Origin of the sequence: Glaciimonas sp. Gout2, assembly GCF_035018905.1 — a bacterium.
GTDB lineage: Bacteria > Pseudomonadota > Gammaproteobacteria > Burkholderiales > Burkholderiaceae_D > Glaciimonas.
In genome coordinates, this window is sequence record NZ_JASJXA010000037.1 from 1 (window position 1) to 40,545 (window position 40,545).

The 40,545-nt window shown below is 48.6% G+C and carries 24 protein-coding genes and 1 pseudogene; 6 read left to right on the plus strand and 19 right to left on the minus strand.

What is annotated here, in order from left to right:
- Window positions 1-139: 139 nt before the first annotated feature.
- Window positions 140-2,956, minus strand: a complete 2,817-nt coding sequence (locus QN379_RS19040; RefSeq protein WP_323507315.1) for a type VI secretion system Vgr family protein — start codon at window positions 2,954-2,956, stop codon at window positions 140-142.
- A gap of 693 nt (window positions 2,957-3,649) precedes the next feature.
- Entirely contained in the window at window positions 3,650-5,971 is a 2,322-nt protein-coding gene (metE, locus tag QN379_RS19045; protein ID WP_323507316.1) for a 5-methyltetrahydropteroyltriglutamate--homocysteine S-methyltransferase, read from the minus strand.
- A gap of 167 nt (window positions 5,972-6,138) precedes the next feature.
- Here metE and QN379_RS19050 point away from each other — a divergent pair, with 167 nt between their 5' ends.
- The 3 genes from QN379_RS19050 to QN379_RS19060 all read left to right on the plus strand — a co-directional run bounded on the left by QN379_RS19050 (window position 6,139) and on the right by QN379_RS19060 (window position 9,098).
- Window positions 6,139-7,059: a LysR family transcriptional regulator gene (locus QN379_RS19050; RefSeq protein ID WP_322232408.1), complete on the plus strand. Its 921-nt coding sequence runs from the start codon at window positions 6,139-6,141 to the stop codon at window positions 7,057-7,059.
- Between the two features lie 156 nt (window positions 7,060-7,215).
- Window positions 7,216-8,385: an elongation factor P maturation arginine rhamnosyltransferase EarP gene (gene earP, locus QN379_RS19055; RefSeq protein ID WP_323507317.1), complete on the plus strand. Its 1,170-nt coding sequence runs from the start codon at window positions 7,216-7,218 to the stop codon at window positions 8,383-8,385.
- Between the two features lie 137 nt (window positions 8,386-8,522).
- A complete protein-coding gene (locus QN379_RS19060) occupies window positions 8,523-9,098 on the plus strand; it encodes an elongation factor P (protein WP_322232410.1) in 576 nt (191 codons plus the stop codon).
- A 264-nt stretch (window positions 9,099-9,362) separates the two neighbouring features.
- Here the strand turns inward: QN379_RS19060 and mmsB are convergent, their stop codons facing one another.
- From mmsB to QN379_RS19075, 3 genes and pseudogenes are all read right to left on the minus strand, one after another.
- Complete coding sequence (gene mmsB, locus QN379_RS19065) at window positions 9,363-10,256, minus strand: 3-hydroxyisobutyrate dehydrogenase (protein ID WP_323507318.1); 894 nt, start codon at window positions 10,254-10,256, stop codon at window positions 9,363-9,365.
- Window positions 10,257-10,434: 178 nt separating this feature from the next.
- Window positions 10,435-11,943: a CoA-acylating methylmalonate-semialdehyde dehydrogenase gene (locus QN379_RS19070; RefSeq protein WP_323507319.1), complete on the minus strand. Its 1,509-nt coding sequence runs from the start codon at window positions 11,941-11,943 to the stop codon at window positions 10,435-10,437.
- Window positions 11,944-12,072: 129 nt separating this feature from the next.
- Window positions 12,073-12,336: pseudogene (locus QN379_RS19075) on the minus strand (ABC transporter permease); the annotation flags it as partial.
- A 236-nt stretch (window positions 12,337-12,572) separates the two neighbouring features.
- Here QN379_RS19075 and QN379_RS19080 point away from each other — a divergent pair.
- Window positions 12,573-13,496 (plus strand): LysR family transcriptional regulator, encoded by a 924-nt coding sequence (locus tag QN379_RS19080; protein ID WP_322232413.1) that lies wholly within the window; start codon window positions 12,573-12,575, stop codon window positions 13,494-13,496.
- Between the two features lie 337 nt (window positions 13,497-13,833).
- A complete protein-coding gene (locus QN379_RS19085; protein ID WP_322232414.1) occupies window positions 13,834-15,546 on the plus strand; it encodes a peptide chain release factor 3 in 1,713 nt (570 codons plus the stop codon).
- Window positions 15,547-15,657: 111 nt separating this feature from the next.
- Here QN379_RS19085 and QN379_RS19090 read toward each other — a convergent pair whose 3' ends face one another.
- The 6 genes from QN379_RS19090 to hemC all read right to left on the minus strand — a co-directional run bounded on the left by QN379_RS19090 (window position 15,658) and on the right by hemC (window position 23,483).
- On the minus strand, window positions 15,658-16,989 hold the full coding sequence (locus tag QN379_RS19090; protein WP_323507320.1) for a dicarboxylate/amino acid:cation symporter: 1,332 nt from the start codon (window positions 16,987-16,989) through the stop codon (window positions 15,658-15,660).
- Window positions 16,990-17,398: 409 nt separating this feature from the next.
- Entirely contained in the window at window positions 17,399-18,703 is a 1,305-nt protein-coding gene (locus tag QN379_RS19095) for a hemolysin family protein (RefSeq protein WP_322232416.1), read from the minus strand.
- 405 nt (window positions 18,704-19,108) lie between these two features.
- Entirely contained in the window at window positions 19,109-20,305 is a 1,197-nt protein-coding gene (locus tag QN379_RS19100) for a heme biosynthesis HemY N-terminal domain-containing protein (protein ID WP_322232417.1), read from the minus strand.
- 4 nt (window positions 20,306-20,309) lie between these two features.
- Window positions 20,310-21,578, minus strand: a complete 1,269-nt coding sequence (locus QN379_RS19105) for a uroporphyrinogen-III C-methyltransferase (protein ID WP_322232418.1) — start codon at window positions 21,576-21,578, stop codon at window positions 20,310-20,312.
- A gap of 2 nt (window positions 21,579-21,580) precedes the next feature.
- A complete protein-coding gene (locus tag QN379_RS19110) occupies window positions 21,581-22,363 on the minus strand; it encodes a uroporphyrinogen-III synthase (RefSeq protein ID WP_322232419.1) in 783 nt (260 codons plus the stop codon).
- 166 nt (window positions 22,364-22,529) lie between these two features.
- Complete coding sequence (hemC, locus tag QN379_RS19115; protein WP_322232420.1) at window positions 22,530-23,483, minus strand: hydroxymethylbilane synthase; 954 nt, start codon at window positions 23,481-23,483, stop codon at window positions 22,530-22,532.
- A 359-nt stretch (window positions 23,484-23,842) separates the two neighbouring features.
- On the opposite strand from hemC, the gene ppc reads away from it, so the two are divergent.
- Complete coding sequence (ppc, locus tag QN379_RS19120; RefSeq protein ID WP_322232421.1) at window positions 23,843-26,725, plus strand: phosphoenolpyruvate carboxylase; 2,883 nt, start codon at window positions 23,843-23,845, stop codon at window positions 26,723-26,725.
- A gap of 298 nt (window positions 26,726-27,023) precedes the next feature.
- On the opposite strand, the gene tssM is transcribed toward ppc, so the two are convergent.
- The 8 genes from tssM to tssH all read right to left on the minus strand — a co-directional run bounded on the left by tssM (window position 27,024) and on the right by tssH (window position 40,442).
- Complete coding sequence (gene tssM / locus QN379_RS19125) at window positions 27,024-30,962, minus strand: type VI secretion system membrane subunit TssM (RefSeq protein WP_323507321.1); 3,939 nt, start codon at window positions 30,960-30,962, stop codon at window positions 27,024-27,026.
- Window positions 30,963-30,972: 10 nt separating this feature from the next.
- Window positions 30,973-32,340 (minus strand): type IVB secretion system protein IcmH/DotU, encoded by a 1,368-nt coding sequence (icmH, locus tag QN379_RS19130; RefSeq protein ID WP_323507322.1) that lies wholly within the window; start codon window positions 32,338-32,340, stop codon window positions 30,973-30,975.
- Window positions 32,337-33,686 (minus strand): type VI secretion system baseplate subunit TssK, encoded by a 1,350-nt coding sequence (gene tssK / locus QN379_RS19135; protein ID WP_323507323.1) that lies wholly within the window; start codon window positions 33,684-33,686, stop codon window positions 32,337-32,339. Before tssK ends, icmH begins: the two co-directional genes overlap by 4 nt.
- A 3-nt stretch (window positions 33,687-33,689) precedes the next feature.
- Entirely contained in the window at window positions 33,690-34,163 is a 474-nt protein-coding gene (gene tssJ, locus QN379_RS19140) for a type VI secretion system lipoprotein TssJ (protein WP_322232425.1), read from the minus strand.
- Between the two features lie 216 nt (window positions 34,164-34,379).
- Entirely contained in the window at window positions 34,380-34,862 is a 483-nt protein-coding gene (locus tag QN379_RS19145; protein WP_322232426.1) for an Hcp family type VI secretion system effector, read from the minus strand.
- Window positions 34,863-35,206: 344 nt separating this feature from the next.
- On the minus strand, window positions 35,207-36,706 hold the full coding sequence (gene tssC / locus QN379_RS19150; protein WP_323507324.1) for a type VI secretion system contractile sheath large subunit: 1,500 nt from the start codon (window positions 36,704-36,706) through the stop codon (window positions 35,207-35,209).
- 56 nt (window positions 36,707-36,762) lie between these two features.
- Window positions 36,763-37,299, minus strand: a complete 537-nt coding sequence (gene tssB / locus QN379_RS19155; RefSeq protein WP_322232428.1) for a type VI secretion system contractile sheath small subunit — start codon at window positions 37,297-37,299, stop codon at window positions 36,763-36,765.
- A 323-nt stretch (window positions 37,300-37,622) separates the two neighbouring features.
- Window positions 37,623-40,442, minus strand: coding sequence for a type VI secretion system ATPase TssH (tssH, locus tag QN379_RS19160; RefSeq protein WP_323507325.1), 2,820 nt, complete (start codon window positions 40,440-40,442; stop codon window positions 37,623-37,625).
- Between the last annotated feature and the right edge of the window lie 103 nt (window positions 40,443-40,545).

Consider the following 40,545-nt stretch of genomic DNA (forward strand, 5'->3'; position numbering starts at 1 on the left):
TCATGGTAGCCCGACAGTTGACTTCATCAACATGGGTCGTTTCAGTAAAAAATAGGTCTTTGATATTCGGTGGCATGGAACTCCTGTCTTTTGGCTTTCAGGTAAATCGAAAAAATAGTTTGTGCTTTAGCTGTTGCTATTAGTTCTTGCTATTACGGACTTGCGAATCCCGGCCATCATCTGTTTTGCCCAATTGGCGCAAGCCTTTTCGCGACAGCTGGTGTTGTGCTTCGCCCGGCTGTGCGCTTACGGGCAAGGTGAAACGATTACCGTCTGCCCATTCCACCTCGTAGCGACTAGTCTTGGTATGGTTGTCAATCACGATTCGTCCCCATGCATCAGTGACGCCTTGATTGAGCAAGGCGCCATCGCGATAGAGGGCATAAGGTTCTGGCGCAAGCAGCTTTAGGCCAGCTACAGTGTGAAGATCAAAGACCATTTGCTCTTTCACCATTACCGGCTCTGGCAATATGGGTATCGTCACGTTCTTTGCGCCCATATTTGCGTGACTGGCGGCATGTGCGACCCAACCGCCGTTCGTCCCACTTTCAATTCCGTTGGCGCTCCATTTGGTATAACTGCCACCGCCATTGATTACGACCTCCTCTTTGGCGTTAATAGCGATCCGATTCGCGGTGAGGGTAATATTTAGTTTGGCGAGTAAATTAACGCTGTGTTTAAGCGCCTGAATGTCGATATTCCCATCGGCTGACGTGGCCTTAATACCGCCTTTGCTGGTGAATAGCCGGATGCCATTTTTCACATTCGCGATGAGCCGCTGTCCGACCGACAAACTTATATCCTGTCCGCTGGTGATCGCAACATGTTCACCGCTGGCAATGTGGGTCGATTGCGGCGTCGTGGTAGCGATCCCCGCTGGACTGGCGAGTATCAGATGCGGTGCGGTTAATTCGGGAAAGCTGCCGTCTTTGGCCTCGCCAACGGTCCCTTGAATCGCATCGTTCTGATCGGTGAGTGAAGTGGTGACCGCTTTGTGCTCATCGGCTTCAAGCGCACCATGTTGCTGCGCCAGTTCACCGAGGCTTTTCTGTTGGCCGTGCGCATCGATCAGGCGCTGTGCCGTCTCGCCCAGATCGGTGATGTGACGACTGGCATTGGGGCGACTTTCGGTGCTGATCAGCAGACCGTTTTTAGCGCGGATTGCGCCATGTCCGTCGGTGCGCAATTCAAATCCTTGCCCGCGTGCTTCCTTGCGACCGGCGTGGTCTTCGATGCGTGTAATGTGGCCCAAGCTCAATTGGCTGTGTTGATGATCGCTTTTAAGCTGGCTCTGGATTTTGCCTGCCGTGTCATCCATGACCAGATGGTTGCTGCGTCCGCTGGCGGCATTGCCACCATCAGGTGTCAGTTCGCGTGAGCGAAAGCCCGATAACGCGCTTTGACTCGGCAATGCCCACGGTGGCGTATTGAGTTGGTTGTACACCCGTCCGGTACATAGCGGCAAGTCGGGATCACCACCGAGAAAGTCGACGATGACTTCCTGACCGATGCGCGGAATATGCATGCCGCCGAGTTGATTGCCAGCCCACGGTGCGCCGACGCGGACCCAGCAACTGCTCTGATGATTGTGTTGGCCGAGGCGGTCCCATGGAAACTGGAGCTTGATGCGCCCGAGGGTATCGGTCCAGATGTTTTGTCCCTGCGGACCGACCACGATGGCGGTGGCGGGACCGTGGGTCAATGGTTTGGGTGTGGACCGTTGCGGTCGTACGTTCTCGCTGGTCGGTTGCACCGTAAAGTCGACCTGGACGCGATACCGTTGCCGTTGCGCATTGTCCATCTGCTGCGTTTCTTGCGCGGCTTCGTCGATCCTCAGTGTGGTCGATAGGATCACATACTCGGCATTGGCGGCGGTCTGCGGATGACGCGCCAGCGTAAAGATGCAACCGGGAACCATGCCGCGTAGATGGCCTTGGCCTTGCGCTCGTTGGCCGACGCTGTGTAAGGCTTGCATGCGCAAACGGGCGATGAAATCGCCTTCGGCAAACGGATCATTCTGGCTTTCCGGGTTGGTGCTTGCTGAACCGGAACCCGCCTTCGGCTGGCTATAATGCGCGTCGGCATGCCATTGATAGACGGCTTGCTCACTGTGCGCAGTGGGGCGGGGATCGTAGCGGTTGGCGGTGAGATTGGCCTTGGGCCTTGTGTAGTCATAATCCCGCGTGGTGTACTGGCCGGAGGTAAGTTGATGTACGGGTGAAAAGGCATGAATACACTCTTCATCGATATGTTTGCCTTCCGTATGAAACTGCACCACGTGATAGGCGCTGCTGGGCGCAGTTTTATGCGCACCGATGCTGTCGATTAAGACCAGTCGATGGACGCCGTTATCATGCTCGAAGAAATAGTTGATTCCCCATTCTTCGCACAATCGACTAAAGAACGTAAAGTCGCTTTCGTTGTATTGGGTCTGATAGTCGCGTTTGGGATAAGTCTCAATGAGACGCTTGTCGACTGGAAACGCGTAGTCGGCAAACAGCAGATCGATGATCTTGATCACGCTTTGATCCTGAAATATCTTGCAGTCGGTGGTCAGCGTCGCCAGATGCAACCATGGGCGCAAGGTGACTTCGTACAGCGCATGGCGTCCTTCCTGACGCAGCACGCGGGCAGCGGTAATCAAGCCGGAGATTTCACGCGTCCCAGCACCGATGTTGCCAAGCAGATTGTCAGCAAACGCACTGTCGATAAATCCACCGCTGCCATCCAATGCAATCATGATGGTTAACTCGCGACCAATGAAATCATCGAGATTGACATTGCCGATATCTTCACTCAGATGGATCAAGGATTCGGGCGTCATCAGCACGACGGTGTAATCGAATAATGCGTTCATGCCTTCCGTGCCAGAGAGGCTAATCGGCACCAGCGCAGGTTGATTCAGGCGTGTTGGAATAGCGCTGCTAGATGCGCTGAGAGTGCGACTGCTGGACATTAGGGGAAGACCTTCCGCTACGAACGTGAGGACGATTTAATGCAATCTTTATCGCATCTTGCAATCGTGGAGGTGAAAAACTCTATGGCAATATTAAGCGGTAATGATCATCAATAGTGCTAAGAACTTTCTGAAAATGTATGCCATTTTCAAAATTAAGAATAATCCGCGATTATCTATTTCAGGGACAATCTTATCATCTCTATGCCGATACTAATCAACGCCATCCTGCCCGACTAATCTGGTGTAATTTATTGAAATACTATGTCGCATAATTTTTACGTCTCCACATCCGGAGACATTAAAAATGCATCTCAAAAACCACTGTATTAATGCAGTTCGTTCAGGGCGCCAAAATTCAATAGTGCCTGATTTTTTATATGGAATGGGTGGCATGGGGATGAGGCCTTACCAGACTAACGTGGTATAAGTCGCCACGATAGCCTGTAACTATTGATATTTAAATACTTCAATTGTTCACAAAAATACTCGTTGTAGCAGAGCTTATCCGAGCGACTAAAGCTACCTCCGATTTTTGCAATTATTCGCAGTGACTTACTGCGCCTTTACTGTACACTTTTGTGCATAAAAAACCCATGTAATGCACATTCACAAAACGAAATTTCAAATAGACGCTAGTCATAAAATAACTTCAGACATAGATTTATCTCTATTCTTTCCGAATCATCAAATCTAAGCAGCCTTGCGCTCGGCTTCCACCTCGGCCCGCAACCGCCTTGCTGCCGTGACCATGTTTTCCAGCGCGGCATAAGTCTCCGGCCATCCACGCGTTTTTAAACCGCAATCAGGATTAACCCATAGCCGCTGATCAGGAATCACACCGCGGGCTTTGCGTAGCAAACGTTCCATTTCGTAGACTTGCGCCACCCGCGGGGAGTGGATGTCGTAGACGCCGGGACCGATATCATTTGGATAGGAAAATTCACCGAATCCATCCAGCAATTCCATATCAGAACGAGAGGTTTCTATTGTAATGACGTCCGCATCCATGGCGGCGATCCACGGCAAGATATCGTTGAATTCCGAATAGCACATGTGTGTATGAATTTGCGTTTCGTCGGATACGCCAGCGGCGCTGATCTTAAATGCGCGCACAGCCCAATCAAGATAATGCTTCCACTCAGTTGCTTTGAGCGGTAAGCCTTCGCGGAACGCTGGTTCGTCAATCTGAATCATGCCGATACCGGATTTTTCCAGATCGTGCACTTCGTCACGGAGCGCTAAGGCAATCTGTAGCGCGGTGGTTTCGCGCGGTTGATCATCGCGTACAAACGACCATTGCAACATCGTCACGGGGCCGGTTAGCATCCCTTTCATAGGCTTGTCGGTGAGTGTTTGAGCAAACTGGCTCCATCCCACAGTCATCGCTTCTGGACGATACACGTCACCGTAAATGACCGGTGGTTTGACACAGCGCGAACCATAACTTTGCACCCAACCGTTGGCCGTGAATGCGTAACCCCACAATTGCTCACCGAAATACTCCACCATGTCATTGCGTTCCGGTTCGCCGTGTACCAACACATCAAGACCAAGCTCCTCTTGCTTTTGTACCACCAGGCGAATTTCATCGCGCATTTGATCAAGGTAATCCAGATGACCAATATCGCCGCGCTTGTACGCCGCGCGCGACTTGCGTATCTCTTGCGTTTGAGGAAAAGAGCCAATCGTCGTTGTAGGAAATAGCGGAAGCTTCCACTTTTCTTGCTGCTTATCGATACGTGTTTTAAATGCGCTGGTCCGGTGCGCATCGCCTTCCGTTAGTGCTGCCAGACGCTTCTGCACGAGTGGATTGTGAATCCGCGTTGAGTGCCGTCGGCTTGCCAATGCCGTCCTTGATGCAACAAATTGCGCATCGACTTCGCGTGTGCAGTTTGAAAGCTTATCGGTATTCAAGGCCAGTTTTAGAGCGACGATCTCTGATAGTTTTTGTGTCGCAAATGAGAGCCAGCTTTTCAACTCAACGTCGAGTTTATCTTCACATTTGAGATCAACGGGAACGTGCAATAACGAACAACTAGAGCCAATCCATAATCGGTCGCCCAATTGCGCCTGCAACGGTTTGAGTGTGGTCAATACGCTATCGAGATCGCAGCGCCATAGATTGCGCCCATCGACCACACCGAGTGACAATACTTTGCCGTCCGGCCAATCGTGGGTAATGGCATCAAGTTGGCCAGCGCCACGTACCAAATCGAGATGGACGCCCATTACGGGCAACTCGCGCAGCAGTGCGGCATGCTCTTGCACTTCACCGAAATAGGTGGTCAACAATAATGGTGGCGCATCCGGTTCCAGCGCCGCGTATGCCGGAGAGAAAGCCTGAATCCAGGTGCTATCGAGTTCCAACGCCAGAATCGGCTCGTCAATCTGAACGACTTCCACGCCGGATACCTGCAACCGACTGAGCAATTTTTTATAGCCGGCGAGGACGCTGGGTAACAAGTCCAGCTTATTATCGCGCTCAGCATCAACCTTGCGGTCAGACTTCACCTTCCCCACATGCAAAAGCGTCAGCGGTCCGACTAACGCGACTTTGACGCGGTAACCGAGCGCTTGCGCTTCAGCAATCTCATCAAATAACCAGTTAACGCCACCGTCAAACTGGCTATCGGCACTCCACTCTGGCACGAGATAGTGATAGTTGGTATCGAACCATTTGGTCATCTCCATTGCAAAATGCTGCTTGTCGCCTCTTGCCAAAGTAAAATATTCGGCCAATTTCAATTGCTTTGGATCAAACCCGAAGCGCTTGGGAATCGCACCCAGCAATGCCAAAGTACCCAAGACCTGGTCGTACCATGCGAAATCTCCGACGGTGACGAAATCCAGCCCGGCATCGGCTTGCGACCTCCAATGACGGGCGCGTAGTGATGCCCCGGTCTCACGCAACGCAGTCTCGTCGGTCGTTCCTTGCCAGAACGATTCCTGTGCAAATTTCAACTCACGTTGAGCGCCAATACGGGGAAATCCCAAAACGTGTGCTAGTGCCATTATATTTCCTTAAAAACGATGCGTGGGTGCGCTGGAATGCGATGGCTGGTAGTTTGAGGTAACTTGCCGTATGATTCAAACGACAAATATTAAGAATCAACTTGAATTTTACTCATAGTCAAAATCAAGACTGCCAAAGCTACACAGATCACGAGGACACTTCGTCAATGCAATCTATTCTGGAACTACGTCATTTAAAGACCCTGAACGCCTTGCGAGAGGCTGGCAATCTGCTGCGCGCTGCTACGCTGCTGAATGTCACCCAATCCGCGTTATCTCATCAGATTAAGCAACTTGAAGATCACCACGGCACCAGTTTGTTCGAGCGTAAATCGATTCCAGTCCGATTTACGCCAGCGGGCGAAAGACTACTAAAACTAGCGGATACGGTATTGCCGCAGGTCGCCGAAAGCGAGCGCGATCTGGTCCGGATGGCACAAGGTGTCGCTGGACAATTACGGATAGCGGTTGAGTGTCACACCTGTTTTGACTGGCTGATGCCGGCGATGGATATTTTTCGCAAGCGTTGGCCCGAGGTCGAACTGGATATCGTATCTGGCTTTCAGGCTGATCCGGTCGGTTTGTTGTACGAACATAAAGCTGATGTCGCTATCGTGGCAGAAATCGATCTGGACGAGAAAGTCGATTATCATCCGTTATTCAGTTTTGAAATCGTGGCGCTGGTGGCGCACGATCATCCGTTGGCCGCACACGATTTTCTGGTGGCGGAAGATTTTGCCAGTGATACCTTGATCACCTATCCGGTTCCCGACGACATGCTCGACGTGGTGCGCCAGGTCCTTAAACCTGCTGGTATTAATACGGCTCGCCGCACGACTGAACTGACCGTCGCCATGCTGCAACTAGTGGCAAGTCGACGTGGAATCGCTACCCTGCCGATCTGGGCGGCACAAAATTATTTGAACCGCGACTATGTTTTATCCAAACGCATTACACCCGCGGGGTTGATTGGCAAACTCTATGCCGCTTGTCTGCCGGAAGCGTCGGAAAAGCCTTATTTGGCGGACTTTGTTAACACGACACGCGAAAGTTGTTATTTGAATTTGCTAAATGTCGAGCTGTTATGACGATTGAGAATATGCCGCGGTGGCGGCTGTGCGGCTATTCCCGATTACTTTTGCCCTGCTTGTAGCAACTTGCTATCTGCTCCCAAGATCGTTCGCCCCGCAGTGAAAACCGTTCAGCGAAAAAAATCAATTAATCTATATCGTAAATCATTAAAAATGCATCAAATAAAAACACAACCAACATCGCTGGCACTGTTCTGTAAAGTCGTTGATAACTTTGGCGACATCGGTATTTGCTGGCGTTTGGCCAGGCAGTTAGAGCGCGAGCATGACATCGCCGTCACTTTATGGGTGGATGACTTGCGGAGTTTTCAGCAGATTTGTCCTGAGGTCAGTGTGGAAAGAGAGACGCAGCAGATTGCGAACGTAACGGTGCGCCATTGGCGCGATCAAAGTGCGCCGTTTACGTCGGAAGATGTTGCCGATATAGTCATTGAATTTTTTGCCTGTGACATACCGCCGACCTACATTGTAGCGATGGCGCAGCGTTCGCCTAAACCTGTCTGGCTTAATCTGGAAGGTCTCAGCGCAGAAACCTGGGTAGAAGGCTGTCATAAGCTATCGTCGCTGCCATCGCAATCATTGACCAAGTATTTTTTCTTTCCTGGATTTACGGATAAAACTGGCGGTTTACTGCGCGAGTCAGAACTACAACAACAACGCCATGCCTTTCAACATGATCCTGCCGCAATGTCGGCTTTTCTTGCCCGATTTGGCGTAACACCGGCGGAGATGGCATCTCTCAAAGTCTCGCTATTCTGCTATCCGAATGCCCCCGTTTCGGCGTTGTTTGATAGCTGGAAAAATGGTAATACTGCGGTTACTTGCCTGATACCAGAAGGCGTCGCGGTGGATGCCGTGCAGGCATTTCTTGGACGGGATGCAATTGCGGGTGCCACTACGACCCGCGCCGGTTTAACCGTGCAGGTGCTGCCCTTCATGCCGCAACCAGATTACGACAAACTGTTATGGGCCTGTGATCTGAATTTTGTGCGCGGCGAGGACTCATTCGTCCGTGCCCAATGGGCGGGAAAACCGTTTATCTGGCAAATCTATCCACAAGACAAAGATTTACACCACGTTAAATTGAAGGCATTTCTGCAATGCCATACAGCCGAAACGGAGATTTCAACAGCTTTCTGTCTGGGCTGGAACGGTGCCACCAATGACAACCGTAACTGGACGTCGCATTTGCCCGAGAGTTGGCTTCTATTCGCAGCGGACCTGGAAAAAATTGCCATGTTGTCTATGGATTGGGAGTCTCAAATGATGAAAAATGGTGACTTCACCTCTAATTTACTCAAGTTTGCCGAAACAGTTCGGTAATAGAGGCTGGAAATTAGGTTAAAATGTAGGGCTAATTTTTAACGCATTTCAACATTCAATCAAACGTGGGCACGCGGCTCTTTGCCAGTGATCTACAGATGATTCTTCAGTAACCACCTTTTTTACGACTATTCGCTATGAAACCTGCAAAAGAAATTCGCGTTGGCAACATCATTATGGTTGACAGTAAGCCAATGATCATTTTGCGCTCTGATGTCAACGGTTCGAGCCGTACGGGCTTTACCTATAAGTGGAAGATGAAGAATCTTTTGACAAATAGCCCACAAGAAAACGTCATGCGCGGCGACGATAAGTTTGATGTCGTTGTGCTAGATAAAAAAGCAGTGACGTATTCATATTTCGCCGATCCTTTGTATGTATTCATGGACGCTGACTATGAGCAATATGAAATTGAAGGCGAGAACTTGGGCGATGCTTTGCACTACCTAAAAGACGGCATGGAATGCGAAGCTGTGTTTTACGATGGCAAAGCAATTTCAGTCGAACTGCCAACCACAATCGTGCGTCAAGTTGTGTACTCAGAGCCAGCAATTAAAGGCAATACTTCGGGCAACGTCCTGAAAGAAGCCAAGATTGAAAATGCTGTCGAAGCGCATCGTCACACCGTTCAAGTGCCACTGTTCGTGAGCCAGGAAGACATGATCGAAATCGATACGCGCACCAACGAATACAAAAAAGTTGTTCGTAACTAATGTCAGCTACTGTCAATTAATGCAAATACCGCTTAGCCATCTAAGAGTCTTTATGTAGGCTGTTAAAAAGCGGTATTAACGTAGATAAAATGCCCCGAAGTCTCAACGACTGTCGGGGCATTTTTTTGTTAGCACTATGCGAAGTCCAATGTGATCAACGCGAGTAAATCGATATCGCTTTACAAGCGATCGGCCTGCATCCTTATCGCCATCACCCATCACAAAAGAATGCAAGCGCGCGATCGGATTGGGCGAACCCTGTCCTTATTTCGCCTTGGCAAACATATTGAAAATGCTCGAAAAATCTAAACCGCCCGCTCCGCTCTTGCTGTGAATGTCGTAAAGATTTCGCGCTAACGATCCCAGTGGAATGCTGCTGCTGGTTGACAATGCATTTTCGGTCGCGAGGCCCAAATCCTTCAACATCAGATCGACACCGAAACCACCACTATATTCTTTAGATGCGGGGGCATTTTCCATCACGCCCGGACAGGGATTGTATACCTCGAGCGCCCAATTACGGCCCGAACTTTTTGACATGACTTCCGATAATACGTTGGGGTCCATACCGTTCGCCATACCCAAACGTATCGCTTCGGAGGTGCCGATCATCAATATCCCCAGCAGCATGTTGTTGCACATCTTAACGGTCTGACCAGCCCCGCTTTCGCCAGCATGAAAGATGGCTTTTCCCATGATCTCAAACATTGGTTTGGCGACGTTAAATCCGTCCTCAGAGCCGCCGACCATAAACGTCAACGTCCCCGCAACCGCCCCGCCCGTGCCCCCAGATACTGGCGCATCGACCATTGTGAAGCCCTTTTCGCTCGCGGCCGCGGCTACCTTGCGAGCGCTATCCGGCGCAATAGTCGAGCAGTCAATGAGCAGCGTCCCAGGCTTTGCCTGCGCCAAAATACCATTATCGCCAAAGTACGCAGATTCAACATGGCGACTGGCCGGCAGCATGGTAATAATCGTCTTGGCGACCTTGATTGCAGAAACCAAATCCGGATTGTTGTTGCCACCACCGGCGATAAATTTTTCAACACTGGTGGGTACCAAATCATGGCCGCTAACACGCATCCCGGCACGCACCAAATTCAGCGCCATTGGCAAACCCATATTGCCAAGACCGATAAAGACTACATCGCTATTCATATTCCATCTCCTTAACTACTGAACTCTACATTTAGCAGAACACCTAAATAACTTTAGCGTCGTATTTAGCCCGCGATATTGCTCTGGCAAACGGCTGATCAAAACCTGTCGACCAGAAGAATCCAAATGGTCGATCAGGAGACAGCACGCTGCCTTCGCTAATGATGTGCGTGCAAGCTTATTTCATTGAGATCGTGGTATTGATCTGACCACCATCATCGTCGGGTGCAAACCAGCGTGCCGTCACCGTCTTTGTCTGGGTCCAAAACTGAACGGCTTGTTTGCCGTTTGGTCCCAAATCCCCAAGCTTGGAAGCACGTGAACCAGTGAAGCTAAAGTACGCCACAGGCACCGGAATCGGGACATTGATACCGATCTGACCGACATCAATTTCATTTTGGAATTTGCGCGCCGACCAACCCGAAGACGTAAAGATTGAAGTGCCGTTGCCATTAGGATTGGCATTGATAAACGCAATCGCATCGTCCAATGTCTCCATTTCGACTACGCACATCGCAGGCCCAAAAATCTCTTGCGTGTAAATATCCATGTCGGCTTTTACGCCGGAGAATATAGTCGGGCCGACGAAATTGCCATCCGGGTAATTAGCGACTTGGCAATTACGACCATCCAACAACAGATTTGCGCCTTGCTCTACGCCGGTCCCTAACAAACGTTCTGTGCGTGCCTTGGCCGCTTTTGACACCATCGGTCCGAGATCAGCAGTCCGGTCACTGCCCGGACCGATTTTCAAGGTGCGGGAGCGTGCCACAATCTCCGGCAACCAATCTCTTGCCTTACCAACCAAAAGAACCACCGAATTCGCCATGCAACGTTGACCAGCAGCACCAAACGCAGCGCCCAGCAAATTATTGATCGCTTGATCTTTATTCGCATCCGGCAGCACGATGCAATGATTCTTCGCACCCATCATGCATTGCGCACGCTTGCCGGACTCGCTGGCGCGGCGATAAATATGGGTACCGACATTGGTGGAGCCGATGAACGACACCGCTTTAATATCAGGGTGATCGCACAACATATTGGCGACATCAGGACCGCCATGGACGACGTTCAATACACCCGGTGGCAAACCGGCTTTTTGCGCCAATTCAACTAAAAACAGCGACGAAGATGGATCTTGCTCGGAGGGTTTCAATACGAAAGTATTGCCACACGCAACTGCGACCGGAAACATAAAACACGGCAACATAACTGGAAAGTTAAATGCCGTGATTCCTGCACCGACCCCAATTGGTTGATGGATTGTATAAACATCGACGCCTGTCGCCGCATTTTCTGCCAATTCGCCGAGTTGCAACGAAGTAATGGAGCAAGCGTGCTCGACCACTTCCAGGCCGCGCATGATTTCGCCCTCTGCGTCTGGTAAAGTTTTCCCATGTTCACGCGTAATTAATTCAGCGAGCGGTGCAATGTTTTCACGCAATAGCTGCTGAAACTTCAACATGATGCGCATACGCTGACTAAGCGACGTATTGCGCCAAGTGCGGAAGGCTTGTTTGGCGGTAGCAACCGCCTCATCGACTTCGGCCTTGGTCGCAAACGGAACACGGGCGACGACTTCTTGCGTGGCCGGATTGACGACATCACGCCACTCTGTGCTGGTGGACTGAACTGCTTTGCCGTTGATGTACAGCGGCACGTTAGGGATACTTGTGTCAGACATGATTAACTTCCTTCAAATAAATAATAAAAATTAGGCGTGCAGAAATAATTCACATTAAATCGAGAGATAAACTTAATAACGAAAGCAAGAATGCTAATTAAACTCAGGCATCACGCTGCGTTCACTTCTTTATTTCACCAGCGAGCAAGAGGCATCCATTGGGTTAAATGCCGGATCTGCCGGAATAGTCGATAACAACTTCAAATAGTCCCAAGGTCCTTTCGACTCGGCTAGCGTTTTGACCTGATACAAATACACATCGTGAATCACCCTGCCATCAGGGCGAATTGAGGCGTTGCGCATCACCGCATCATTGATCGGAATTTCACGCATTTTTTTGGAAACAACATTCGCGTCGTGGGATTTTGTAGCAGCTGTTGCCTTGAGATAATGGTTGTCCCCTAATTTTATTGATATAAGATTTACGCAAAATGTTTAAGCAGCCCAACACTTCGTAGCTTTACACTCTCATAAAGTCTTCGTCGGTATGACTGGCCGGGACAATCTTGAATAAATCCTTCGATATTGTGTCGACACATTCTGCATGTGCATTATTATTGGGACAATAGAAAATAATTCACAATGGCTTTGCATTTTTGCAAAGCAAGTATATTTAAGAAAATACAACGATGGCGGCACTAGATTGGGACAACCTGCGCGTATTTCTGGAGCTGACACGCAGTCAGGGCTTGGTTGACGCAGCAAAAAAACTGGGTGTAGACCATTCGACCGTATCGCGACGAATGCGGCGCTTTGAAGAACAAGTTGGTAGCCAGCTATTTGAGCGCAATAATCAAGGCTATACCTTGACCGCCGAAGGTCATCGCCTGATCGAATACGCAGAGCAGGTAGAAAGCACGGTGTATGCGGCGGCAGAAGAGTTGAGTGGACACAATAGATTGCTGTCGGGACAAGTCCGATTGGGTGCCACCGAGGGTTTTGGCACTTTTGTGCTGGCACCGCATCTGGCGCATTTTTGCGCCCGCCACCCGCATATCAGTGTTGATTTGCTACCGGTGCCACGCTTTGTTAATTTATCTAAACGAGAGGCGGATATCGGCGTCACCCTTGAGCGGCCGCAAAGTGGTAATTATGTCATGACCAAGCTCACCGATTACGTGCTCAAGGTATACGCAACTCCGGCATATCTGGCTAACCACCCCACTATCCGCACAACAGACGATCTGGTAAGCCATCCTTTCATTGGCTACGTGGATGATTTGGTTTTTTCGGAAGAGTTACGCTATAAAGAAAACGTCGCGCCCTCTGCATTTCGCGCTTTTCGCAGTACCAGCGTAATCGCGCAATATACGGCGGCATGCCGCGGCCAAGGCCTGGCGATCCTGCCTTGTTTTCTGGCCCAGCAAAGCAATGATCTGGTACCGGTACTCGACGGCCAAGTTGACATACAGCGCACGTTTTGGCTGGTCGCAGCGGCCGAAACCCGCAATGTAGCCCGCGTCGCCGCTCTGTGGAGCTATCTGCGCGACGTGATGGAACCTAACCGCGCCTACCTGATGGGTGAATCACGTGATATGGTTTGGTTAGAATGACGAGAAGGTAAAAATCTTCCAGGCATATTGCAGTATTACCGCCCTGAAGTACCAACCAATCCGATGCAAACGTCAGGCTGAGCGAGGTCGACGATTATTGTAATGTCTCCTTGTATTCGCGGCGTGCATACTGTTATTGGTGGAGCACCGGGATAAATAAGGATACCCCAGATCATACGTGCACCGATTCTCGTCAGTCCGACAGGCTCCCGATACGTTATAATCGCGAGTTCCCGGTAATGCCCAATTGCAGCATCCGCTGCAGCAGCCCACGCGCATTTTCCCGTTTTCTGAAATCTATCAAGGCAAGCGACCGTAGTCGTTTGAAGCACGCATCATGCAAGAACCCATTTCCGCGCAACCGTCAGTCGATCAAGCCATCGCTCAGGGGATTGATCACGCCAGCGAGCAAATCAGCGATTCTGCCGAAGTTTCCGCAAATAACGTTTCGCTCGAACAAATCGCCAGCGAAGTTGGACGCCGCCGCACTTTTGGTATTATTTCCCATCCTGATGCCGGTAAAACCACGCTGACCGAAAAACTGTTGCTGTTTTCAGGCGCGATTCAGTTAGCCGGTACCGTCAAGGGCCGCAAGAGCGGACGCCACGCCACCTCTGACTGGATGGAAATTGAAAAGCAGCGCGGCATTTCTGTCGCCAGCTCGGTTATGCAATTCGAATACCGTGACCACGTGGTCAATTTGCTCGATACGCCCGGTCACCAGGACTTCTCGGAAGATACTTATCGCGTGCTGACTGCCGTAGACTCTGCATTGATGGTGATCGATGCCGCCAAAGGTGTCGAAACACAAACCATCAAGCTGCTCAACGTTTGCCGCATGCGCAACACACCGATCATCACATTGATGAACAAGATGGATCGCGAAACCCGCGATCCGCTAGAGTTGCTCGATGAACTGGAAACAGTATTAAAAATCCAGTGCGCGCCGGTGACATGGCCAATTGGTATGGGTAAATCATTCCGCGGCGTATATCACCTGCTGCGGGACGAAATCTTATTGTTTGCGCCAGGGAGTGAAAAAGCCGATCAGACTTTCGAAGTCATCAAAGGCATCGACAATCCACGTCTCGATGAGATGTTCCCGCGTGAGATTGAACAATTGCGGATGGAAGTCGAACTGGTGCATGGCGCATCCCATCCTTTCGATAAAGAAGCGTTTTTAGCGGGTATTCAGACGCCGGTGTTTTTCGGCTCTGCGATTAACAACTTCGGTATCCGCGAAATTCTTAATGCATTGATCGACTGGGCTCAGCCGCCCGGCGCACGCGATGCCACTATCCGCACTGTCGCACCGACAGAGAAACCATTCTCCGGCTTCGTATTTAAGATTCAGGCCAATATGGATCCGGCGCATCGTGACCGGATTGCCTTCCTGCGGGTCTGTTCTGGCCACTTCGAACGTGGCATGAAAATCAAGCATCTGCGCCTTAATCGAGAAATCAAGGTCTCGAACGTCGTGACCTTCATGGCGTCGAGCCGTGAACAAGTTGAAGAAGCATTCGCTGGCGACATCATCGGCTTACCGAACCACGGCAATATGCAGATTGGCGATAGTTTCTCAGAAGGCGAACTGTTGCAGTTCACTGGAATCCCCTACTTTGCGCCAGATTTTTTCCGCTCAGTACGGATTCGTAATCCACTGAAAATCAAGCAACTGCACAAAGGTTTGCAACAGCTAGGCGAAGAAGGTGCGATTCAGGTTTTCAAACCGGTTTCCAGCAGCGATCTGGTGCTTGGCGGCGTGGGTGTACTGCAATTTGAAGTGGTTGCCAGTCGCTTGATGAATGAATACGGCGTCGATGCCGTGTTTGAAGGCACCAGCATTAGCAGCGCCCGCTGGATTAGCTGCGCCGATAAGAAGATGTTGGCGGATTTTGAAAGATCATCTGCCGGAAACTACCTTGCTCACGATGCCGCCGGCAATCTGGCTTATCTGGCGAGTTCGGGCGTTAACCTGCGTCTGGCGCAAGAGCGTTGGCCGCAAATTACATTCCACGAAACGCGCGAACATGCGGTGAAACTATCCTGATCTGAAAGTGAAGGTTTATTCAGATGTAAAAAAAACGGTCCATTGGACCGTTTTTTTATTTGTCTCACGAGATAACGGCAAATGCCGTATCCCGTTTTACGTCTAGACATCTCAAGCTTTGTAAGCCCCTTTGTTATCGGCAGCCGCCAATTTAGCATTCTGGTACTCAAGTTCCTGCTCCGGATCGACCTTACCATCCAATTGTTGATGCAACCGTACTTCATCCAAATCGCCCGACCATTTTGCGACCACAATCGTCGCAATACCGTTACCAACAGTATTGGTCAAAGCCCGTGCTTCGGACATAAAGCGGTCGATTCCCAGGATCAGCGCTAATCCTGCGACCGGCACATGACCAACCGCGGTCAATGTTGCTGCCAGCACAATGAAGCCACTACCCGTCACGCCAGCTGCACCTTTAGACGTCAATAACAACACCAGCAGCAAGGTAATTTGATGCCAAATCGTCAACGGTGTGTCCGTCGCCTGCGCAATGAATATGGCTGCCATGGTCAGGTAAATCGACGTACCGTCCAAATTAAAAGAGTAGCCTGTTGGGATCACCAGACCAACCACCGATTGCTTGGCACCAAGGTTTTCCATCTTCGCCATCAAGCGCGGCAACACCGTCTCTGATGATGATGTGCCCAAGACGATTAATAACTCTTCCTTGATGTATTTAACAAACTTCCAAATACTAAAACCATGCAATCTGGCAACGGTGCCAAGTACAACGAAAACAAAGATGAGACAAGTTGCGTAAAACAACCCCATCAGTTTTCCCAGTGACAACAGTGAACCGATACCGTATTTACCAATAGTGAATGCCATCGCACCAAAAGCACCGATTGGAGCCACTTTCATGATCAGGCCCACAATGCCGAATAAGACATGTGACAGTTTTTCGATCAAATCAAAAATCAGCGTGCCACGACCGCCAAAACGATGCAGTGCAAAACCAAAAAGTACCGATATCAATAGCACCTGCAAAATGTTGCCTTGCGCAAAAGCATCGACAAAAGTGCTAGGAATAATGTGGAAGAAAAAGTCGCTGGTGGACTCCATTTTGCCAGGCGCTGTGTAGGCGGCGAGGCTTTTGGTATCCAGCGCGGTGACGTCAATATGCATCCCTGCACCCGGCTGAAAAATATTGATCATAATCAAACCGATGACCAAGGCCAGCGTGCTCATGATCTCAAAATAGAGTAAAGCCATCCCGCCGGTTTTGCCGACTTTTTTCATGTCTTCCATACCGGCAATACCAATCACTACGGTACAGAAAATAACCGGTGCGATGATCATCTTGATCAGTTTGATAAAGCCGTCGCCCAACGGCTTCATTGAAGCCCCGGTTTCCGGGTAAAAGTGTCCCACCAATACACCAATGACGATGGCGGTTAATACCTGGACGTACAGTGATTTATACAGCGGCTTTTTTGCCATTTTATCTCTCCATTTACACATATTGTGCTTAGATTTTTTCTGCCTGCGGCAATCTTTGTTAACTCTGCACCACATATCGGCCATAAGTCAACGACAGCCACGCAACAATATTCTTCCCTAATACCCTTTTCCAATTTTTGGTACTGCACTCGTTAATCACGAGCAAGCAAAGTTGCTTGTGACAGTAAAAGCCATAAAAATTAGGAAGTCCGCAACTTTAGCTGAACCAGACAGTATCGTTCAAGCTATTTGCAGAGATATGTGGAAATCACTTAGCCGCGATGAAAGCGAGCAGGAGAGCGTTAAAAAAGGAAAATTGAAGTATTTAGATGGCTGTGGCGCTGGCTGGCCATCGAGAAAGTTTCTGCAGGGACGCGCGCTCTCGTCCCTCGCCCTTTAGCGTTTGAAATTACTGCACGGTTGCCGGATATACTTTCACCAGCACGATACGTGGCCCGTTCATCTTTTTGACGACAATATCAAAACCATCGAACGCGACTTTCTGCCCCTCTTGCGGCAGATTACCCAACTTGGCCATAATCAATCCGCCCACCGAGTCAACGTCGTCGATCTCTTCGATATCGCCACCCAAAATTCGCTCCAGTGAGAAGATCGGCAAACTACCTTTACCCACCAACGTACCATCCTCAAGACGCGTCCAATCATTGTCGTTAAGACGGAACTCGTCGCGAATTTCACCCACCAATGCACCCAACAGGTTATCAAGTGTAATAAAACCACGCGGTACCAAGCCTTTTTTGCCGATGATGGCAAAGTGCGGCGCGCCACTGCGTACGAGGCGAAATAAGGCTAAAGCAGACATGCGAGAGGAAATATACTGGACCGGACGCAAATACTCTTTCAAGCTTTCTATCGACTTCCCTTCTTGCTGCGCGAAGAAAAGATCCTTCATATGCACAACACCAAGAACGGTCACCCCATCATCGTCAAAATAAGGATAACGACTAAAGCGATGGCGATAAATAATTTGCAAATTTTCGTGGAGGCTTAAATTGGCATGTAGTGCCGCAACCTCATTAATTGGCCGCATCAGATCCGATACTTCGAGTTCACTGAAATCCAATGTTTGCGCAAGCACATTCCACTCATCCGGCGTGAACCTTTCGCTGGAGCGGCTGCTCCGTAAAATCAATTTCAACTCATCGGCAGAGTATTGCGTATCATGGCCGTGGCCTTGCGCTAAGCCAAATAATTTTAGTAGTCCGTTGGCGCTGGCGTTCAACAACCAGATTGCCGGATACATCATCCAGTAGAAACCATATAGTGGCAACGCACTCCACATGCCCACTACTTCAGGATTACGAATGGCCATGGTCTTTGGCATAAGTTCACCGACCACGATATGTAGGAATGAAATAACAAAAAATGCGAAGATAAAGGAAGCGCCGTGAATAATCTCGGGAGATGCAATGCCAATCCAGCCAAAAACGGGTTCCAACAATCCGGCAAAAGCCGGTTCACCAATCCAACCTAAACCAAGCGAGGCCAATGTAATGCCTAGCTGACAAGCAGATAAATAAGCGTCTAGCTGGCGGTGCACCGTCGATAAAATGCGTCCGCGTGTCCCGTGTGTTTTGGCAATTGCCCGAATCCGCGTTTGACGCAATTTAACTAAACTAAACTCGGCGGCAACAAAAAAGCCATTGAGCGCAACCAAAAATAGCGCGGCAATGACTAATAACAAGTTATTCAATGCATCTCTTCCATAATATAAACAAGCACTAAGTATAGGCGAACGAACACAGTGCGGTGTGATGCGTTTTTATGGGATGCAAGAAATAAGCCGCAAAACAAGCGATTTAACGGGCACAAAGGGTGAAACCAAGAATAAATAAAACTTTGACCTGATGGTCAAAGAAATATATTCATTTTTTTGGATAGAATCTGGAAGAGATTAATATCTAAAATTTCTCCATAAATTATTAATTTAATAATTTAATATTTAATAATTTATGGAGGATTTCGATTCCGGATTGATTCAGGATTGATTCAGGATTGAAAATTCAGAATTTATCATCCGACTTGCTAGCAAGATGATTTTTGGTCCGGTTTAAAAATGGCAACAGAGTGTGGCTAATGTGTACATAAAACCTACAAACTACATCATCGTTGCTAACGCACATTGTCGATAATGCTCTGCTGCCTTTTCAGCGTTTTCCAAACCCTCGTGCAATTGCGCCAGTTTAAGGTGCGCTTCGCGCACGGTACGTGGTTCAGTGGCATTCGATAACGCCTGCTGTAAATGGCGCTGCGCCTTGCCCCACAACTTTTGTTTAAGGCAAAAGGTGCCAAGCGTCAGGGCTAATTCAGGGTCCTGCGGCTCTATAGCCGTCCAAGCCTCACATCGTTCAATTTGCGTCCGCAGCGCCGGTGTCCCTTCGCCCGCGACCGAGTCACGGTATACGCGCATCAATCGCACATCCCACTCAACCATCAAAGACTTCTCGATCATATTCCGCGCTTCATCCTGCATTTCGCGCTGCGTAAAGGCGCTAGCGGCGCGAATGACAAGGGACGGCTTGACACGATCCTCTGCCGGAATCGTCAACCATAGACGTTGAAGTGACTCCGCATCATGCGAAGCATCCTTCAACAAATCGTCATATGCCAACTCACGCAGCCGACTCGACAGCACGGGATTCAATGCATCATGCTTATCGAGTGTTTTCACCAGGCGTAGGACTTCAGGCCAGTTCTTGGCTTGCTGGTTTGCTTTTAATGCCAGACGCAAAGCTTGAATATGGCGAATGCCGCTCGCATTAAGCTCACTCACCGCGACCAGCGCGGCTTGCGGCTTATGTTCGTCCACCAGCAAGTTCAGCGTCGTCATCAGGCGCGCCGTCTTCATCGCTTCTTTGTCTTCGATACTTGAGAGCCAGATATCGCGACGGTCAAACTGTCCCATGCGATGCGCGGCACGAGCGGCGATCAACGCTGCAACGCCCAAATTGTCGTTCAATTCAGCGGCACGCGTGGCGGCCTTTTCGGCTTGGCCAAAACGTCCCTCAAACAAAGACTTAAGAGCGTCACGAAGTGCTTTATTGGATCGCTCTTCACGCTTTTGACGGCGATAAGAGATCACTTTTCCTGGTAATTTTTGTGTAGTCCGAATGGCGCGGACCAATATATATAAGGCAATGAAGAACAACGCTTGCAATAACAGGAAAAAATTCAGCGACAAATCTATGCGCTTAAACGAATAAAACAACGCGACGTTACCAACGTTATAACGGGCAGCGACAGCCAAGCCAATGGCGGCGGCAAACAGGGCAATGAGCCAAAGAAAAAATCGCATAAACCTATCGCTTGTTTTTGTAAGTACGAATCGCAGCCAGACTGTCCAACGCTGGCATATTGATTGACAAATTATTACCTTGTATCTGCTTTAACAGGGCCTGCGCGGTCTGCGTCTGCTTGGCACGGGTATCAAAATATTTCGTGATAGTTTCTTGCGCTGCGATCAAATCACTGCGGAAAGCCGACTCATTATGTGACAACAAACCAAGCCTTGCATTGAGCAAGCGTAATTTCAGATTCTCGCGTGCGTAGTATGCTTGCGTGGGCGACAAGAGCAACGCATCGGGCGAATTGACCGTCCGTACTCGTATAAGCTGGCCAATTTCTACCCACATTTCGGCAGTCCAGCTTTGCCACGTCTGCTTAATTACGTCGCCCCAATTGGTGCGAAGCTGACCATTTATTGATGTTGTGTTATCAAAAGCGGTCTTACCAACCAAATTAGCATCATTAGCCTTAGACCCTTTCGATCCTACCGGATGCGATCCTTTGTTGCTCAGCTTCTCGACGGACTGATTGATAGGTGGACTGGCTGGCGCGTTAATTGGCTGACTGGCCACGGCTACCGGTTGCACGTCTGATAACAAGGGAAGACTGTCTATTTGACTAATTAAACTATCCAGGCGCACTGCAATGCCAGTGGTATCAAGCGTCGGTAGTGCCTTCAGTCTATCGATATCGTGCGCAATAGCACTACGAATGATGACGAATTGCGGCTTGTCGGATCGCGCCAAATTCTTATCGGCATTTTCCAAGGCGATCAATGCCCCCGACACGTTACCCGCTAATTGCAATTGCTGGCTGGCGGTAGACAAAACATCCTCGACTTCAGATAACGCCCAATCATCGCCATTTTTTGAAAGATCCTGATATAACTGCGCCAACGCAAGCTGCTGACTTTGAGACTCAACTTGCTTGTTTTCCAACACAGCAACTTTCGCCTGAAGCTCTTTAGTCCCGTCCTGAACCGATTTAACTACAACTTTAGTGTCGTTATTACTACTATCGCCCACTTGCAAACGTCGCGCCATCTCAGTGCGCAACTTCACATTTTCGTTGTGAGAACTCCACCATTGCGCGGCCAGCAAGACTGCAAGTATCAGCACGAGAACATAGACCGTGCGTAACTGCTTATTAGCACTTTTGCCATTATTCAATGCGTATGGCTGCAACACGGAAGTATGCGGCGGCGAAGACGACGCGTTAATTTGTGGACCAGCTGTAGGGCCAGCGGGCTGGTGTGAGTGGGGAGTGGATTGCGGTTCAGTCATAGTTAGAATTGTAACGCGTCGAGTAGTCGTTCGTCCCCTGAGCCTGTCAGGGTTACTGCAGTAAATCCTAGCGCATGTGCAGTATCGGCAATGCGGGCGTGGGGAACTAGTAAATTTTTCTGTTGCATTTTTACAACATTAGGATCATCTTGTGCAACGTTTTCCATGGTTTGCACCATCTGCATCAATATTCTAAGGGCTTCTGAACTTGTGACTATCCAGTCATTTTGGGTCATCAGCAATTCCTGCAATTGGGTCGCCACAGCAGGCGTCATCGCAGGAGCCTGACGGCGGTATGACGAGAGCGACAACACCTCAGCGCCAGCAGCGCGCAAACTATCGGCTAACAACTCACGTCCACTGTCACCACGTACGATCAATACGTGTCGCCCTGATAAGCCAGGTAAATCTAACGCCTCCAGCAATCCTTCTGAGTCCGTTTTTGCAGCGTCAGGTGGGCTAAAAATAATCGCATTTTGTGCGCTGACGCCGTGGCGTCCCAACGCCAGTCGGCTACCTTCACCAACAATGCCAATTGCCACGCCGGGCGGCCACTGCGCTATATACTTGAAAGCCGCATCAATGGCATTAGGGCTGACAAACGCGACCATTGCAAAGCGATCAAGCGTTACCAACGTTGCTTGTAATTCAGCATCATCGGTCAGCGGTAGAATTTCCAATAATGGAAAGATAACCGGTTCTCCACCTCGGGCCGTAATCTCTTGCGCCAGCAGTACCGCTTGCGCTCGCGGACGTGTAATCACGATCGGTCGCCGTCTACTCATGCAGATCAAACTCCTAAAATGGTTGCCTTGTTGCTTTGCTGCGTCGCTTTACTAGGTTCCTTGGGCTTCTCGCAAAACATCAAAAAGCCATTAAAACCGCTAAAACTATTAGCAGAAGCACCGACTCCTTCATATATCGCGTTAGAACCTTATTGGAATCCTCTGATTAAGCATCTTCCGCGAAATCCTCTTTACATGCAGCCAGAATCGCAGCAGCACCTTGCTGTTCGAGTAATTCGGCAATCTGCATGCCCAGCGCTTCGGGCGCGTCAGCAGCTCCTATGATATCGGCGGTCACTGATCGTAAACCATCAGGTGTACCGATCATTGCGCGCAAACGCATATTGGGACCTTCTATAGTTGCAAATGCCGCCAGAGGAATCTGACAACTCCCTCCAAAAACCCGCGACAAAGTGCGTTCGGCGGTAACCGCCCGAGCACTGGCTAAATGATTTAAAGGAGCGAGTGCTTGCTGCAGATCATCGCGACCCTCACAAATTTCGATGGCCATCGCGCCCTGCCCCGGTGCTGGCAGACTTTGTTCTGGCGCGATCACCGCCCTTATCCGTTCAGCTAATCCCAGCCGTTTCAAACCTGCTGCAGCGAGAATAATAGCCGCATATTCGCCCTTATCCAATTTACCCAAACGCGTATCCAAATTACCGCGCAAAGGTTTGATCACCAAATGCGGAAAGCGCGCAGCTATCAACGCCTGACGTCGAAGACTACTCGTTCCGACAATCGCGCCCGTTGGCAGTGTCTCAATAGATGCGTAATCGTTAGATACAAAAGCATCACGCGGATCTTCGCGCTCCAACACGGCCGCCAGCGCAAAACCTTCGGGCAATTCCATTGGCATATCCTTCAATGAATGCACCGCCAAATCAGCGCGGCCTTCAGCCATTGCCACTTCCAGCTCTTTAACGAAAAGACCTTTACCACCTACCTTGGACAACGTTCGGTCAAGTATTTGATCCCCGCGCGTAGTCATACCGAGAATTTCAACGACGCAGTCCGGATATAATTCCATTAATCTAGCACGCACGTGTTCGGCCTGCCACATGGCTAAGCGACTTTCGCGGGATGCAATTATTAACTTGGAGGGAGGAAATATTTTCAACACACGCTCTTTCATGTTTTATCAAAGTAGCCCAATACGGCCACACCCGCGTCGCAACGACGCAGGCTGTCAGGCCAAATTCTAGCATGCGCCCCTTCAGCGTCTGTACTAACAATCAATGGAAACCGTACTTAACATCCGGTTATTGGTAATTTTCGCGTTGTTTACTTGCGCTCCTGTCGTCGTTAAAGAGCATCTTAGAATACGAACACCACATTATTGCACCTTGGCATTGTCGATTGAACTGCTATTCCATCCCTATTTGAGTTAATGTCTTAGTCTTTGGTTGTAATCGGGCTAACAAGTTATCGTTGGCCAATTTCTATCTTTCATTCAGAAAAGCAGACAGCACGTCCACCATGGCAAAAAAACTGATCCCCTCGACATCTCCCGCTCGCACCAAGAGTCCCCTTCCTAATAAAGACGCTCCGCTCAAAGAAGATATCCGGCTGTTAGGACGTCTGTTAGGCGACGTCTTGCGCGATCAGGAGGGTGATGCCGTATTTGACGTAGTCGAAACGATACGCCAGACTGCCGTGCGTTTTCGTCGCGAATCAGATCAACAGGCCGGCGCTGACCTTGATAAGTTATTGAAAAAACTAACACGCGACCAGACCAATTCTGTTGTGCGTGCATTTTCGTATTTCTCGCATTTGGCCAATATCGCTGAAGATCAGCATCACAATCGTCGCCGTCGCGCGCATTTGCTGGCTGGTTCAGCTGCGCAGCCGGGCAGCGTTGCACATGCGCTGACCAAGCTTGATGACGCTGGCGTATCCGGTGCGACGGTGCGTAACTTTCTAAAAGATGCCCTGATTTCGCCCGTACTTACCGCACATCCAACGGAAGTACAGCGCAAGAGTATTCTAGATGCTGAGCGGGAAATAGCCCGTCTGTTAGCCGAGCGTGACAAGCCGCATACACCAAAAGAGTTGCGTGACAATAGCGAACTTTTACGTGGTCGCATCGCCACCTTGTGGCAAACACGTATGTTGCGCTATTCGAAGTTGACGGTCGCGGACGAAATAGAAAATGCTCTGTCCTACCACCGCATCACTTTTTTACGTGAATTACCTGCGCTTTACGACGATATCGAATCTGAAATCGCCACCCAGTTCCCGACCCGCGCCCGCCAATCAGGTGCCGTCGCACCTTTGGCTCCCTTTGTGCAAATGGGAAGCTGGATCGGCGGCGATCGCGACGGTAATCCGAATGTCAACGCTGATACCATGAAGCACGCATTGCAACGGCAATCGACCACCATCCTCGATTTCTATCTGGAAGAAGTTCATCTATTAGGCGCAGAACTTTCGGTATCGACGCTGATGGTTGGCGTCAACCCAGAGTTAGAGGCATTGGCTCAGTGCTCGCCTGACATGTCAGACCATCGTTCCGATGAGCCGTACCGACGCGCCTTAATCGGCATTTATGCGCGACTCGCTGCGACCGCCCGCGATCTTGGTGCGACCAATATTTTGCGTAATGAAGTTGGCGCCGCGTCACACTACGTCACCGTGTCTGAGTTTACGCAAGAACTGCAAATCATCGAAGACTCGCTGGTCGCCAACCACGGCGGCGCACTGGTTAAGCCGCGCTTATCTACTCTAAAGCGCGCTAGCCAAATTTTTGGATTTCATCTGGCCTCGCTGGACATGCGTCAAAGTTCCGACGTGCATGAACGCGTACTCACCGAGTTATTTGTCCGCTCAGGCGTAGAACCGAAATACAACCAACTCAGCGAAGAGCAAAAAATTGCCCTGCTTTTAGCTGAATTGCATAATCCACGTCCGCTTTTCTCGCAATATATAAGCTATACGGACGAGACCAACTCAGAGCTTAGCATTATGCGGATGGCACGCGAAATCCGTCAACGCTACGGTGCACGTGCGATTCGTAACTACATCATCTCGCATACTGAAACCGTCTCTGACTTGCTAGAGGTCATGGTCCTTCAACAGGAAACCGGATTGCTACGCATCCAGCTGGACACTACCGACAACAGCGCTAAGGCAGTCGTCAACAGTGAGCCTGAGTTGATGGTCATTCCGTTGTTTGAAACGATTCCCGACCTGCGCGCTGCAGCCGACATTATGCAGCGCTGGATGTCCCTACCACCCGTCGCGAAGCTGATTGTAGAACAAGGCCGCTTGCAAGAAGTCATGCTGGGATATTCCGATTCCAATAAAGATGGCGGTTTCCTGACCTCAAATTGGGAATTATATAAAGCAGAAGTCGAACTGGTTCGCGTCTTCGATGCTGCGGGTGTCAAACTTCGCTTGTTCCATGGACGGGGCGGCACAGTTGGTCGTGGCGGCGGCCCAAGCTATCAAGCTATCCTGGCGCAACCACCAGGCACGGTGAATGGTCAAATTCGGCTAACCGAACAAGGCGAAATTATTGCGTCAAAATTCTCAAACCCAGAGATTGGTCGCCGTAATCTGGAGCTGCTGGTGGCAGCAACACTAGAAGCCAGTCTGATGCCGCATACCGCTGTCGGTAAGCAAGCCAAAAAATTGAGCGAATTTGAACAATTAATGGATGGCTTATCCGACCGTGCCTATCAGGCTTACCGCCACCTCGTTTATGAAACCCCCGGATTTACGGATTATTTCTTTGAAGCGACACCCATTGCAGAAATCGCAGAACTAAATATTGGCTCGCGTCCAGCTTCCCGCAAGTCGACCCGTCGGATTGAAGATTTGCGTGCCATTCCGTGGGGATTCTCTTGGGGTCAATGTCGCTTGTTGCTGCCGGGCTGGTATGGATTCGGCAGTGCATTATCAGGATGGTTGAACGATGCCGATGCGAGAACCAAAACGCAAAAAATGACACTGTTGCGTACCATGTATAAAGAATGGCCGTTCTTCGCCACACTACTCTCAAACATGGATATGGTGCTATCTAAAACAGACTTGGCTGTTGCATCACGTTACGCAGCATTAGTAACTGACCGGAAATTGCGGAACAGTATTTTTAAGCGGATTGTGCAAGAACATGAACTCACCAGCAGCTTGCTGTCATCGATTACCGGTGCCAAGGAGCGACTGGCGAATAACCCATTGTTGGCACGCTCAATAAAAAATCGGTTCGCTTATCTCGATCCGCTCAATCACTTGCAGGTGGAATTAATCAAACGTCACCGTAGTGTCACGGCATCGGGCAAGACAACTGAAGAACGGGTCAAACGCGGAATACATTTAAGCATTAATGGTATTGCAGCAGGATTACGGAATACGGGTTAAACAAAATACTTCTGTTTGTCGTAGACAATATTCAATACAAATAAAAAGTAGGCTGAATCAATGCATTGATTCAGCCTACTTTTTTATTCCAGGCAAATTGGAAGCGTAAAGGTATGCTCTCGATGGTTCAATGACGTGTTACTCATCATCCGGTCAAATGATCTCAAAATCCACCACATCAGATTATGTTAACTGCGGATTCAGAGTCGAATTCTGTCAACCTTTCACGCAAAAATAAACTCCCATGGCTTTGCATTACTGAGCCATAGTGAAGCCGCCTTACTACAATTTACCGCGCTCATATGATTCCGGTTGGGCAATGAAAGCCATCAAATAACTTACCAGTCAGGGGATTCGGCAAACTGTCAGTTTGTAAGTCAAGCACGACCTGCCGACCATCAAATGTGTATTCCACTGCAACCCGATTGGAAGAGGCCGTCTCAATTGCGCGACCACGCGCCACCAAGTGAAATAGTGCCCATGGTCCATCAGTCCGATCGGATGAAGTATCAGGACGCACCCGTGGGTTAGCCGAGATCTCCGCCATTGCGCCACCGCGTGGACCCGGCCAACTCACCCTAAAAGGTAATATTGGTCCGTGTGAATATCGAAATGCCTGCCCGTCAATATCCACCAACAGTTGTGTAATTGCTGGATCAATCGAGGCTACTTTTACATTCATTTTCCATGACATTCGTTTCGAGCCTGGATCGCGGAAAAACACTTCGCGGATCGCCGCTGCTCGCTCAAATGGTGCTAAATCGGGACCACTCACCACCGGCAGCGCCGAATCGACTACTTTATAACGCCAAGGTTTTATACTGCTATCAACAAGTCCCGTGAGATGTTTCTGAAAGAAGTCGTCAATCAGACCACCGCTAGAAAAGACACGAATAAAGTCCTCAATATCAACCTCCTGATTACTTGTCACGAAAGGATATTTCCCCTCGATCGCAGTCCGGCAAGCGTGCCCTACCCCTGTTTCTATTTGCATTGACAACAATGCCACGGCTTCCTTCAATTTGGCAGTTTGTAATCGTTTAATGTCATGCCGAACCGTTTCGGAAGCATGTTCGGCAACACCGTACAATACCGCTTGGAAAGGCTGCGGGAGGCGTGCCGACTCCATCCGCAGCTTGTCACCAATATCATTAACCAACGGCAACTCACTATTGGCGAGTGCATTGTCAGCGACTACCAATAGTGTGTATTGCTCGTTAAGCAAACCGACAATGGCGTCTAATTGTAACGCTCTTTCAACCACGGGAATAACCCGCAAAGCTGGTCCACTTCCGGTATCTGCCTGACCAGTCACTACCTCACGCAGCGCGGCGAATCGATTGTCCACCAATTCTTTTTCCAACTTTAGATTTCCCCTCCCATTAGCATTCAATGTATTAGGAAGTGAACTTGGGGTTCTAACGCCTTCTGATGTTTTACCAATAATTGCCAAAGCTTTATCGGTCAAGGATTCATCCGCAGACGAAGCGAGAAAGGACAGCGAAGTTTCACTGGTTGCAGCACGTGCAAGTCGGACCAACGGTGAATCGGGGGCTGCCAAAATACGCAGAGCCTGAACGTCAAGAGCCAACGAACCGGTCGTGACATTTGCAATGCTGGAAAGTGGCCGAATATCGTCCAAAAATTGATACCAGTAATTCCCGTAATCCGTCAGGTACTGGCGGCGGATATCATTAATGGTCCGAGTAGTTAGCGCATGAACCCCATTTCCCTGAGCCAAATAAGCCTGCTTGACATCCCCGCGTCGCCCCATCACCCATGCGTCCGCTATTTGTGCATGACTCACAAATTCTGGCAAACGCTTATTAAAAACATGATGGTACCCGTGATAAGAATACAAGCCAGGCACTCCGCGTTCCAGCGACGAACCATTTTTCATCGTCAGGATAACGTTCGCCTGCGGACCAAGTACCCGCAACAACGTAAAATTGTCGGGAGCCTCTTTTTCCATTGCAGCGATAGCACGCTTATAAAGTCGAGTCGTAATGGGATTATTATCCAAAAAAGTACGCGCAACTCTAATAAGATCCTCATTTTTTGGTGACAAAGATTGTACTTGCTGCCCTTCTGCAAAAAGTGCAGTCAAATGAGGCATCAAAGCCGTCTGACCACCAAGTTCCTCGGCACTATCAAAGCGCTCCCAGTCATGTAATACCCAACTTTTAATCGTCTGTCCATTGAAATGGTCTTTATCGAACAGCATCAGGTAAGCCGCAAGCGTGTCATAAACGGCGTCCGCGTCCCTTGCCTTGATATTAGCAGCCAGAGCGGTATCAATACGTCTGACGATTTGTGGCAATAGCAATTGTTGCTGTAGAGACGCGTAAGTTTTTTGTCCTGAATGTTCAATCGCGGGCGCGGCATAGAGGCCGTAACGATAGGCACCGCCTGGGCTCTCTACATTGAGGTCTTTATAGCGCGACAAATCACGGGCCGAATCAAGCACTGTTGAAATCTCCCATAGATTTGGGTTTTTTCGGTAAGACATCACAAGCTCTTCCAGCGCAAGAGTCTTGCCTTTAATTGTTTGCAAATATCTGTGGTTATTGCCGAAACTTCCCACTAGTGCACTTCCGAACCAGACAAAAAGTGTTATCGTTAAAAAATGCCCTACCATTCGTATCAGTCGAAAACGCCATTCCCAACGTAAGTTGGGCCGAACCAGATGTGCCTCCGGAATGATAACGTGTCGAAATAAGTTATTCAGAAAAAAACTGCGATTGTTTGTTCGACTGCTGCCTTGCGAGTTGTTACCAGGTTGATCACCGCCGAGCGTCTTCAACTCTTCAAAACCACGCCGAAACCGCTGAAATAATGTTGCGCGATCTACAGCCAGAATTTCACCTGTTTGCGCTGCGCTGGTAAAGTAGACACCACGTAACCCACTGCGAAGTTGCGTATCGTCATAGAGAGAGTCGAGGAAAACCTGTCCGAGGAATTCTGTTAACAGGACAGACAAACTCCGAAATTCCTGAGGTAGGGCATACAGCTTCTTACGTCGGACGAGATCATATTCCTCTTGTAGACGACTATCGACACCCGCCTCAAGGCGTAGTCCCAGCAACGCAAGCTCCTGCTCGTAGTTAGCACCGGTTTTTTGAAATACGGTCGTTACACTTTCTTTATGATAAGGAAGCGTGAAACCCCATATTTGGGCACGCTGCTCTACTGTCAACGATTGAAAATACTCAGAAAATCCAGGCAAGAAATCCAACTTGGTGATAACGACATAAACAGGAAAGCGAATCCCAAGATTACTGCGCAGTTCAGTGAGTCTCGCACGCATCGTTGTTCCTAAGATGGCACGGGATTCAGATGTTCTTTTGAGTAAGTCAGGAACGCTTACCGTCAGCAGCACGCCATTGAGCGGTGCACGCGGTCGATATTTACGTAATTGCCCTAACAAGCCAGTCCATTCGGCGGCATTCACATTCTTAGTTTTTCCACTCTTTTGATCGTCCTGCTCAACGTAGCGCCCTGCGGTGTCAATCAGCACAGAGTCGTTCGCATACCAATAGTCACAATTATGTGTGCCGTTTTGCTCCGTCAAAGCGGCCTCACTCGCCTCGTTGACCAGGGGAAACTCAAGACCAGAGTTACGTATAACTGTGGTTTTTCCCGCTCCGGTGGTACCAATTATCATGTACCAGGGAAGTGCATACAAATATCGCTTTCCCTCAAGCAGTCCAGTTATTCCACTAAGGCCACGCATCATCTTCAATTGCCGAATAGCCTTCGAGACAACTGACCTAACCGCATGTATCTCAACACGGGCAACGTCTGATGACTGATTTTTTATGGGATGAAAGACTTTCCGCAATAAATCATCGTCACTACGCATTGCCTGTACTAATTTATAAAGCCAATACGTTCCATAACCAATCACTACCATCGATACAATGAGCACCCGCAGCCATTCGGATGCTAGCGGTTGCACATCACCTAATACCAGCAGTGGTCCGGCATTCCAAATTAGTAAACAAAATGCAGCAACGCCAACGATACTTGCGGGCAAATGCATTAGTCTGCCAAGCAAGGCTGCCAGTAATAAAACAATCAGCGTCACGCGCATAGCAGTGCCAACCATCGGGTAAAGCCCGCCGAATCCAAATAACGGGCCCACAAACCAAATAGCCAGGGCGATTAACAATAAGGCGACAAATACAAATACTTGTCGTGAAAAAATCAAATCAACTATTCTTTTAAGAGAAGACATTGCGTTCCTGTTACTGCTTAACTACGATATCTACGCGGCGGTTGCGCGCGCGTTCTGCTGCGGTTGCATTACCAACAATGGGCTCTGCGGCACCCCTCCCAATGGTCACTATAAGGTCTCCGGAAATCCCGTGAGTTTTAAAATATTGACCAACGAACCCGGCACGCTTTTCAGATAGCACCTGATTATCAGGAAATTCAGCGGTGTGAATACGTTGACTGTCGGTATGACCGATGATGGTTACCTGTCCACCCATACGGATAATTTCACTCGCCACTTTGTCTAAAGTCGGTCTGATATTATTCTGCACCGAACTCTTCCCTTGAACAAACATCGTATCTCCCTGGAATGTGACGATACTACGATCGGCCTCGTCAGATACACTTACCAAGCCAGCCGAAATTTCAGATTTCAATAAAGCAGATAGACGTAAAGGAATCACCTTGGCTGGTGTCAGCGACACCCGAGACGGTTGTAGTGACTGTTTAGCGATAGCAATAATATGCCGTTCGATTTCGACGCTTTTTTCAAGTAAATGGTATTTGTACCAAAAAAATAATCCAAACAGGACCAGGCCCAGTAGCGATGCCATAGTCCATACCGGCAAACTACGTAAGAGCGACATTCGACCTGCTGGTTCACCCTGCCAATGCTGCGACAATCCCGGTTTGAGTGGGTCGCGCGCGCTATTAAGTAGGGTCAGAAGTCGCTGACGAATATTGTCAATATGACGTCGTCCATCGGCTATAACGCTATAGCGCCCCTCAAAACCAAGTCCGAGAATATGCAATAAAATCTCGATGACACTTTCGTATTGCTGCGGGTCACTTGCCAGACGTCCAAGGAGTAAAAAAAACTTCTCCCCGCCATCATTTTCACCCTCAAAGGTGACTAACAAACTTTTCAGTGCCCATTCGCCTCCAGCCCATTCAGTGCGATTGGCGCTTTCATCCAAGGCAGTACAAATACAATACCGCACTACCGTCACGTGCTTCCATGGAAGATTTGCGGTATCGCACAAAGTCTGAAAATCAAAAATTTCGCGCACTAACAACAAATAGAGTGCATCGACTTTTTCCCTCTCTGTGAGCTTTTCAGGCATGTCGGCTAATGCGCGTAACAAAGGTCCGGCGGCTTCTAGCAACGGATTTATGGCCGCCTTTACTTTGATTAGTCGACTCTGAAGACTATTCGCCAGATCAAATTCATTGGAAACCTCTGCAACCGATTCGGATCTTTTTAGTTCCGACTCTTCGGCATTCCACAATAATGTAGCGGATAAACCAGCTTGTTTTACGCCCTGCGCTGGATTGATAGTTTCTCCGCTTGACGCATCTTCACGTTGGTCGCCGCCATCACTTTCGGCTGACGTACTCATTTATTTCGCACTCCCCATAATTCAATTTGAAGCTCTGGGAAAACTCCTGCAACATGCATAGCAAGTCCACCATGCTTCGCTATCTGCTCCCAGAGCGGCCCGCTACGTGCCAGCTCAAAATATACATACCCGGCATTGAATGGAATTTGCCGCGGCGGAACGGGTAATGGGATAAGCGACAAACCAGGCAAGTGCGAGCGGACCAGTTCCGGTAAGCGTTGCGGTGGACCAATTTTTGTTTGTGCAGCAAAATGCATTTTTAATGTATCGGCTGGCATTTGCGCGCTAACGGCCAGTACCAAACTGGTGAAACCAGCCAATTCTGTGGGCAACATCGCAGCATTCCGAATTCCATGCGCCTGGTCAGTCAAAGGAATGGGTTGTGCACTTCGGATGAGTACCTGGCTCAGTAGATCGTATATATTGTCAACGAGCGGCTTAATACTTCCGTATATGGACATGTGGTTGTAACCAGGTACGACAACAGGTCGACGGGTCTGCGGACGCACAAACGTTGACAGCTCGCCTGACAGCATGATGAGTTGACGGTACAGTTCAACCGGGGCAATTTCGCCGATCTGGCACATGTGCTCCAGCAATGGTTCATACCGGTTTAAAATTTGCAATAAAAGGTAATCAGAAACCTCAGCACCAGCTCCGGCCTTACCATCACTACCGGAAAGGCGAGCCGAAAGTGCATCAGCCCGTAATTTAGACAAACCGTGCAATTGCAATATCCACTCGCGAAGTAAGCTATTCGCGGAGCAACCCGTCACAGGAGGAATATGATCGTTGTCATGCAGAGTAACAGCACCATCCGACTTTAACGACTTGATGCGAGTTAACGCGATGCCAATCCACGACTCAGTTAGCTCGCTCTCGGGAAGGAGACGTAAGCGCAAATGACATAACTGAACGGGTTTTGGTCCTTGCCCAATTGCGTTACTGTCGCGCAGTTCATCGTCGAATGCGAGGTAACGAGCCAATGATCCTCCTCGATCATCAAAAGTCGTCTCTTCTGCATTCGGTAAGCGCAATGGAACGGCCAGATAGATCGTCTGATTTTGATGCTCAGGAACAATCGTCAATGGCGGCGGTGGCGGTGTATGAATGGGAACATCAAACGGTGTGCCGTCTGAAAAAATACCGGAGCCACTTTTAAATACTAACTTTCCAAACAGTAAGGTTTCTCTATCAATTTCATACTGATTGAATCCCCAAAAAAATGGACTTAGCGACGCCGTCCTTTTATGAGAAAAATGTTCGAAATAACGTTCCTGCTGCTGAAACAATTGTGGTCGTAAAAAAAGTCCTTCGCTCCACACTACTTTGTTATACCAACTCATTTTTTAATCCAGTTCAGTGATCGAAACAGTCTGCTCATCGAGATAGATCTTGAGCCTCGCCTTGTCAGCGGGAATTGCGGCTCTGTACCATGCCGCATCCGGCGCAACGTCCAACGTATGAATCACTCTCCACACAGATTTCCCCAAATCACGAAAGCCTGCCAATACAGCAATAGAAGTGGTTTCTGGATGTGTTTTTCGCTGGATTATCTGCTTGTTACCGGGACGCAGAATGAACTCATCCATGTGAAGCAAGTCCGATCCGATTACATTTTTTCCATTATTTTGTAAAGAAATAAAATCCGCATCGTCAAAACTTGCAGCCGACTTAAGTTCGTACACTCTCACCATAACCGGCGCAGATCGACCTCGGTCGTCTTGATTAACATGTCTACTTGCCTCAATCTGAAGGTCCAGTTTAGTTTGCTCTTTAATAGGTGATCCGCTACTACATGCCATCAGCGTCGATATCAGCAAGAGTGCTCCAAAGTGCCTTAACACAATAAATTGAAATTGGTGTTTAGGAAATAAATCTGAATACATTTGTAGTAAGAAAAATAGGGCAAAAAATGGTTGCCCACAATGCCCTGAAAAAACAGAACACTCTGCCCAACCTTCTCAAAAAAATCCGCCAGAAAATTCTCCGGCGAAAAAAATCTGCATCACCAATTGGAAAATGCAATAAATTTAATTTTAGGCCACGTTCTTTTTAATATCGAACGTTGCGGTGATTGCGCCTCCGCTGCCACCTTGTGCGTTCTGAACCACATATTCGTGCTTCAATCTAGAGAACGACAAACGCACCGTTTCTTTCGGGCGCGTCTCATCAATGCTGGTGCCCGAAGCCGCAACACGCGTAACCAAAACGTCGTTCATGGTCAACTTAAGATATTCCAGTGGATTGCCGCCTGCTTTACGCACGACAAGAACTGACTCATCAATATGTTTACCGCTCAGGCAATATTGAATTAAGTTAGGACTAGCACGATCGATATAGTGTTGAAACTCCAAATCGTCAACGGTCGCTTTACCAGCACCGCCGCCGGAACCTGCATGCATATTTGACTGTTGGGAAACACTCCACGACCAACTTAAGACTTCAATTTCCGCTTTATGACTTTTGTCAGACGATTCGCCGTCAATGCCGTTAATCTTAAGAAACATATCCTGTGCCATGCGCGTTATTCCTTTTTTCTTTGGTTAAAAAAACTTCTAGGTGAGTGATTTGAAAAATTCCGTCATACCAATTACTGGAATTATTTTTTTTTAGGCGAGCGCCGCATCGCTCCGTTTCTTTAACGATGTGTCTAAATAGAAACCACCGCTTCGCTCATCAAAAATATTACTATTTATTTAGCGCTAAATAGGTTGTAGCGCTTCTCCGCTCCATAGCTTTCAAACTGGTTTGAAAGCTGGCCACGATTAACCAGGTATTCCAGAATCGGAGTTGGTATGTTCAAACCAAATTCGTCATGAGGCCCTTATATATATGGAAATCCACGCCATGTATCCTGAGTTGGTTATGGCGCCTCCTTAATTAAAGGTAACTTTGCCACCAGGCGTAGAGAAACCGTCAAACCCTCTAACTGAAAGTGCGGCCTCAAGAAAAATTTAGCTTGGTAGTAACCAGGGTTGCCCTCGACATCTTCTACAACCACTTCGGCGGCCGCTAATGGACGGCGGGCCTTGGTTTCTTGAGACGAGTTGGCAGGATCTGCGTCAACATAATTCATTACCCACCCGTTCAACCATTGCTGCATTTCTTCACGCTCTTTGAACGAACCAATTTTGTCCCGAACGATGCACTTAAGATAGTGAGCGAAGCGAGAGCAAGCAAACAAATATGGAAGACGCGCCGAAAGATTCGCGTTCGCGGTAGCATCGGCATCATGATACTCAACAGCTTTTTGGAGTGATTGCGCCCCGATAAAGGCTGCATAATCTGTATTCTTTCGATGGATCAATGGAATGAAGCCATTTTTTGCCAGTTCCGCTTCACGACGATCCGAAATCGCAATTTCGGTAGGGCACTTAATGTCGACTCCGCCATCATCGGTAGGAAAGGTATGGCAGGGCAAATTTTCTACAACGCCACCGCTTTCAACGCCACGAATTAATGTGCACCAGCCATAACGCTTGAATGAACGATTAATGTTCACTGCCATTGCATAGGCCGCATTTGCCCAAACATATTTCAGGTGATCAGCGCCATCTGTGGTTTCTTCAAAATCGAATTCGTCCACCGGATTGGTATTAATACCGTATGGCAGACGCGCTAAAAACCGCGGCATAGTCATCCCGATATAGCGCGCATCTTCTGAATTACGCAACGCATTCCAGGATGCATATTCCAGATTCTGAGTAAATATCTTCGTCAGATCGCGCGGGTTAGCCAGCTCTTGCCAGGAATCCATTTGCAGCACAGACGGCGACGCCCCTGTAATAAATGGCGAATGTGATGCAGCGGCGACCTTGGCAATAGAGGCTAAGAGATCGACATCCGCCGGCGTATGATCAAAGTAATAATCGGCAACGAGACAACCATATGGCTCACCGCCAAGTTGCCCATATTCTTCTTCGTAAATCTGCTTGAAGAAAGGACTTTGATCCCATGCCACGCCTTTATAACGTGTCATGGTACGCCGTAATTCGTCCTTCGAAACATCCATGAATCGAATTTTTAGATTCTCATCTGTTTCGGTATTGGTGACCAAATGATGCAAACCTCTCCATGCACTTTCGACCTGTTGAAATTTAACATGATGCAAAATCAGATTGATTTGCTCCGATAGTTTATGGTCAATTTCTGCAATGATTGTCTGAATGTTTTTGTAAGCATCATCGCCTATCGTGATCGCATTTGCGAGCGCTTGCTCGGCGAGTGTTTTGACGGCACTCTCTACCGCCTCACGCGCCTGCTCGGTTTTTGGTTTGAACTCTCGTGACAGTAAGGCACTGAAATCAGATTGCGACACTGCAGCATCCACTGCAGGTCGAGCTAACGTTTCACGTACAGCCATATTTTCCTCTTTGAATTAATTAATCACTACAATTTGGCGGCCGAATAACTTTGTTGCTATTTGGAATCTGGCGTCTTTGGAGATGCTTTCTGGGATTCCGGTTTTGGGGCATTTGCCAATATGTTGAGTAATGCAGGATCCTTCAGCACACTAGTGACAAGACTTTCTGCGCCGGCCTTTCCATCCATGTATGTCTGTAGGTTTGCTAGTTGGGTCCTGGCTTCTAAAAGCTGTGACAACGCCGAAACCTTTCTGGCGATGGCTGCAGGAGAAAAATCTTCCATATTTTCGAATGTCATATCCACCAGGAGTTGGCCATTACCGGTAAGGGTATTAGGTACTGAAAATGCCACACGCGGGTTCATCGCTTTCATACGTTCATCGAAATTATCCGTATCAATACTAAAAAATTTTCGATCGCCGATTGGTGGCAAGGCGTCAATTGGCATCCCAGATAAGTCGGCGACAACGCCCATCACAAAGGGAAGTTCAACTTTTTTTTCCGAACCATAAATTTCGACGTCATATTCAATTTGTACTCGAGGGGCACGATTACGTGCCATAAATTTCTGCGAACTATTAGATTCAGACATAGGACCTTTAAATGACGTTGATAAATAAATAAACGTGTTACTCGTAAAATTTCTGGAATTAGTAATGAAAAAATCTGCTTGATTCGATTAATTCGATTAATTCGATTAATTCGATTAATTCGATTAATTCAATTACTTTCTGTTGCGCCATACGAACTAATTAATATAAAAAATAGTTAACATGAATTTAGCGCGCTATCCGGCTAGCGCGAGAAAAATTCCTGCGCCAGGATTGCACTGTAAAAGGCATTGGTATATAGGGAGTCAATCAAGCTATTTCAGAGAAATCGAGTCTGTAAAAAAGCCAAGCTTGATAGTCCTAATCATTCCGGATGATAGACAATTTTCCCCGACTCCATATCGATTCGAAGCCGCTTTATTGGCAGACCTTTGCCTTGCATATCCAACCAATATCGACTGATACCAGGTAAAATTTTTTGCTCAATAAAACTAATCAACGTACGAGCGCCGGTTTCTTCAGTGGGGCAGTGAGCGACAATATAGCTCACCACTTGCGAACTATATTCCAACGTAATCTGATGAGTTCGTTCCATACGAGCGCAAACACGATCTAGTTGCAGACTCACAATATGAGCAATGCTGTCGTCCATTAACGGAAGATAAGGAACGATACAAACACGGCCGATAAATGCAGATGGAAAAATACTTAACAACTCCGGCTGCAAAGCATCCAGCAAATCCTGAACTTCAGGAAGTTGATCCAAGTTTTCGCATACATTGGAAAGCAATTCGCCACCGACGTTGCTGGTAAGTATCAGCACGGTGTTTCTAAAGTCGATGACACGACCTTCGCCGTCCTCCATCCAACCCTTGTCAAAAACTTGATAAAAAACTTCATGCACGTCTGGATGCGCTTTCTCTATTTCATCGAGTAAGACAACGCTGTATGGCCGTCGACGGACCGCTTCAGTTAACACTCCCCCATCACCGTAACCCACGTATCCCGGAGGTGCCCCTTTTAACGACGAGACCGTGTGCGCCTCCTGATATTCACTCATATTGATCGTAATTAGATTCTGCTCGCCTCCATAGAGCATCTCCGAGATGGCAAACGCGGTCTCAGTTTTCCCAACACCCGATGGTCCCACCAACAAAAACACACCAATTGGCTTTCCTGGGTCGCTCATGCCAGCGCTTGCGGTCTGGAGCCGTTCGCTGATTAACGCCAAGGCTGCAGACTGACCAATCACCCGCTGCGCCAATTGATCAGGCAACTTCAATACGGCATCAATCTTATCTTGCAACATTCGCCCAACTGGAATACCCGTCCAATCAGCAACGATAGAAGCAATTACTGACGCATTAACCTCAGAATGGACCATCGGCGTATCTTGTTGAAGCTCTCTTAGTTCAGCTTCCAATTTACGCAATGCCTCTTGAAGGTCCGCCTCTTCTGGCTGATCCGACGGTTCGTCCGTCTTAACGGCAGCGTCGAATCCATGAATCGGCCATCTCGCTTCTGAAAGTTCCTGCACTCCTGCAAGTGTGGATACGGATATTTTTTCCTTTATCGAACCTATCGACGCTTTTGGTAGGGACTCGACAATATCCGGATTTGACTTAACTTCTTGAGTTAAAGTGCTTCCGGCTAACTTCTGGCGTATCAGGAGCAGACGTTCTGTTAACGCTTTTTCGGCTTCCCAACGGAATTCTTGCGTTTTGGCGTCCTGCTTAAGCTTAACTATTTTTATGTGTAATTTCGCGATTTTTTCTTGATTCGGCCTACCAAGACTTTGTTCTTTTTTTAGCATACCGGCTTCAATCTCAGCCGCAAGCAATTGGAAGCGCAACATCTGCAGGGCTGCTGGTGGAGCATGAAAGGTGATCGCAACGCGCGCGCAAGCAGTGTCTAGCAGTCTAATTGCCTTGTCGGGTAATTGGCTAGCGGGAATGTAACGATGCGAAAGATTAACGGCCGCCAGAATCGCCTCATCCAATATCCAGACGCCGTGATGTTTTTCCAATGTACTCACCAAGCCTCGCAACATCGTTATGGCGCTAGCTATCGCCGGCTCCGGAATTTGTACTACCTGAAAACGACGCGCTAGCGCTGGGTCCTTCTCAATGTGACGCTTATACTCACTCCATGTAGTGGCACCGATAGTGCGTAAAATCCCGCGTGCGAGCGATGGCTTCAATAGGTTGGCAGCATCGCCGGTACCCGCAGTGCCGCCAGCGCCAACAAGTGTATGAATTTCGTCAATAAACAAGATCACCGGAGACGTGGCAACGATCACCTCTTCCAACACGCCTTTCAACCTTAATTCGAATTCACCCTTCATGCTCGCACCAGCTAATAATGCCGCAACATCAAGTGATAATAATCTTGTGTCAGCAAGGGACGGCGGCACTTCCCCTCTCGATATGGCAAGCGCAAAACCTTCAACCACTGCGGTTTTTCCGACCCCGGCATCGCCAGTCAGAAGAGGATTGTTCTGCCTCCGTCTTAATAAGATATCGATGATGGTACGGATTTCATGCTCACGTCCAATCACCGGATCAATTTTTCCTTCACGCGCCTGCTGAGTCAAATCCGTACAGTAAAGCGCCAAACTATTTTGGGTGGGTATTCGCTGGACCATTGCGTTGTTGACTTCACCCGGTAACGCGCAAGGAAATCCGCCGCCATCGAACGAAGTTTCCCCTTCTTCAATTGATCCTTGGGTAATGACAGGAAGCATGTCAATCAGCTCCTGAATTGGAATATTTTTGAATCCAATAAAAATGCCCGTTAACACCCTACGCAGCTCGGGTGTAGATAACAATGCCACCAGGAGATGACTACTACGTATCTTTCTTTCTTCGAACTCTAATGACGCATGAATCCAGGCTCGCTCAATCACCAACTCTATGTGATGTGAAAAATCAATTATTGAACTAGCATCGGTAGGAAGATGACTCAACGCCTTTTCCAATCCGATTTCCAAGCAATCCGCATCGATTTGAAAATGTTTAACAATCCGTCTTAAATCCGAATCTTTAGCTTTAACAATATGGCATAGCCAGTGTGCAATTTCTACGTATGGATTACCACGAAGCTTGCAAAAAGTGGTTGCACTTTCAATGCTTTTGAAAAGCGTTAGATCAAGTTTTCCGAACAATAATTGACGAGATAAAGTCATATATTTTTGTATTGTATAAATGAGATTTGAAGAAAAAAATTTACGTCATCAACTTTAGCGGCGCTATGGTTTGACGTATTCAAGTTCGAGCATAGTACACACA

Excerpts from the sequence above, each read along its gene's own strand:
- QN379_RS19040 (WP_323507315.1), bottom strand. The coding sequence starts at position 2,956 with ATGTCCAGCAGTCGCACTCTCAGCGCATCTAGCAGCGCTATTCCAACA.
- metE (WP_323507316.1), bottom strand. The coding sequence starts at position 5,971 with ATGGCACTAGCACACGTTTTGGGATTTCCCCGTATTGGCGCTCAACGT.
- QN379_RS19050 (WP_322232408.1), top strand. The coding sequence starts at position 6,139 with ATGCAATCTATTCTGGAACTACGTCATTTAAAGACCCTGAACGCCTTG.
- earP (WP_323507317.1), top strand. The coding sequence starts at position 7,216 with ATGCATCAAATAAAAACACAACCAACATCGCTGGCACTGTTCTGTAAA.
- QN379_RS19060 (WP_322232410.1), top strand. The coding sequence starts at position 8,523 with ATGAAACCTGCAAAAGAAATTCGCGTTGGCAACATCATTATGGTTGAC.
- mmsB (WP_323507318.1), bottom strand. The coding sequence starts at position 10,256 with ATGAATAGCGATGTAGTCTTTATCGGTCTTGGCAATATGGGTTTGCCA.
- QN379_RS19070 (WP_323507319.1), bottom strand. The coding sequence starts at position 11,943 with ATGTCTGACACAAGTATCCCTAACGTGCCGCTGTACATCAACGGCAAA.
- QN379_RS19080 (WP_322232413.1), top strand. The coding sequence starts at position 12,573 with ATGGCGGCACTAGATTGGGACAACCTGCGCGTATTTCTGGAGCTGACA.
- QN379_RS19085 (WP_322232414.1), top strand. The coding sequence starts at position 13,834 with ATGCAAGAACCCATTTCCGCGCAACCGTCAGTCGATCAAGCCATCGCT.
- QN379_RS19090 (WP_323507320.1), bottom strand. The coding sequence starts at position 16,989 with ATGGCAAAAAAGCCGCTGTATAAATCACTGTACGTCCAGGTATTAACC.
- QN379_RS19100 (WP_322232417.1), bottom strand. The coding sequence starts at position 20,305 with ATGCGATTTTTTCTTTGGCTCATTGCCCTGTTTGCCGCCGCCATTGGC.
- QN379_RS19105 (WP_322232418.1), bottom strand. The coding sequence starts at position 21,578 with ATGACTGAACCGCAATCCACTCCCCACTCACACCAGCCCGCTGGCCCT.
- QN379_RS19110 (WP_322232419.1), bottom strand. The coding sequence starts at position 22,363 with ATGAGTAGACGGCGACCGATCGTGATTACACGTCCGCGAGCGCAAGCG.
- ppc (WP_322232421.1), top strand. The coding sequence starts at position 23,843 with ATGGCAAAAAAACTGATCCCCTCGACATCTCCCGCTCGCACCAAGAGT.
- tssM (WP_323507321.1), bottom strand. The coding sequence starts at position 30,962 with ATGTCTTCTCTTAAAAGAATAGTTGATTTGATTTTTTCACGACAAGTA.
- icmH (WP_323507322.1), bottom strand. The coding sequence starts at position 32,340 with ATGAGTACGTCAGCCGAAAGTGATGGCGGCGACCAACGTGAAGATGCG.
- tssK (WP_323507323.1), bottom strand. The coding sequence starts at position 33,686 with ATGAGTTGGTATAACAAAGTAGTGTGGAGCGAAGGACTTTTTTTACGA.
- QN379_RS19145 (WP_322232426.1), bottom strand. The coding sequence starts at position 34,862 with ATGGCACAGGATATGTTTCTTAAGATTAACGGCATTGACGGCGAATCG.
- tssC (WP_323507324.1), bottom strand. The coding sequence starts at position 36,706 with ATGGCTGTACGTGAAACGTTAGCTCGACCTGCAGTGGATGCTGCAGTG.
- tssB (WP_322232428.1), bottom strand. The coding sequence starts at position 37,299 with ATGTCTGAATCTAATAGTTCGCAGAAATTTATGGCACGTAATCGTGCC.
- tssH (WP_323507325.1), bottom strand. The coding sequence starts at position 40,442 with ATGACTTTATCTCGTCAATTATTGTTCGGAAAACTTGATCTAACGCTT.